The 41,040-nt window shown below is 41.7% G+C and carries 38 protein-coding genes and 1 pseudogene; 4 read left to right on the top strand and 35 right to left on the bottom strand.

The window, feature by feature from the left end:
* Positions 1-220: 220 nt before the first annotated feature.
* From prfB to flaG, 8 genes are all read right to left on the bottom strand, one after another.
* A protein-coding gene (gene prfB, locus H9659_RS14865; RefSeq protein ID WP_191692059.1) for a peptide chain release factor 2 occupies positions 221-1,322 on the bottom strand; the annotation gives its coding sequence in 2 pieces (ribosomal slippage) (positions 221-1,249 and positions 1,251-1,322; 1,101 coding nt in all).
* 38 nt (positions 1,323-1,360) lie between these two features.
* A complete protein-coding gene (secA, locus tag H9659_RS14860; protein WP_191692054.1) occupies positions 1,361-3,868 on the bottom strand; it encodes a preprotein translocase subunit SecA in 2,508 nt (835 codons plus the stop codon).
* Between the two features lie 687 nt (positions 3,869-4,555).
* Entirely contained in the window at positions 4,556-5,125 is a 570-nt protein-coding gene (gene hpf / locus H9659_RS14855) for a ribosome hibernation-promoting factor, HPF/YfiA family (protein WP_191692051.1), read from the bottom strand.
* 123 nt (positions 5,126-5,248) lie between these two features.
* A complete protein-coding gene (locus tag H9659_RS14850) occupies positions 5,249-5,611 on the bottom strand; it encodes a PilZ domain-containing protein (RefSeq protein ID WP_191692049.1) in 363 nt (120 codons plus the stop codon).
* A 340-nt stretch (positions 5,612-5,951) separates the two neighbouring features.
* Complete coding sequence (locus tag H9659_RS14845) at positions 5,952-6,305, bottom strand: flagellar protein FliT (RefSeq protein WP_191692047.1); 354 nt, start codon at positions 6,303-6,305, stop codon at positions 5,952-5,954.
* A complete protein-coding gene (fliS, locus tag H9659_RS14840; RefSeq protein WP_191692045.1) occupies positions 6,302-6,703 on the bottom strand; it encodes a flagellar export chaperone FliS in 402 nt (133 codons plus the stop codon). The genes H9659_RS14845 and fliS overlap by 4 nt, the downstream gene beginning before the upstream one ends.
* A 34-nt stretch (positions 6,704-6,737) precedes the next feature.
* Positions 6,738-8,204 carry a flagellar hook-associated protein 2 gene (locus H9659_RS14835; protein WP_191692044.1) on the bottom strand — a complete coding sequence of 489 codons (1,467 nt, stop codon included), beginning with the start codon at positions 8,202-8,204 and terminating at the stop codon, positions 6,738-6,740.
* A 14-nt stretch (positions 8,205-8,218) separates the two neighbouring features.
* The gene (flaG, locus tag H9659_RS14830) at positions 8,219-8,581 is read right to left on the bottom strand and encodes a flagellar protein FlaG (RefSeq protein ID WP_191692042.1); all 363 of its coding nucleotides are present in this window, start codon (positions 8,579-8,581) and stop codon (positions 8,219-8,221) included.
* A 230-nt stretch (positions 8,582-8,811) separates the two neighbouring features.
* Here flaG and H9659_RS14825 point away from each other — a divergent pair, with 230 nt between their 5' ends.
* Entirely contained in the window at positions 8,812-10,791 is a 1,980-nt protein-coding gene (locus H9659_RS14825; RefSeq protein ID WP_191692040.1) for a methyl-accepting chemotaxis protein, read from the top strand.
* Between the two features lie 170 nt (positions 10,792-10,961).
* A complete protein-coding gene (locus tag H9659_RS14820; RefSeq protein WP_191692038.1) occupies positions 10,962-12,944 on the top strand; it encodes a methyl-accepting chemotaxis protein in 1,983 nt (660 codons plus the stop codon).
* A gap of 60 nt (positions 12,945-13,004) precedes the next feature.
* Here H9659_RS14820 and H9659_RS14815 read toward each other — a convergent pair whose 3' ends face one another.
* The 13 genes from H9659_RS14815 to H9659_RS14755 all read right to left on the bottom strand — a co-directional run bounded on the left by H9659_RS14815 (position 13,005) and on the right by H9659_RS14755 (position 26,218).
* Positions 13,005-13,709, bottom strand: a complete 705-nt coding sequence (locus tag H9659_RS14815) for a gamma-glutamyl-gamma-aminobutyrate hydrolase family protein (protein WP_191692036.1) — start codon at positions 13,707-13,709, stop codon at positions 13,005-13,007.
* Between the two features lie 231 nt (positions 13,710-13,940).
* On the bottom strand, positions 13,941-15,032 hold the full coding sequence (locus tag H9659_RS14810) for a DUF2920 family protein (RefSeq protein ID WP_191692034.1): 1,092 nt from the start codon (positions 15,030-15,032) through the stop codon (positions 13,941-13,943).
* A gap of 392 nt (positions 15,033-15,424) precedes the next feature.
* Positions 15,425-16,108, bottom strand: coding sequence for an acylneuraminate cytidylyltransferase family protein (locus tag H9659_RS14805; protein ID WP_191692032.1), 684 nt, complete (start codon positions 16,106-16,108; stop codon positions 15,425-15,427).
* On the bottom strand, positions 16,098-17,153 hold the full coding sequence (locus H9659_RS14800; protein ID WP_191692030.1) for a nucleotidyltransferase family protein: 1,056 nt from the start codon (positions 17,151-17,153) through the stop codon (positions 16,098-16,100). Before H9659_RS14800 ends, H9659_RS14805 begins: the two co-directional genes overlap by 11 nt.
* A 3-nt stretch (positions 17,154-17,156) precedes the next feature.
* Positions 17,157-17,780 (bottom strand): acetyltransferase, encoded by a 624-nt coding sequence (locus H9659_RS14795; protein WP_191692029.1) that lies wholly within the window; start codon positions 17,778-17,780, stop codon positions 17,157-17,159.
* The gene (gene neuB, locus H9659_RS14790) at positions 17,773-18,846 is read right to left on the bottom strand and encodes an N-acetylneuraminate synthase (RefSeq protein WP_191692027.1); all 1,074 of its coding nucleotides are present in this window, start codon (positions 18,844-18,846) and stop codon (positions 17,773-17,775) included. The genes H9659_RS14795 and neuB overlap by 8 nt, the downstream gene beginning before the upstream one ends.
* Positions 18,847-19,515 (bottom strand): PIG-L deacetylase family protein, encoded by a 669-nt coding sequence (locus tag H9659_RS14785; RefSeq protein WP_191692025.1) that lies wholly within the window; start codon positions 19,513-19,515, stop codon positions 18,847-18,849. It lies immediately after the preceding gene.
* Positions 19,508-20,677 (bottom strand): UDP-N-acetylglucosamine 2-epimerase, encoded by a 1,170-nt coding sequence (gene neuC / locus H9659_RS14780; RefSeq protein WP_191692023.1) that lies wholly within the window; start codon positions 20,675-20,677, stop codon positions 19,508-19,510. The genes H9659_RS14785 and neuC overlap by 8 nt, the downstream gene beginning before the upstream one ends.
* Positions 20,667-21,605 carry a GNAT family N-acetyltransferase gene (locus tag H9659_RS14775; RefSeq protein WP_191692021.1) on the bottom strand — a complete coding sequence of 313 codons (939 nt, stop codon included), beginning with the start codon at positions 21,603-21,605 and terminating at the stop codon, positions 20,667-20,669. The genes neuC and H9659_RS14775 overlap by 11 nt, the downstream gene beginning before the upstream one ends.
* A 12-nt stretch (positions 21,606-21,617) precedes the next feature.
* Positions 21,618-22,775, bottom strand: a complete 1,158-nt coding sequence (locus tag H9659_RS14770) for a LegC family aminotransferase (protein ID WP_191692019.1) — start codon at positions 22,773-22,775, stop codon at positions 21,618-21,620.
* Positions 22,772-23,782: an NAD-dependent 4,6-dehydratase LegB gene (locus tag H9659_RS14765; RefSeq protein WP_191692017.1), complete on the bottom strand. Its 1,011-nt coding sequence runs from the start codon at positions 23,780-23,782 to the stop codon at positions 22,772-22,774. Before H9659_RS14765 ends, H9659_RS14770 begins: the two co-directional genes overlap by 4 nt.
* Entirely contained in the window at positions 23,779-25,635 is a 1,857-nt protein-coding gene (locus tag H9659_RS14760; RefSeq protein WP_191692015.1) for a motility associated factor glycosyltransferase family protein, read from the bottom strand. The genes H9659_RS14765 and H9659_RS14760 overlap by 4 nt, the downstream gene beginning before the upstream one ends.
* On the bottom strand, positions 25,622-26,218 hold the full coding sequence (locus tag H9659_RS14755) for a hypothetical protein (protein WP_191692013.1): 597 nt from the start codon (positions 26,216-26,218) through the stop codon (positions 25,622-25,624). Before H9659_RS14755 ends, H9659_RS14760 begins: the two co-directional genes overlap by 14 nt.
* A 1,415-nt stretch (positions 26,219-27,633) precedes the next feature.
* Between H9659_RS14755 and H9659_RS14750 the strand changes: the two genes are divergently transcribed.
* A complete protein-coding gene (locus tag H9659_RS14750; protein ID WP_191692011.1) occupies positions 27,634-28,896 on the top strand; it encodes a motility associated factor glycosyltransferase family protein in 1,263 nt (420 codons plus the stop codon).
* A gap of 53 nt (positions 28,897-28,949) precedes the next feature.
* On the opposite strand, the gene hag is transcribed toward H9659_RS14750, so the two are convergent.
* The 13 genes from hag to H9659_RS14685 all read right to left on the bottom strand — a co-directional run bounded on the left by hag (position 28,950) and on the right by H9659_RS14685 (position 39,685).
* Entirely contained in the window at positions 28,950-29,807 is an 858-nt protein-coding gene (gene hag / locus H9659_RS14745; protein WP_191692009.1) for a flagellin Hag, read from the bottom strand.
* A 203-nt stretch (positions 29,808-30,010) separates the two neighbouring features.
* On the bottom strand, positions 30,011-30,238 hold the full coding sequence (gene csrA, locus H9659_RS14740; RefSeq protein WP_191692001.1) for a carbon storage regulator CsrA: 228 nt from the start codon (positions 30,236-30,238) through the stop codon (positions 30,011-30,013).
* 1 nt (position 30,239) lies between these two features.
* Complete coding sequence (gene fliW / locus H9659_RS14735; protein WP_191691998.1) at positions 30,240-30,683, bottom strand: flagellar assembly protein FliW; 444 nt, start codon at positions 30,681-30,683, stop codon at positions 30,240-30,242.
* A gap of 17 nt (positions 30,684-30,700) precedes the next feature.
* The gene (locus H9659_RS14730) at positions 30,701-31,255 is read right to left on the bottom strand and encodes a DUF6470 family protein (protein ID WP_191691996.1); all 555 of its coding nucleotides are present in this window, start codon (positions 31,253-31,255) and stop codon (positions 30,701-30,703) included.
* Between the two features lie 69 nt (positions 31,256-31,324).
* Positions 31,325-32,251: a flagellar hook-associated protein FlgL gene (flgL, locus tag H9659_RS14725; protein ID WP_191691994.1), complete on the bottom strand. Its 927-nt coding sequence runs from the start codon at positions 32,249-32,251 to the stop codon at positions 31,325-31,327.
* An 18-nt stretch (positions 32,252-32,269) separates the two neighbouring features.
* Entirely contained in the window at positions 32,270-33,805 is a 1,536-nt protein-coding gene (gene flgK, locus H9659_RS14720) for a flagellar hook-associated protein FlgK (RefSeq protein ID WP_191691992.1), read from the bottom strand.
* Between the two features lie 13 nt (positions 33,806-33,818).
* Positions 33,819-34,316 carry a flagellar protein FlgN gene (locus H9659_RS14715; protein ID WP_191691990.1) on the bottom strand — a complete coding sequence of 166 codons (498 nt, stop codon included), beginning with the start codon at positions 34,314-34,316 and terminating at the stop codon, positions 33,819-33,821.
* 35 nt (positions 34,317-34,351) lie between these two features.
* On the bottom strand, positions 34,352-34,621 hold the full coding sequence (gene flgM / locus H9659_RS14710; RefSeq protein ID WP_191691988.1) for a flagellar biosynthesis anti-sigma factor FlgM: 270 nt from the start codon (positions 34,619-34,621) through the stop codon (positions 34,352-34,354).
* A gap of 462 nt (positions 34,622-35,083) precedes the next feature.
* On the bottom strand, positions 35,084-35,497 hold the full coding sequence (locus H9659_RS14705; protein ID WP_191691986.1) for a TIGR03826 family flagellar region protein: 414 nt from the start codon (positions 35,495-35,497) through the stop codon (positions 35,084-35,086).
* Positions 35,498-35,515: 18 nt separating this feature from the next.
* The gene (locus tag H9659_RS14700) at positions 35,516-36,127 is read right to left on the bottom strand and encodes a ComF family protein (protein ID WP_318240742.1); all 612 of its coding nucleotides are present in this window, start codon (positions 36,125-36,127) and stop codon (positions 35,516-35,518) included.
* The gene (locus H9659_RS14695) at positions 36,124-37,503 is read right to left on the bottom strand and encodes a DEAD/DEAH box helicase (protein WP_191691984.1); all 1,380 of its coding nucleotides are present in this window, start codon (positions 37,501-37,503) and stop codon (positions 36,124-36,126) included. The genes H9659_RS14700 and H9659_RS14695 overlap by 4 nt, the downstream gene beginning before the upstream one ends.
* Positions 37,504-37,521: 18 nt before the next feature.
* Positions 37,522-38,376, bottom strand: coding sequence for a DegV family protein (locus tag H9659_RS14690; protein WP_191691982.1), 855 nt, complete (start codon positions 38,374-38,376; stop codon positions 37,522-37,524).
* A 76-nt stretch (positions 38,377-38,452) separates the two neighbouring features.
* Positions 38,453-39,685 (bottom strand): EAL and HDOD domain-containing protein, encoded by a 1,233-nt coding sequence (locus H9659_RS14685; RefSeq protein WP_191691980.1) that lies wholly within the window; start codon positions 39,683-39,685, stop codon positions 38,453-38,455.
* A 156-nt stretch (positions 39,686-39,841) separates the two neighbouring features.
* On the opposite strand from H9659_RS14685, the gene H9659_RS14680 reads away from it, so the two are divergent.
* Complete coding sequence (locus H9659_RS14680; protein WP_191691978.1) at positions 39,842-40,618, top strand: enoyl-CoA hydratase-related protein; 777 nt, start codon at positions 39,842-39,844, stop codon at positions 40,616-40,618.
* A gap of 163 nt (positions 40,619-40,781) precedes the next feature.
* Here H9659_RS14680 and H9659_RS14675 read toward each other — a convergent pair.
* Positions 40,782-41,040, bottom strand: a pseudogene (locus tag H9659_RS14675) (hypothetical protein); the annotation flags it as partial.

The raw sequence follows: 41,040 nt of genomic DNA, 5'->3' as shown, positions 1-41,040 counted from the left end.
TGTAGATTCTCCTCATCTCTTTGGTTGTATTCTACAAGACCCTATCTTTATTGTCTAAGTAAGTGTAGCCTATTCAGAACAAGTTCCCCACCTCCAGTGAATAATAGTCCTTTGTACAAGCGATTCGAATTTTCAATCAAATAAAAGTAAAAAACGGGGCTGCTCCTGAATGTCATATTCCGACTTTCAAGGGCAGCCTCGTCATATATTTGATTTTTTCTTAAGAAATACGCGAACGCAAGAATGCATTGATGAACGAATCGATTTCTCCATCCATGACAGCCCCTACGTTACCGGTTTCTTCGTTAGTACGGTGATCTTTGACCATGGAATACGGGTGGAAGACGTAAGAACGGATCTGACTGCCCCATCCGATTTCCTTTTGGTCTCCGCGGATTTCGAGAAGACGTGCTTCTTCTTCTTCGACACGGATCTGGTAGATCTTCGCTTTCAACAAGTTGATTGCACGTTCACGGTTTTTGATCTGTGAACGTTCTGTTTGACACGTTACGATCGCGCCTGTCGGGATATGCGTCATACGAACAGCTGAATCCGTCGTGTTGACGTGCTGTCCGCCTGCACCACTCGAACGGTACGTGTCGATTTTCACATCTTCCATCTTCAAATCGATGTCCACGTCACCCGAGAATTCAGGCATCACTTCAACAGAAGAGAATGACGTATGACGACGACCTGAAGAGTCGAACGGTGAGATCCGGACGAGACGATGTACGCCTTTTTCCGCTTTCAAGTACCCGTACGCATTATGGCCTTTGATCGAAAGCGTGACAGATTTCACGCCTGCTTCGTCGCCTGCTTGGTAGTCCAGTGTTTCCACTTTGTATCCGCGCTGCTCCGCCCAGCGAGTGTACATCCGTAAGATCATCGATGCCCAGTCTTGGGACTCCGTACCGCCGGCTCCTGAGTGGATTTCGAGAACAGCGTTACTGCTGTCGTACTCTTCACTCAAAAGCATCTGCAAATCGAAGTCTTCCATGCGCTTCAAGAAAGCCTTCAATTCATTGCCAAGTTCTTCTTGGAGCTCTTCATCGGGCTCTTCTTTCAACAATTCAACGGTCATTTCAAGGTTTTCTTGTTCTTCATTCATCGCATGGAACTCGCCGACGCTGTCTTTGAGTGCATTCGATTCCGAAATGACGGTTTGCGCTGCATCTTGGTCATCCCAAAATGTAGGGTCCATCATCATTTCTTCAAGTTCTTGCATACGAGCCTCTTTGTTTTCTAAGTCAAAGAGACCCCCTAAAGTCCACTAATTTCTTAGCTGTTTTGTCGAGCTCGTTACGTACATCTGATAATTCCATCATATATTGTTCCTCCAAAATTCAAGTTCACAGACAAGTTACTCTCGTCCATGGCAGTTCTTATATTTCTTCCCGCTGCCGCATGGACAAGGGTCATTACGACCGATATTGACCGAACGTCGGACCGGTTTCTTCACCGTCTTCTCGCCGTCTTCTTTCGGATTCACCGCTTGACCTTTCGCAACTTCTTCACGCTCAAGGTTGTTACGGATTTCCGCCTTCATGACGTACTTCGCCGCATCCGATTCAATGGCATTGACCATCTCCTCAAACATTGCAAAGCCTTCTGACTGGTATTCACGAAGTGGATCGATTTGGCCATATGCACGCAAATGGATCCCGTGACGGAGCTGATCCATCGCATCGATATGATCCATCCATTTCGTATCGATCGCACGAAGTAATACGACTTTTTCAAACTCGCGCATTTTCTCTTCGGACATTTCCTCTTCTTTTTCATCGTAACGTTTGAGTACTTCCGCTTTGATGAAATCCGTCAATTCTTGCGCCGATTTTCCTTCCAGGTCCGCTACAGTCAAGCTGTCCTCCGATAGGAAGTTCGCACCCAAGAAGTCGACAAGACCTTTCAGTGCCCAGTCTTCCTGCTTTTCTTCCGTCGTATGGATCGCTACTGCATTTTCAACGACACGTTCAATCATCGCTTCCAATACAGGGCGTACGTTCTCTGATTCCAGTACGTCATTCCGCTCTTTATAAATGATTTCACGCTGTTGGCGCAACACATCATCATATTGAAGCAATCGTTTACGGGAGTCGAAGTTATTCCCTTCGACACGTTTCTGAGCGGATTCAACAGAACGTGAGACCATTTTCGATTGGATCGGTGTTTCATCATCCATACCGAGTTTCGTCATCATGCCTTTCATCTGCTCGGAACCGAAACGGCGCATCAGTTCATCTTCAAGTGACAAGTAGAACTGTGTAACCCCGGCATCCCCTTGACGACCTGAACGTCCGCGTAACTGGTTATCGATACGACGGGATTCGTGGCGCTCTGTACCGACAACTGCAAGTCCGCCAACTTCTTGGACACCTTCGCCAAGCTTGATGTCAGTTCCTCGACCGGCCATGTTTGTTGCGATTGTAACCGCCCCTGGCTGACCGGCCTGTTCGATGATTTCCGCTTCACGACCATGGTTTTTCGCGTTCAAGACATTATGAGGCACACCGTACTTCTTCAAGAAGTTCGAAATGATCTCGGACGTTTCAATCGCAACCGTACCGACAAGAACCGGCTGGCCGTTTTTGTGACGTTCTTTAATGTCATCCGCAACTGCTTTGTACTTCCCTTCCGTTGAAGAGAAAATCAGATCCGGACGGTCATCACGTGCAATCGGACGGTTCGTAGGAATGGCAACGACGTTCATGTTGTAGATGTTGCGGAATTCCTCTTCCTCCGTCTTCGCTGTACCCGTCATTCCTGACAATTTATCATACATCCGGAAATAGTTCTGGAATGTGATTGTTGCAAGTGTCATCGATTCGTTTTGGACTTCAAGTCCTTCTTTCGCCTCGATCGCTTGGTGGAGACCATCACTGTAGCGACGGCCTTTCATCAGACGGCCTGTGAACGAGTCAACGATGACGACTTCGCCTTCTTGGACGACATAGTCTACGTCAACATGCATACTGACATGCGCTTTCAACGACTGATTAATGGTGTGGTTGAGTGTGACGTGCTGCAAGTCGAACAAGTTCTCAATGCCGAATGCTTGCTCCGCTTTCTCAATACCGGTTTCCGTCATTGTTACGCCTTTTGTTGTCTCATCATATGCAAAGTCTTCCTCTTGTTTCAACGTCATGACGAAACGGTTCGCCAAACGGTACAATTCTGCCGATTTCGCAGCTTGCCCCGAAATAATGAGCGGTGTCCGTGCTTCGTCAATCAAGATAGAGTCAACTTCGTCAATGACCGCGTAATGGAGCGGGCGTTGTACTCTGTGCTCGCTGTACAACACCATGTTGTCGCGCAAGTAGTCGAAACCGAGCTCATTGTTCGTCGTATAGGTGACGTCCGCCAGATACGCTTCACGCTTTTCATCTTTCCCTAAACTGTTCAAGTTCAAGCCGACAGTCAGTCCAAGGAACTCATACAACTGTCCCATTTCCTGAGCGTCACGGGAAGCCAAGTATTCGTTGACCGTCACGACGTGCACACCTTTGCCGTCAAGAGCATTCAAGTATACCGAAAGTGTCGACGTCAGCGTCTTCCCTTCACCGGTTTTCATCTCCGCGATGTTGCCTTCGTGGAGAGCGGCTGCCCCCACGATCTGGACGCGGAATGGATACAGGCCGAGTACACGGCGCGCCGCTTCACGGACAACCGCAAAGGCTTCCGGTTGAATCGCGTCAAGAGTTTCCCCTTCGCTCACACGTTTCTGGAATTCCACTGTTTTCGCACTCAAATCAGTATCCGAAAGCTGCTCCATTTGAGTCGCAAGCGCTTCGGTCTGATCGGCAATCTTCTCTAGTCGTTTCAAATCACGTTTATTCGGATCAAACATTTTATTCAATACGCTTAGCATAATTTGGTCACATCCTCACAAAGTTCACCCTTCATTTTAACATTGTGACCGGGCAGGCGCAAATGCAATGCAACGAAATTTCCGACTTTTGGATTATAGGGGGGAGATGTGGGGGTTGCTTGAGCGGATATGAGGGTGGCTTGATCACTTTTTGGGTTGGCTTGAGTGGATTCGCATGGTGCTTGATCACTTTCAGGCTTGCTTGAGACGAAACTCTATATCCCCTCATCTCTCATCACTAAATGCGCAGCGGAGCGGAGCACACCAATCAGGCTTGGTTTTAAAATGGGGAAAGATGGATTGGTCGCGAGCTTGGATACTTTCTGAAAGAGGGTAGTTGCCGCGGGATTGAGTGGATTGCGGCTTGTGTGATCGCTTTCTGCGGCGCTTGAGCGGATTCGCCACTCGTTTGATCACTTTTCGCATTGCTTGAGCGGATTCACCACCTGCTTGATCACTTATCGCTGCGCTTGAGCGGATTCACCACTCGCTTGATCACTTTTCCCTCTGCTTGAGCGAATTCACCACTCGCTTGATCACACCCAGGCTATCATGTTGCGAAGTAGTAACGTTTTGGAGCGGTTAGAGGTTGGAATGGAGCGGTTAAGGATAGGCGGATGAAACACAGAATGAAATACAGAAGTGAACACAAAAAAACCGCCCAAAGTTCGGGGCGGTTTCCAATCATTAATTAGTTCCAGTTTCGATCAAGCCGTACTTGCCGTCGCGGCGCTTGTAGACGATGTTTGTAGAATCCGACTCGCCATCAGTGAAGATAAAGAAATCGTGACCTAGCATGTTCATTTGAAGGATGGCTTCTTCTTGGTCCATCGGCTTCAGATCGAGCTGCTTCGTACGGACAACGTTGAACTCGTTCTCGTCTTCTGTATCGTCTTGTGACTTGGAATCGTTCTCCATTGTTGCCTGCAAGAATGCGCCGACGCCTTCGCGCTCACGGAACTTGCGGTTCACTCTTGTTTTATATTTTCGGATTTGACGCTCGAGTTTATCGACAATCAAGTCGATTGCTGCGTATAAATCGTTATGACGTTCTTCAGCACGGAGTGTCAAATTTTTCATTGGAATTGTAATTTCAACTTTTGTCTGCTTATCGCTGTATACTTTCAAGTTCACATTGGCTGTCGCTTTCACACCTTCTGTGAAGTATCGTTCCAGCTTACTCACTTTCTTTTCAACGTACTCACGGATTGCTGGAGTAACCTCGATGTTTTCGCCACGAATGTTGAAGTCTAACATATAAACTCCTCCTTTAATTTGACCCTATCTCTATCTTCTCCATTGACCGAACAAAACCCTTCTTTTCTTTGTGAAAATTAAAAAGAATTTTGTCGGATGTTGCCGAAGCGCTTTTACTGCTGATTAACGCTCAGCTTGCCTGCGAAGCTTCAGATCATTGACGATTGTTTGAGCGACTGCCTCATTTTCGTCGAAGTCTATGCCGTATATCCAACCGTCCCCAACCGCATCCTTCCAGACGATGACACCATCTGTCTCGATCGGCTGTTGATATAGGTTGAATCGCAGTTTTAGGGCTACTTCGTCTCGTTTTACCGGGATATTGAAAGTCGTTTCCATACGGGTTCCGCCTGGACTAATATCCAGTAACTCGGAATCACCGGTTCCGGTTCCTGGGCGATCGCTGTTTTTAAGGTAAATACTGAATTCTGCCGGGACAGGTTCATCAAAGGGAAATCTGAATGCTTCATCACGTTTGTAGTGCATATCCTCACGCTCCATCCACTTCTCTAGTCCCTTCAGTATATCAAATAGTTACCCGCTACGTGTCCCCGTTTCACCGAGTATCCTAATAGGTGCTCCATCTTCTACTATTGCCGAACAGACGCGTTCTGAAACCTCTTTCCGGAATGCCGGCGTCGTCTACACTATGTTACAGAACCACCTCTCATGTATAAAAAAAGCCACCCAGCAATTGCTTAGTGATCTGTGTTATAGCTATAAGATGACTGCTTCATTATATGTTTACTTAATTTGCTCAGAGAACTGTCTTTATCAGCAGATAAGTCAAAAAATCCGACGAATGGTTCAACTCGCCGGATTTCTCTTATTGTTTCGTATCGTAAAACGTGCCGTCGCGGGCAACTTTGCTATAAGGATTGACGTAACTCCGCACACTGTCTTTTTTCGTTTGAGACGTAGAGAGATCTTTTCGAATCGCAGTCAGATAGCTTTCCAACTTCACCGCGACTTTCGACTCCTGGGCAACCAATTCTTTCCCGAACGCTTCTTCTTCTGCGGAGAAAGGAGGCTTGATGCTCGGCTGCAATTGCTCCCGTTCATCTAAAATCGCTTCTATAGAAACGATCATCGCATCGCGGTGATCGTCGTCATTTGAAATGGAAAGTGCGAGCAGCCGATCCGTTGCGTCTTTCCATTTCATAAGTTCGGGTCGAATCATATTTCACTCACATTGCCGTATTGCTTCTGGCGATTCAATTGGATGACTTGCTTCCACGTATCACGGAACTCCGTAATAATTTCCGCAGCTTCTTCAAACAACTTGGAATCATTCTGAATGTTTCCATCGACAAGGCGGCTGTTCGCAAATTCATACAACACGAGCATGTCCTTCGCAACCGGGAACGACGCATCCAACGTGATCATCAGTTCAGAAATAATCGCCTGCGCTTTCTGCACAGCCGTATTCTTCTGTTCAATCTGACCCAATTCCGCTGCGCGCTTCGCTTGTTCAATGAACTTCAAACAACCGTTATACAGCATTAACGTCAATTCCCCAGGCGTCGACGTCGTGACAGAATTATTTTGGTACGTAGCGTACGGATTATGCATGACCATTTTCAAGACTCTCCTTTTGTAATACGTGTTTCACTTAAGCACCGCCACCGAGTGCGGACATCAAACTAGCTGATTGCGCATTCGCTCGCTGGATTGCATTTTCCATGGCATTGAACTGTTTCCAATAGCGGGATTCAACCATTTGCATACGAGATTCAAAGTTCTCGATTTGTTTGTTCATGGCGTCCAGAGTTCGACCGAGGGAAAAGGCTTTGTTGCTGTCGCCGATTTTGCCGGCACTTTTTTGGATAGAAGTTTGGGTAGCATTGACAGCATCTCGCAATTTCCGGGCTACTCCATTACTTTCTGGATTTGCTTTATCTTCATGTGAGAATAGCTTGTGTACGTCAGCAGGGTTTTTAGAGATCGCTTCTTTAAGCTTCGTTTCGTCAATTACCAGTTTACCATGGTCTAGATAGTTTTTAGATGTTGTAATACCGATGGAGCTTAAACTGATTTTTTCTCCATTTCCTAAATCAACAGAACCAGACAATGCCGTTCTCATTGTAGTCAGGAGACTAGATAGTTCAGGATCATTTCTTAAAGTCCCACTCATCGCTTTCTCTTCCCACAGCTCAATTTCCTTCTCTTTCATATCGGCTTTTTGTTCAGCAGATAAAGGCTGGAAGTTACGATATTTTGGTTCACGAATTTTTTTATTCAGGTCTTCAATGAGCTTGTTGTAGTCATCTACAAAACCTTTAACAGTATCGAACACTTTATCAGTATCAGTAGTTGCATTGAAAGTAATATCTTTATTGTTTGCAGCTTTTAGCGTAATTTCCATGCCATCTAATTCGAACGTGTTAAAATTACGTACAATTTCCATACCGTTATATTCTATGACTGAATTATTTCCTTTTACAAACGTTGGAGATGTTTCTACGGTTGGGTTGTCAGCTGGAGCAATAAGGCCTAAACTTTCTCTAATATCTGTCCCGCTTTTGTGTGTAATTTGGATATTGCCCTCACCACTATCTTTTGCTGACATTCCGATTTTACCAGATACTGAATCATAGAATGCTCTTACTCCCGTATCTTCTGTAATTTTTTTAACAATTGCCTTAATGTCATCCCCAACTTCAAGCTTTACATCTTTTTTTCCAGTTGACGTTTCAATAGTTATCGTTGATTCATTTTCAACTTTGAAAGTCTCATGATTTGCGATTTTCCCACTTTGCATAGTCGCATTTGTAGCTAATTCCTTCACCTTAATTGTTCCATTAAAATCCTCAGTATTCCCTTTAGACTTAATCGAAATATCATCAGGCGCTGATATCGCAACATTTTTCTGATTGAAGTTCTTTGACAAAATCACATTATCAAATACCTTGTCACTAAAACCTTTCAAATCCCGATTCGCACTTCGATAATCATTCAACTGCCACTCGAAATACTGCTTTTTCTGTGTTACTTTATCCAACGGTATACGTTGGGCTTTCATTAAGTCCTTAATAATCGATTCGGTATCGATTCCGCTTGCTAGTCCACCAATTCTCATATTGAAACACTCCTTTAGATTTTACGGTCGATGAGCAGGCCGAGGAATTTTTTCATTTCCGCGTGCATGTCCATTAGTTTTTTTGATGGGATCTCTCGGATCACTTCATCGGTTTTCGAGTCTACGATCGTCACATAGTATTCGTGCAATTCGTCGTGCATTTTGAACCGTAGCTGTGTGTCCACGCTTTCCAGGAACTTATTCAACCCATCCGTTACTTCTTTGGCTTTTTTCACGGGCAGGTCTTGTTCTCTGGGCGCTTGCTGTTGTGCTTGGTCGTGAATGACTTCAACTTTTGTCACAATTCCGGATGCCGTTCCATCCCCAGGTCCCGCCGTATGCTGCCGGTCGTGGCCTCCCCCTATTTGACTGACCATTTCTCCGTCCTCCTCTAGCGTCACACTTATCTAGTCATTATATCGGTAAAGCTGAAGAAAAGTTTACAAGAGATTTTGACTGAACAGCGGATTTCAGTAGTTGTGGCTGAACATCACCTTTAGCAGAATGCAATCGATTCCAATTTTCGGTCTTTTATCCGCCTCTAAACTTTTAGCTTAATCTTCCGAAATAGGCTGTGTACATATAGATAGAAGAAAGAAGGAAAATCATGACAAAGTCTCTTAAAACTAAAATCATTTCAGCTGCGCTTGCACTATTTTTAGTCGGAGTTCTGATGATGGCCTTTATGCTGAACGGGATGATTAAGATCCGCTCCGTTGAACGGGTCATCAGTTCCAGCGGGGGGACGACCGATCAAATGTCCTATGCGGTAGAAAACTTCTTGACGCAATATAGCAAAGGCTTAGATATACTTGGGAAATCAGAAGAGATTAACGGATTCGCACAGGCGACCGGAAACACTTCTGCTGAAGCCCTGTTACAAAAAGAGTTGGAGAATTTCTTAGGCGTTTATGACGATGCGGTTGCCGTATATTTTTGGACACCGACCAAAAAAACCGTTCAATTCCCTAAAATAGATATGACTTCGTTCGACCCGACTGAACGCCCTTGGTATCAGAGCGCCGTGGAGGCTCCAGGAAGTATCCAATGGACCCCACCCTATTCGGACGAAACGACCGGCAATCTGATGATCACCGCTTCAATCGCGGTTGAAACGAACGGTACACTCGCCGGAGTTGCGGCAGTCGATCTGGAACTGACAGCAATTTCCGAGATGTTGAATGCTACGGACATTCCTTATGAGGGTCAACCATTTTTATTTGATAAAGAAGGAACTGCCCTTTCCCATCCTACGGAAAGCGGAGAGAATCTCATGAATCTGTCCTATGTGAAGGATATGTATAGTTACGAAGAAGGGGATCTCACTTATACGGATAACGGCAAAGATATTGTCAGTGTCTTCAACACACTCCCCCAATTCGGTTGGAAAGTGGGAACCGTATACGAAAAAGATAATTTAATGGGAATGGCGAAACAGCTAAGAACTTCCATCCTGATTATCTCAGCAATTGTTTTAGTAGTTGTGGCTGTCGTGCTATATTTCCTGATTGGAAGGATGCTGAAACCGATTGCCCGTCTTCGTTCACTCATGGATGAAGTGGCGGCAGGCGATCTTACCGTCCAATCCGACATTCAGACGAAAGACGAAATCGGCCAGTTAAGTACGAACTTTAATCAGATGATCACGAATATGCACGGCATCATTTCAGTTGTGAACCAATCCGCGGATCATGTCCGGACCAATTCTGAAAGTTTGAGTGCCGTCGCTGAAGAAACGAACGCATCCAGCTCTGAAGTCGCACATGCAGTGAACGAAATTGCACACGGTGCTTCAAAATCTGCAGAAGATGCCGAAACAGTGTCGGAACGGGCTGACGAACTAGGCCGGCAAATAAACGGCATTACAGAACGTGCAGTTTCCATGAATGAAATCGCAGTCCGCACTGAAGATATGAATGCCAATGGTCAAACTCAGATGGCACAGTTACAAGAGACATTCCAGTCCTCAGGCTTGAACTTGAAGACGATGAATGAAGCGATTGCGACACTTAGCGAGAAAGTGAAAGCAATCGGGAGTGTGATGGACACGATCACCGATATTTCATCCCAGACGAATCTGTTGGCGCTGAACGCAAGCATTGAAGCGGCGCGAGCGGGAGAGCATGGGAAAGGCTTTGCGGTCGTTGCGGAAGAAGTGCGGAAACTGGCGGAGCAATCGGCACAAGCGACGAAAGATGTTCAAACGACGGTCCTGCAGCTGCAGGAAGAATCCCGTCTCGTCACAGCGCAAATGGAAGAGACCATCACGACGTTCCGTGACCAAGGCTTGGTCGTCCAAGAAACGGAGACGACATTTGGCGACCTTTCTGCACTGATGGAAGATATGCAGACGGCGATCCAATCGATTTCCGAGGAGATTGAAACTGTCGGCCGCCATAAAGAAGAAGTTGCTTCGACCATCCAGACGATGGCCGCAACTTCACAAGAAACCGCTGCAGCATGTGAAGAAGTGAGCGCTTCAACGGATGAACAGCTTCGGGCAATCCAATCGGTGACGGACGCTGCAGAGACGTTGACAAACTTGAGTGAAGAGTTGAATCAAGCGATCGATCGCTTCAAAGTATAAGCCGTATCTCACAAATCAATCAGTAGAGGAGATTGCCTACCGCCAGGCAATCTCCTTTTTTCACTTCACATTATAGATCACCATCATTTCCAGATATTTCTCACTTAACTTTCAACAAATTCCGCCGAAATATAAGTAAGTATAAATAACTAACTTAGGGGGGATTTCCGGTGACAAAATCATTAAAGACTAAAATAATTTCAGCAGCAATCGTATTATTCTTAATTGGAATCATACTTATGGCTTACATGTTGAACGACCAAGTCAAAAAGCGTTCGTTGGAGAATGCTGTAGACTCAAGCGTAGCTCTGTCCGACCAAATGGCCATTTCAGTGGAGAATTTCCTCGGACAATACGGGAAAGGATTGGATTTGTTAGGGACGACTGAAACTGTTTCCACCTTCACTGGGCCTGACGGAAAAGAAGTGAGTGAGAAGGTGTTACTCGATAAACTCGAGGAATTCCTCAGCAAGTATCCCGATGCTTCTTCCGTCTATTATGCCCTCCCTTCTAAATATACGGGCATTTTTCCAGTGGTCGATCTGACCGGCTTCGATCCGACGACCCGCGAATGGTATGTGCTCGCTTCGGAAAATCCTGACAAGGTGCAATGGTCGAAACCTTACGTGGATGAAGCGACTGGAAACTTCGTCATCACCGCTTCAAAGGCAGTCATGGTGGATGGAAAACTAGCGGGGATCACAGGAGTCGATATTCAATTATCCGCGATGACAGACGCGCTGAATTCCATCGACATCGCGCACGAAGGGTATCCTGTTCTATATGACCAAGATGGGACAGCGATCTCCCACCCGTCTAAAAGCGGGGAAAACATGATGGATCTCCAATACGTGAAAGAACTGTTCCAAGCTGAAAAAGGTGATTTTGAATTCACAGATGAAAAAGGGAATGATTCTGTCAGTGTCTTCACTACCCTTCCTGAATTCGGTTGGAAAGTCGGAACCGTTTACGAGACGGACAAGTTGATGGGAATGGCCAAGCAACTCAGGACTTCCATTTTAGTGATTTCATTGATCACTCTCCTGATTGTCGCGATTGGACTGTTCTTCATCATCGGGAAATTACTGAAGCCGATCGCCAGCCTTCGCAAATCGATGGATGCCGTCGCTGAAGGCGATTTGACGACGCACTCGGACATTCAGACAAAAGATGAAATCGGACAACTGAGCGATAATTTCAACGAAATGATCACGAGCATGCATGGCATCATTTCAGTTGTGAACCAATCCGCGGAAAACGTGCGCATGAACTCTGAAAGTTTGAGTGCGGTTGCAGAAGAAACGAATGCTTCCAGTTCAGAAGTTGCGTATGCGGTGAACGAAATCGCTGAAGGTGCTTCTAAATCTGCTGAGGACGCTGAAACGGTAACAGAACGGGCGGATGAACTCGGCCGTCAAATCAACGGCATCACAGAACGCGCCGTATCGATGACTGAAATTGCAGAGCGTACAGGAAACATGAACGCAAATGGACAAACTCAAATGGCTCAATTGCAAGAGACGTTCCAGTCGTCCGGTCAGAACTTGAAATCGATGAACGAAGCAATCGGTACCCTTGGTGAAAAAGTGAAAGCGATCGGCGGCGTGATGGATACGATTACGGACATTTCATCGCAAACGAATTTACTCGCATTGAACGCAAGCATCGAGGCTGCACGTGCAGGTGAACACGGCAAAGGATTTGCGGTTGTGGCGGAAGAAGTACGCAAGCTCGCGGAACAATCCGCTCATGCGACGAAAGACGTCCAATCGACCGTATTACAATTGCAGGAAGAGTCACACCTCGTCACGCAACAAATGGAAGAAACCATCAATACGTTCAGGGACCAAGGCGTCGTTGTTCAAGAAACCGAGTCGACATTCGGTCAACTGTCTGCCTTGATGGCAGACATGCAAGCGTCCATCGATGCGATTTCAATCGACATCCAGAACGTTTCGCATCATAAGGATGATGTCGCAATGACGATCCAGACAATGGCCGCAACTTCGCAAGAGACCGCAGCTGCGTGCGAAGAAGTAAGTGCTTCTACAGAAGAACAGCTCCGCGCCATCCAGTCGGTGACGGATGCTGCAGAGACGTTGACGAACCTGAGTGAAGAGTTGAGTCATGCGATCGATAGGTTCAAAGTGTAAATGACATGTGAAAAGGGACTGCCGAAGTACTGGCAGTCCCTTTTTTGTCGTTCTTTAAGATTAAGATTGGCTAGCAGCGTTCACAAAGCCCTCAAACAAGTTCAATGACGTTTCATCGTCCCGGTTCGAGAGCGCCTCCGGATGCCATTGCACACTCATTACAAACCGATGCTTCGTACTTTCCAATGCTTCAATGATTCCATCCGTCGCAGTCGCAATGACTTTCAATGGTTCGGGTACATCATTCACCGCTTGATGGTGGAGGGAGTTCACAAGAATTTCTTTTGCCGATGCAAATTTCGCTAGACGGCTCCCCTCCGTCACTCTAGCCGTGTGCGTCGGATAGTTGCGATCCGCCTGTTGCTTATGCTGCAGGAGCGGTCCTTCCAAATCCGTGTAAATGTGCTGATGAATGGTACCACCAAGCGCAACATTCAAAATCTGATGCCCCCGGCAAATACCCAGCACCGGCATATCCTTGCCTACCGCACACTTCGCAAGCGCCATCTCCATCGTGTCGCGCTCAGGCGCAATCTTACCCAGCTCCCGTTTCGGCTCTTCTCCAAATAGAAGCGGATTCACGTCTTCCCCGCCCGTCAACAGCAAGCCGTCAATCCGGTCGCAAATCTCCTCGATATCTTCAAGCCCTGCTGGCAGTACAACAGGCAATCCCCCTGCGCGCAAGATTGCCCGGCTGTAATCCGCTTTCAAAAATGTTTCTCCGTTTTCGTCTATGTCTGATGTGATGCCTATGAGTGGTTTCATTGTGATATCTCCTTTGGGAATAAAATAGCAAAACCATCCTTGGGTGCGTGGATGGTTTTGGTTGTTTATGGTGTATTCCCTGGTTTGGAGATTTTCAATCCAGTAGATAGATGGTTGATAGAGTTTAGCGTCATTAAAGCGGCAATGACATGGACCATTTTTAGTTCAGAAAAGTTTCATAGCTTTGAGAGAGAAAATGCGTAAACCGATTTCTAGTTAGTTTGAATTAGCCTACCTAATTTGCAAAGAAAATATAGGAAGACCTTGTGTATAATCTATTTCTATTTCTGTATTAGATAAAATAATGTTATTATTTTGTACTTCGACGTTATTTTGAACGTCTTGAATGAGATTATTAAAAGCATAATCAAATAAATTTAAAAAATCTGCGTCTAATCCATGTCTATTGGATTTAAACTTAACTTGATCAACATCTTTTTCATCAATTAATATGAATTGCGTCCGATTCACACTTAGCATAATTTGTTGTTTCCGAATATGATCAACTAAGTTATCGTCAGATCCTTGAAACATGAAGATATTTGCTTGATTATCAAAGTCTCGATATATGCTTTCTAAACTTAAGGCTTTCTTATCAGATATTAATGTTTTAGCTAAGTAATCGAATTCTATCTGTAGTGTCATTTTATTACTTTTATTATATAAATTACGGTTTGTAGATAAATAGACAGGATCTATCCAAGAAGAATTATCTATAATATTCGTTAGTAAGTGAGGAGCTAATCGATTTACGAGATGTAATAAATATGCCCCATGTGAATGTCCGTATCCAATAATCTTTTGGTTATTAAAAGTAAGATGATTATCTTGTAAAATTATTTTAACAACTTCTAAACATGTGATTAAATCAATTGCTTGCATAAAGCCCATATCGTTAAAAAAGTTTTCAGTCTCTTGTAATCGGGCTTTTACAGGCAATACAATAGAATGATCAGACAGCATCTGCAACAAAAGGGACGGTTCACTCGTTAAATCATTCTTTTCTCTGGATGTAAGATATTTATTAACATAGTATCCCATATTCTCTAATGTGATGTTATCTGGACCCTGCATAAATTCGTCACCGAAGTAAGAACATTGTACTGCAACTAGATTGTAATGATCGGCAAATAATTTCCTCATCTTACTGTATACTTTCGAGTCTATATTACCACCAAAACCAGGAACAAATAGGATCAATCCAGTTTCAATCGTAACACCTTCTTCCGGTACGGAAAAGTCAATACGCAATTCCCTACCCGTATTGCTACCATTGTAAATATTATGATGTGCCGGGACTTTAATCGAATTATTTTTGGCCATTTATCGTCAACTTTCCTAAAGTCATTTTTTATTTAACTTATAATTATATTTATTATATTCTAAATCTAATACATATTTCAAGGACTATAGCACATAAACAAGACATAGTTATTCCACTTTCCAGCCTACGAACAAATTCTTTTCCATATCTCTATCTTCTATATTAGTAATGTGTCAGTATTTTTAAAAATGATTTAAGTATGAATCATCATACTTAAATCTCACTTTATAATGTGAATCTCCTTAAACAATGAACTTATACCTATCTTGTCAAGCGATCACTAATTGAATCTAACTTTATAATCTTTAATTCCCCCTCAAGAGACATGTGAATTCTTTGAAATAATCTTCTGATTTAATTAAGGCACGACACGTTTCTTTATATTAGATAATCATCTATTCCTCAATATGTATTCACACACCACAAAATCTTCTTCAGTATCAATATCTTTAGCTCTTTTATTCGGCATATTGTAAGCAATCGTTTCATTAGTTATGAATGTTCTGCTATTTAATAACCACTCTATCTCTGCAATATAAATGGCTCCATTTAATGAGTAAACTGATGGTAGTTCTTGGCGTCTTGGTATTAAAGTATCCTTAGAGATTATAGGTTCGAGTTTATGATCAAGTATTTCATACATCCAATATGGCGAATCGTTCGCTTCTGAAACACTAACACAAGCTTTAGCTTTATGTTCATGAATTTTTTCAATACATGTGTCTATATCTGCTACTATTCTAAGAGGAGATGTTGGTTGTAAAAGCATGACGTAGTCATAATTAGGAATTTCCGTAAGAGCATGTAAAATCGGCTCTATACCAGGTGTAGTATCTTCTGAAAGCATGGATGGACGTTTAAAAGGAACCTCGCAAGAATACTCTCTAGCTATCTCAATAATCTCTTCGTCCTCAGAAGACAAAATAAGACGATCAATGTACTTTGATTCTTTAGCAGCCTCAATTGTCCAAGCAATTAATGGTTTACCTGCTAAGTTTCGAATATTTTTACGCGGTACTCCTTTGGAACCTCCACGAGCTGAGATAACTGCTAATATTTTTTTATCATTTATCATGGAATCTCTCCCAATAAGTTTCATTTGCTAATTTGTAATCATCCATTTGGCCAATGTCTAGCCAATACTCTCTTAGAGGAAAGGCAGACACACTTTGATTACTTTCCATCACAGATTTAAACAAATCTGGCATATCAAAAAAATTATTGGCTGGAATTTCATCTAAAATTTTCGGATTTAAAACATACACACCTGTATTCACAAAGCTTTTATTTATCGGTTTTTCTTGAATGGATAGCAATTTTTCATCTTTAGTTTCAACAACTCCGTATGGAATTTGATATTCGTACTCTCGTACACACATAGTGGCTGAAGAGTTAGTTTCTACATGAAAGTTTAAAAGTTGTTCAAAATTAATTTTTGTTAACAAATCACCGTTCATTACAAAAAAAGGAGCTTTAGGATACTCTGGAAGCAAAGACAATCCACCAGCTGTTCCAAGTCTTTTTGTCTCTTCGATATAATCTATGGATACACCTAAGTGTGAACCATCTTGAAAATAATCTTTTATCACTTCTTTTTTATAGTTCACTGAAAGTATGAATCTCGTAAAACCATAACTTTTAAAACTTTCGATAATCGTTTCTAAGATTGGTTTACTTCCAACATTCAACATTGGTTTCGGTATACTTTCCGTTAGTGGACGAAGTCTAGTACCCAGTCCTCCAGCCATCAACACGACTAAATTCTCTTTGCTCAAAAGCCGTCTTGGTTCTTCCGCAAATAAAATTTCAACCAATTTATAGTCTTCCGAAATAATCGGGAGTTGCTTTATCTTTAATTGTTCCATCTGTTTTCTATAATAAACATCACTTTTCCCTGCCATAAGATGTATAGGTGTACGATTCATCACTTCTGCTATTGGTCGATCTAAAGGGATTCCTTTTAAAATACCTCTTCTAATATCACCATCTGTAACAGATCCTAACAGAATACAGTCGCTATCTACAACTGCTGCAAACTGCATTGTAGTTTCGTCAATCAATCTCATGACCTCAATAATTGGTGTAGAAGACTCTACCAAAACTTCTTGCCATTTCTCCATTACTTACACCTCCTGTGCAGGTACACCATAAGCAGTTATATCATCTTTGATATTTTTTAAAACTAGAGATCCCGCACCTATTAGTACACAGTTCCCAATCGTTATATTTTGTATAATCGTAGTACCAGCACCAATGTGACAGTTTTCCCCCACTGAAACATTTCCTGAAAGAACTACACCAGGAGCAATGTGCGAATGGTGCTGAATTAAACTATTGTGATCAATTTGAGAGCCTGTATTGATAATTAAATTTTCTCCCAGTACAGATTGAGTTTGTATAATAACACCTGCCATTATTTGTGTACCTTCTCCTATTGCTACCGTCGGAGATATTATGGCTGAGGGATGAATGATTGTGGCAAAGGTGTATCCTTTGGATTTAAATGCTGCATACTTTTTTTTCCTTAGATTAGTTACATTTATCGCACCAATACCTAGTACAAGTTCAACTTCTTTCACCTGATATTCTAATATAACATTATCATTTCCTAAGTATGGTAGATTGTAGAATTCAGAACCTTCCTCCGGAGCTGTATATCCAATTATTTCAATATGGGTACCTTGTAATATCTCTACCAAAACCGAGGCATGTCCACCGTTCCCTATAATTATAACCGGCTTATTCATTCAACAAATCGTCCTCTTCATAGTTGCGGGTGGCACTTTTACCTATCAAAGACCAGAATCTTGAAGGGTCCATTCCATTACCAGGCCGTTTAAACGTTAGACTTTCCCTAGCAATTGGTTGCCCTTTTACAATACGTTTTTTTGCAACAATACTCTTTCTAGCAGCATTCCGATTTATAATTTCAATTTGAGTAGGTTCTTTAATAACACTACCTAATGATTGCTCCACCGCGCGAATCCCATTTACCATGCTTTCTAGTTCCATTGGATTCAATGAAGCCAAATGGTCTGGACCTGGTAATGTCTTGTCAATCGTAAAATGTTTTTCAATAACCGTAGCTCCTAAAGCAACTGCAGCAATTGGAACTGTAATTCCTTCTGAATGATCTGAGTAGCCAATAGGTAATCTTAACTCGTCTCTTAATCCTTTTATAGCATGTAAGTTAATCGTTTTATACGGAGCAGGATATTCTGTCGTACAGTGAAGAACTTTAACATATGCTTCTAACACTTCTTTTGCACGGTCTGTGTTATAGAATCTCCTAACTTTATCAACATTTACATCTTCACTTGGAAACTCTAAGCCGAATGCGATAAATGACAGTGATTCATGAATTTCTTCTATGGTTGCCATGCCTGTAGATAAAATAATTGGAAGTTGCTTTGTAGCCAAATAGTGTACAAATGGGCTATTCGTTAGCTCACCTGATGGGATTTTTATAGTCTTAAGTTGAAGTTCATGAACTAAAAAGTCGACACTTTCAAAATCAAAAGGCGTCGACAAAAATTCAATAGCTTGATGATTGCAATATTCTTTCAGTTCTTTAAATTGTTGGTATGACAGTTCAAGATTTTTTAACATATCAAACTGCGTCGTTTCTTCTCCCAAGTTCTTTACTTGATAAGAAGCTTGATGGGCGGATTGTGTAACTAAATTCTCCGTTTTATATGTTTGAAATTTTACTGCATCAGCTCCTGATATTTTGGCAACGTCGACGAGTTTCTTAGCAAGTTCGAGTGATCCGTTATGATTTACTCCAGCTTCTGCAATGATGTACGTTTTCATTTATAAAATACGCTCCTTTACTAGCATGAACGCTTCAGCAGCATCCACCCCAGCAGTTGCACCTCTTAAAACTGCTAAGGCGCGTATCGATCCCTCACTCCTTGGAAATGGATGAGAAGCAATTTCTGATTCGTAAATATTCATAATTTCAACCTTCTTATTAATGTAACCAGATATGTTAGAAAAAACATTCGGTCTAAAACCTATTGAATCTATATTCATTGCAAAGTTTGTTTCGGAGATAGTTTCGTATATCAAAACTTTTTCGATACTCGGAAATCTAAACCACTTAGTACATGACATTGTTGCATCATAAACTATTTTATGATCACTGTGAATATCTCCACGGTAGGGCACATAAACCACATTAGGCTTAATTTCCTTAAACACGTCTCCAATAGCATTAATCAAATTATTATCTGGAACACTATCCAATTTAGTAGCAACAAAATTTAATTTAAACACATTCTTAAATCCATATGCTGATGTTACCTGAGCGATTTCTTCTTCCCGTCGTTCTAACCATTTTCTATCTGTTGTTAATCCCTCAGCTGTAGTAATGATGCACCAATAAACGTCATCACCATTTGAAATATGCCTTAGTATAGTTCCACCACATCCCAGAGTTTCATCGTCAGGATGTGGTGCAATAATCATCACTTTATTCATTATTCACCTCTAAAGGATCGTTCGTTTTTAATTTGAATTCTTCGAAATCTAAAGTCTTTATTAAATCAAGTGCTAAATCTTCCGAATTACCGTCTCCATATGGGGATTGCACCGAATCAACTAATTTTTTGAAATCAGCAGATTCTACTTTTTCAATTGCTTCGACTATAGAATCCTCTGAATTGTCAATAAATACAACATTTTCTGCAGAAAGTCTACCTTTTTGTCTAATACCTACATTTATTACAGGTTTTTTTAAGAATGGAGCTTCATATATCCCTGCACTCGAGTTTCCAATTAAAAATTCTGCATTTCTAAATAGATTAATAAATTTTGGTCGATCTAAGTTTTTATAGAAATAAAAGTTTGGATTATCAATATTATTGCTAATTACATCTAATATTAGTTTGTTTCCACTATCCGTATTTGGATAGCTAACAAATGTAAATATCCCTTTTCTTTGTAATGCATTCAATATTTTTTGGAATTGCATACTTGCACTTTCATTCCTATCAATTACAGGATGAAATATTAACAATGCATATTTTTCTCGATACTCAATATTAAAAAATTCGAATAGGTCTTCTTTTGAAATTTCCTCCGTATTTAAAAACTTATCAAGTGAAGGGCTTCCTATGTTAAAAATCCGTCTCCTTTCTTCTCCTATTTTAAGAAGTCTTAGCTCTGAATTTTCATTTGTCACAAAATGTATATTCGCTAGCATTGAAGTCGCGTGACGAATTGGATTATCCACATTCCCATCTTTTGCATGATCTCCTCCAAAGAAGTGCGCGACAGGAACTTCCAAATAAGCTCCTACTAGTGAACCTGCCATTACATCCTCCCGATCACCGGCCACGATGATTAAATCAGGATTATAGTCAACAATTGTATGAACCACACTTAACAATAAAATAGATAAGGATTTAACTCTTACTGATGGACTATTTGAATCAAGGAGTGATTCAGTTTTAGCCAAAATTGGAATACCATCTTTAATAATTTCTGAGACTGAACCACCATAAGTAGAGGACATGTGGCTTCCCGAAACAATTAATTTAATATCTAAATCGGGGTTATTATTAATTTTTTTATACAGGCCACTTAGTAAATCATAATCTGACCTGATACCAGTAAATGCAACTATCTTTTTAATAGACATCTGAATCACCCATTTGAATAAAGTATTTATTATAGTCTAACTCAAAGTTCCCCTTAAATTGTTTCAAACAAAAATACGTTATAGGCACAGTAACATTAAATCCAAATTTCTCGAATACTGTATGTTTATGATCAAACACACTCATCCAGCAAGAAATTGAATTGTAGCCACTTTCGATTGCAAGGTTGTCTAAAAATGAGAGAATACAATTAATATCTTCTTTATTTTCAATTCCATTAAACTCTAGTATGTCTATTGAGTTATTATATATTTTATATAGTACACTACCTACTATTTCATGATTTTTAAACAAAACTATATGTTTATATGTATTAAATGGGTGTTTATTATATCTCCATTCATAATACTTTTTACTTTTCTCTACGATGTATTGATCTTTCTTAATTAAGTTAATCTCATCAATTTTATTGTATTCATTGTCAAACTCAATTCTATAACCTTTTTCCATTTTTTTCTTTTCTTGTTTTTTCACTTCATATCTTAATGTTGGTATTTCGTAAATATCTTTCCAACCAAGTTTTTTAACAAATGCTCCATGTGAATTTCCATTTGGAAATCCCCACACTGCTGAATAATTGCGCTCAATCATTTCGTTATACAACATATTAGCTAATTTAGGGAATAATCCCATTCCGTTATAGTTCGGATCCGTCATAGTAGTCATAGATAGAGCCGTTTTAAAGGATTCATTGCCCTTCCTGAAAAATACTGGACTTGCAGAATAATTAGCTATAATTTCGCCGTCTTCAATCGCAACTGCTACAAGTAATTCTCCAGTTGGGTTATCTAAATATCTCCATTTTAAAAAATCAGGATGAATATCCTTACCAAATGATTTTTTAAACAAACGATTTAAAGATGGAATGTAATGAAGAAATTGTTCTTTAGTAAGAATTTTTAAATCCATAAAAACCTTCCTTTATTCTGAAAATTTTATTGGAGAACTTGGAATATTAATTATTTCCTTTTGTAATTTATAAGTAACACTTAAATCCCCTGAAGGACACATTTGAAAAATATCAAGCGTATTTAAAGGAATCCATATTGGCCTCGCCATTACACCAGCATTATTCAATTTTTGCACCACTGTATCTCGATTAACACCTGTTTTTAATTGAAGTGTCTGTAGCCAGTAATTGCTCTTTGTATTTGGATTTTCGACAAATAACTTCGCATCCTTATTATTCATTAACATATTTACATATTTTTGAGTAAGAGTACGTTTTGATGCTATGAACCCATCTAGCTTTTGCAACTGTGCACAACCAAGCGCAGCATTAATATTAGGCATCCGATAGTTGTAACCAATTTCATCATGATTAAATTCCCAGGAATGAGGCACTTTTGCAGTGGTGGTAATATGTTTAGCATAATCGGCTAGTGCTTCATCATTTGTAAGAATAGCGCCTCCACCACCAGTCGTAATGATTTTATTTCCATTAAAACTGAGTGCAGCTGTCCGCCCAAATCCACCTGTATGTTTCCCTTTGTAATAGGATCCTAATGACTCGGCGGCATCTTCAACCAAAATTAAATTATATTTTTGACAAACATCTAGTAGTGGATCTAAGTCCACTGGATGGCCGAATGTATGCATCGGAACTACTGCACGAATAATTCTTCCTGTTGACTTATTCACCAACTGGTTATCTTTCATTACCCCAATTGACTGAATGTGCTTGTCCAACTTAAAAGGATCGAGTCCAAGTGTTTCTGTACTGACGTCAACAAAGTGAGGAATGGCTCCTAGATAGGTCGCAGCGTTCGCAGTTGCTATAAATGTTAGGGCAGGCATAAACACTTCATCATCAGCCTGAACGCCAGCTATTTTGAGTGCAATTTGAAGGGCTGCTGTTCCGTTGACAACCGCAACTGCCCGTTTCACACCAGTATACTCCGCTAGATCTCTTTCAAACTGATCTACATACTTTCCCACAGAAGAAACCCATCCCGTTTGTATGCAGTCCGTTACGTTACAAATCTCCAAGTTATCGAAGGTGGGCTCATGCAGTGGAACAAAATCTTTTCCATACATTTTCTTTACTTCTTTCGCAAATTGGAACCATTCATCATTCATATGTTATACACATCCGTCTTGTAAGAAGATACGTTCTGCGGATTTGAAAACCAAGCTATTGTTTCTGTTAATCCACGTTTAAATCCTTCTTTTCCTCCATATAAAGGCTCCCATCCAAGAAGTTTCTTCGCTTTTTGATTATCTGCCCACAAACGTTCTACTTCACTTTTCTCTGGACGAAGTCTTTGTTCGTCAGTGACTATTTCCAAATCGACATTCATGATATTCGCAATCATTTGTGCCGTCTCACCTATAGAGACCTCGTAGTTAGAGCCTATGTTAATGACTTCTCCAAGTGATTGGTCATGATCCAAAACAGATATAAAGCCATCCACTGTATCCTTCACATAATTAAAGTCACGTGTTGGACTAATCGCTCCAAGTTGAATAGACTTTTGTCCATTTGCAAGCTGACCGATAATAGTAGGTATAACAGCTCTTGCTGATTGACGCGGCCCATATGTATTGAATGGTCGAATAATTGATACTGGAGTCTCAAAAGAACGATAAAAAGATAATGCTAATTGATCTGCTGCAATTTTTGTTGCTGAGTATGGAGATTGCCCTTGCAATGGATGACTTTCATCTATCGGAACATATTGGGCAGTACCATAGACCTCACTTGTAGAAGTATGAACTACTTTTTGAATACCTAACTCCCTCGCAGCCTGTACAACGTTCAATGTTCCTTTTATATTTGTGTCCACATATGTATCCGGTGAATGGTAGGAATATGGGATTGCAATCAGGGCTGCCAAATTCAAGACATGAGAGCAACCTTTCATTGCCTCTTTAACACCATATGGATCCCGAACATCTCCTGAGAATACATCAAGATTATCTTTAATTTCTCGAGGAACTGTATCGAGCCACCCCCACGAATTAAAAGAATTATAGTACACAAATGGACGCACTTCATACCCTATTCTCACCAATTTCTCAGTTAGATGGGATCCAATGAATCCATCGGCCCCTGTTACAAGAATTTTCTTTCTCATCGGCTTCATTCCTCGCTGATTTTATCTATCTTGGTTTTCATTTCTTGGAAATAAGGTAACACAAAATCAAAGTGAAGTTTAATTTCATGCAAAAACAGACCAAATGAGTTAACAACAGTATCTGCTTTTCTTTGCAGGTTTTCTTCATAACGAATTTTTTTAGTGTCGAGTGATAGCTTCTCATTTTGGACTCTCATGAGAGGTTCTATAAAACCAGCATAGAACTCATTTTTCTTTATTTTATTGAATTGCTTATCAAAGGAAGCAAAACGTTTTTCAATATTTTTATACTGTTTCAGATCAGCAGACTTTTGTATTCTCTCCAATTCTTCTAATGCAGATTGGATTTCTCTATTCATTTTTTCTGCATATTCATTCATTAGATATGCTCTGCTTTCAATGAATTCTACATCGTATTTATTGGACTTCGCATGCCAGCCGGTCAAAACGATGCTATCAGCAAGCACATCACCAATCAACTGTTCTAAAGGAGTGAATGTTGTCCCTTCAATATGCGCTCCATTTTTTGTTGTATTAATTACTTTCAGTCCCGGATTAGATGCAATATGCATTTCTAATTGCTGGCGCATCCAGTTGAATCCATCATTGGTTTTAATATCATTCCCCTGAACGTCCTTAATATTTAACGTTTTTTTCTTTTCTTCATCATTTAACTTACTCTCAACAAAGTCGTATTGAATGCCCGCAGCATATCGCTGGTCATTTTGAAACCCCAAATTTTGCCCAACTAAAATGATTGGACTAGTCCCTAACATTATAAGTATCTGAAGTGTAACAACTGCGATGGAAGGAGCATCAAGTACGATATCGATCGATTGAGCTGTATCTAATAATTGTGGCGAGACGGTGTCTTGACTTGTAATCATATGGAGCATCTCACCGGGATAGTCGGACAATGTTTCAAACCCAACCGAACTTCCAAAGATCAAAGGTATATTGTCGACTTGTTGGTCCTTTAACTTTTTAAAAACAAGTTGATTTCTTTCAGAGGGATCATACGTACAAGCAGCATCAGGATAAACCCCCTGCTCAATCAACGCATTTATCGCAGATCCTACCGAAAAGATATAAGCCAAACCATGTTTTTTTATATACCGCAAGTTTTCAAATTCCTCGTTTAAAGAGGGTCCTGCTGCAACAATAATCGCTGGCTTTCCTTTAAACGCAGAACTATCAATATCATGTAAAATGTTTGGTGTCTGCAATACTACGGGAAAGTTTTTTATGGAGTTGATGGTCCAGCGTTTTTGAAATACTGCATTAGTTAACATAATACTATGACGATCTTTAACTAATTTTAAAGTACTTTCTAAGAGATTCCCGACTTTTTCACTATAAATTTTTTCATAGATTGGAAGTGGGATTATTTGTAAAACCTCATTGAATTGTATTATGATACTTTCTATTTCGACCATGATTTTTTTTTCATCAATCCCAGTGAAAATCCCTATCAAATGTTGAAGTGGAAGTTCATTCAATAAGCTATTTGATAGATAGGCGTGAAGTACCTCTTCATTCGGTTCGTATATCAAGAACTTAGTTTCAGGATGCTTTTTCATAAAATAATTGATATGATAGCCCATTCCAATACCAATAAATAGTACGTGGTGACTGTCTTTTGTAAATTTATCCACAAAGCGTTCTGCTTCACTCATAGGATCATACTTACTTTGTAAATACTGTGTTTTTCCTTCAATCAATATCTTAACAATTGGAACACCGGTCTTTGCTTTTTCTACTATTACAGCCCCTGAAGGTCTTCGATTATCCCATTGAGAAATTTTTTGCAATAAAGCACGATCTTTCAATCGCAATACATTTCGATTATCAATTAAGATCATGTCGCATTCCCTCATTATCTATTGTGCCCAGTATTTCTTTTTGTAATTCCTCAAAAACCATTAGCAATTCATATTGAATGATATCGCCAATCAATATACTGTCTTCGTTTTCAACTGCTTCTGCTAGGTTACGAATATGTTCTTGCATGTTCCCGGCTACTTCTAAGTAATTTTCCCAATTAGATGGTACAGTCTCGCTTTGACCAACATGCACTAACATTTCGTTAATCCATTGAAGGCCTTCTAGGAGTTCTTCTAAAGTGACCCAAGTCACAGACTTGGGATTATTGTAAAATTCATCAGATAATGAAAGCATTTCTGGTATTGCTCGTTTAATATATTCTCCAGTCGAAAGTAATAAATCATTTACATGGTCCTGGACAGTCTTAGCAACAACTACTAATTGACTAATATGTCCGATATGATGATTCAAATAGTCCTCATAATTTTCAAGTTCTATACCATCCGCAATAAAATGGCTAAAATAGTAACCTTTTAATATACATTCATTAACTTTCTCAAAAATAAGTTCAATAGTGGGGTTATCTAACATCACTATTTTTTGTGGGAAAATCAGTTCCAAGGAGAACCCCTCCAGTTAATATATTCATATAAATTGTATCACACTCTTACTATCGGTTGAGAAAAATAAAATTGAAGTGCTTTTAATCTTGGGAGTACAGTATAATAAAGATAGATTAAATCACAGTGTTGCATAATTAATGATTGAATTTTCAGTACCACACTTTGATTCTTGACTAAAAAGATAAAAATTAAAATAGAGAAAGCACTATTTTTTGTATTTTTATACAATTAGGCAGATGCTCCGATTGGAAATCAATCTTTAAGGGACGTGCGCTTTTTCGAAACGTCGTAACCAGTGCCTGGCATCTTTCCAAAACAATGTCTTTAACCCTCAGTCATTTTTCAGAAGCGGCATGAGGCTTTTAGTTTTATATTGAACTAAAATTGAAAGACATTATGTGAGGGGAGACAGGTAAATTTAGTTTTTCACCGCTTTTTTTCTCATTCCGTAAAAGTGTTTAATTTTCACATGTTGCCTGATTCATTTAAAGAACAACTCAATTGCCAAAGTTTAGCCGAAATTTCCTGATTTCCTCAGTTGGAAGATTAAAACTATTGGTGCTTATGCATATTTCTTACTATCGACTATAGATAATAAACACAATCTGAAAGACGTTTTCTATACTGCTCGATTTAGACCATTGGGTATCCTTAGGGAGTGGAAACACTTCTACAATGTGTATGACTGCATTTACTTAAGCCGACAAACGAAAAAGAGTCCCTCGTCCATAAATGAATCAAAGCGTTTGTTATGATTTCTTTGACAGAATAGTTGATACTTATTTATTTAAAATAAGTAGGAGATTTAATTTAAAGTCTCGTTCTTCGTAATTCTGTTCATTTAAAATAGTGGACGTCTAAAGCATTTGTTGTAAAATCAATGATTTTCAACATCATAATGGTCTTTGTTGGCTGATAATGTGCATTTAAGAGTTCAACAAGGTTAATAAATATACTAGTTAAAATAGCCGAATCGACTTTTATTTTTTCTGGATAGCTGTAATACATTTATGAACGTGAAACCAAGTACATTTTGTAGGCTATCGTTTGCAAGCGTTACTTCAATTGAGTGATTACTAGCCATTTAACTAAATAAAAAGTAAACAAGTACGTCGTCAATTTCTTTATAGAGTTATCTTGTTTGTATAAAACGATGTTTTTTAACTTTTTCGAAGTATATGTCCAACCCATTTACCAAATGAAATTCTTACTAAATTCTTGTTCATACGTGAGTCCTATTATTGGATTTGGACAGAAATTTCATGTACCTTCAAGTTTATTGGTCTTTTCAGTTTAAGTTCGCACTATGGTTGAAGATTTAAGTTTATTTAATGATCGAGTCTAAATACCTATAAAACTAGTAAGGTAAAACATAGAAATTTATTATTCTTCCGAAAAGGGGGTTATTGAAATATGGAGATTATAATTATAGAAACAAAAACAGTTCCAACAATAAAAGTAGTTCAAAATGGAAAAACTATCTATTTACATAGCAAATACAATCCTATGAATGAAGTATACTCATGGGTTGAAAACTTTGTTAAAATCATGAAAACGAATGAAAACATTTTAATTATTGGACTTGGTGCAGGCTACCATATTAAACAGATAGCGCTTGCTTGCAAAAATCAAAAAGTAAATGTAATTGAGTTTAATGACGAATTTTATTCATGGTTTATCAAAAGTATCTTTTACGAAAGTTTATCTACGTTAGAAAATGTTTGTCTACTATCATTCTCCAGACTCTCCGTAAATGAAAAGGAGAGATTATTTTCTTCATATAGTTCAACAAATATTAAGATTCATAAAAGCGGAATGGATTTAATACCTGAAAAGTACGTCCCTCTTCAATCCCTGTTAAAGGATCTACAATACCAGCAACTTACTATTGATCATCAAATAGACTCGTTAATCGAGAATTTCGATAAAAACACCTTACTAAATGATGTTGGAATTGGTAAATTAAGAGATGATTACCGAGGAAGACCAATGATTTTAGCTTCAGCAGGCCCTTCTTTGACTAAGCAACTCCCGTTATTAAAGGAAATTAAAGAAGAAGGACTAATAACGATAGGAGCGGTTGGTACTGCTATCAAACCTATGCTAAAATCTGAAATCATTCCTGATTTTTTTATGATTAGTGATCCTAACAAAGCCACTCTATCCCAATTAGTAGATGTGAATATCCCGGAAGCAAAGTTATTCTACTTAAGCACAGCTTTTTATGAAACTGTATTGTTGCATCAAGGAGAACGATATATTCTTTACCAACATGGTTTTGGGGAAGCGGAAAACAGAGCAAAAAAACGAAATGAACCACTAATAAAAACTGGTGGTTCCGTGGCAACTAGTTTATTGGATACCATGATCTGGTTAGGAGCAAAATCAGTTGCATTAGTTGGGCAAGATTTAGCTTATACTCATGGTCAAAGCCATGCAAAAGGTGCCCATTTACAAAAGATAGTAAATGTGACATCTAACCAATTGCAGGTTGACAACTATGATAAAAACGGACTAGTGAATACCTCTAAAAATTTAACAATCTATCGTAAGTGGTTAGAGTTGTATGCGCAAGAACATTCAGATTTATCTTTGTATAATTGTACAGAAGGCGGCGCATACATTGAAAATTGGAATCATATTCCTTTATTTAAATATAAAGAAATCATAAAATAAAGCATCAACAAAAAACACGATCCGATTTCTCGGATCGTGTTTTTTCATTCAAATTAACGTAGTAGTTGAAGTACACCTTGTGGCTGTTGGTTTGCTTGTGAAAGCATCGCTTGAGCAGCTTGAGTCAAGATATTATTCTTAGTGAATGACATCATTTCCTTAGCCATATCTACGTCACGAATACGCGATTCAGCAGCAGTCAAATTCTCAGAAGAAGTTCCAAGGTTGTTGATTGTGTGCTCTAGACGGTTTTGCATAGCTCCTAATTTCGAACGCTCTGCAGAAACTGTATTTATCGCTTTATTAATACCACTTATAGCAGCATTTGCTCCACTTTGAGTTGTAATTTTAATTCCTGATGTTACTGTAGCTCCAGAACCAGTAGTACCCGTTGTAGTAACACCTAATTTGTTTGCATCCATTGCAGCAAGTTTCAAGGTAACAGATTGACTAGAATTGGCTCCGATTTGGAATGTTAATCCATTACCACTATTCGATCCATTCATTAACTTCTTAGTGTTAAATTCAGTAGTATTTGAAATTCTAGTAATCTCTTTAGCTAATTCATCAACTTCTTTTTGTAGTTCACCACGATCAGAAGTTGTATTTGTGTCATTTGAAGATTGCACTGCAAGTTCTCGCATACGTTGAAGAATTGAATGTGTTTCATTCAAAGCACCTTCAGCTGTTTGAATTAAAGAAATACCATCTTGCGCGTTTTTAGAAGCCATATCCAAACCACGGATTTGACCACGCATCTTTTCCGAGATTGCTAGACCTGCAGCATCGTCTCCAGCTTTATTAATTTTCAAACCAGAAGACAATTTCTCCAAGTTTTTAGACGCGTTTGTGTTATTCGTTCCTAATTGACGGTGAGTGTTCATTGCTGCTAAGTTATGATTGATAATCATTGTTGTTTCCTCCTTGAGTTGTGAGGTTCACGTCCTTGTGAACCTGATCATTTTATTGTTTGCTCGAGTCAGGATGCCGGCCGAAACAACCTTCTCTTGCTTACATAGATTATATCGGATAGTGTTACCAAGTGTTTAGTAATTTTGATAAGTAAATTCATTTATTTTATATTTGCACTGGACATGAACCTAAAGCTGTCAAATCACTTTTCTGTTCTTGCTGTTAACTGATTAAAGATATCTAAATCCAGAGCAATCGCTTCTGTATTGGATTCTGAAATAGATTGTACTAGTTCTCCGCGTAAGATATCTACAGACTTTGGTGCTTCGATTCCGATACGGATTGTATCACCTTTAACTTCAATAATCCTAATTTCTATGTCTTCACCAATTCTAATCGTTTCGTTTGGTTTTCTTGAGAGTACAAGCATGTTAGCGTGCCCCCTTTTTGGCCTTCACATCGATAGATTGTCGCAAACTGTACTGTGAATCATTTAAAATCATTTGTTTAGCTTTCAGATTTGTGCTATTCAAAATTAGAGGAGCCTGTAAATTAATCGTCGACTCTTCGAATGGTTGCTTCAGTGACATGACTGATAACACCATCACCTCGTCTGGTTCTTTAATATTCAATAGACCGAGCGTCGGCTCATCAATGGATATTTCATAGCTATCTAGCAGCGTATATGGACTGCAAACGATGAGTGCAATTGAAGCATTCACCGTGGATTGCATCACTCGAAAGCTATCATTTCCTTCTATTGGCAAAAGCACGAACTGTTTTTCACCTTCCAGCCCCGGCAAGCCATTCGGAAACGTCCATTTCTGAACCCCCTCTATATCGAGTTCTCCATGAAACTTTGTTTTGATCTTCAATATTGAACACTCCTTTGTTAACCTTTCCAGTCAATCTGGATGGAAGAATATTGCTCCATAGTTCCACTCACTTTGCCTGGTATGTAGGTGTGGATAGGTTTGTTTGTTTGAACATCTAACGTTGGTTTTTGTGGGGTCACGTTAATGTTGGTTGTACCTGGAGCAATGGACATTTGAATTTTCGTTCTGTTTGCAACGAAGCGGATCCCTAAAGATGCAGGCGGTGGAGTCCCATTTTGCTTCGCCAAATCTGCAATTACATTCCCTCCATTTTCAATTCTTAAGAGTTGCTGTCCCTCAGAGGCTCTTCTACCAATGCCTTCAAGTGCTGCTTGTCGGCCTAATTGAGCGTGCTCTTGAGTTCTCTTGAAAACACTTTTCATATCAATATCTTCTCGGACTGCAGTAGTATCAATTGATAACCTTGGCCTAGTTGTTGAAATTTCTAAAATAGCTGCAGGTTGACTTTGTTGCATTACTGCTCTCGGCTGTTCAATTTCTTGTATCGCTTTCTCTGTATGCACAACTAGTTTAGCTGGGGTAGTTTGAATTTGCAATTGAGGTATATTCATTTTCAGCCTCCTATTTATAACAAAAAATGCCAGGCACAAGAGTACCTGGCACATCTCGTGCTGAATCGATTATCTTAAGAAATCCACAAGTGAAGGCTGGATGATTCGTGCCCCTACAGATAATGCTGCCCGGTGTACGGATTCCTGAGAAATCATTTCAGTGATGACTTTTTCGTAATCAATGTCCTCGTTCAATGACATTTGTTTTTTGGAAATCCCTTCTTGAGTTTCCAAGCGGTCGTCCATTAGTTCTGCACGATTTTGACGAGCACCGACATCTGCTCGCTCAGTGAGTAGATCATCCATCATGCCATCGACTTTTCCGATTGCTTCTCCAAAATCTACACTAGGATCATCAAAGCTTTTAAACATAGCTTCAATGTCTTTGAAAAGTTTTGCAGAAGTCGAGTTAACATTCAGCTGCACGCCATCGAAAACATTTATGTTCACATCTGATTCAAATGCAGTGAGTGCTCCTGCAGGGTCTGTATCCGTACTAATTTCGGGATAGCCTTTTTCAACCATATTGCCATTACCGTCGTCTACAAGAGTTTTATCGTAAAGTGCACTTCCAGTTTTAGTACCACTAAAAATATATTTGTCCCCAACTTTAGTATTCGCTGTGTCTTGAATCTGTTGACGAAGTTGGTCTAACTCTGACTTAATTTTCTCACGGTCAGAATCCGTCATGGCACCGGTGTTCGCAGCGTTCGTCACAAGTTCTTTCGTTCGGTGCAACGCTTGACCGACCTTATCGAGCGCATCATCCGTACTATCGAGCCAGTTGTTCACTTCACCGATGTTCCGTTGATATTGCGCCACCTTATCCACTTGCATGCGATAGTTCAGTCCGCGCATAGCAACGACAGGATCATCGGATGGACGGTTCACTTTTTTACCAGTCGTCAGCTGGTCGTTGAGTTTTCCCATTTTACTATAGCTTGATGTTAAGTTGCGGAGCATATTATTGGAAAGCATTGATTGTGTAACACGCATTTCTATGATTCCTCCTTATTATCTACCGACGACACCCATACCGTTGATGATTTTATCAAGCGTTTCGTCGACAACTGTGACCATTCGTGCTGAAGCATTGTAGGCTTGCTGGAATTGGATCATGTTTGTCATTTCTTCATCGAGTGATACGGCACTGATGGAATCACGGCGATTTGATACCGAAATCATGAGCGTTTCTGAGTTGAATTTCATTTTTTCCGCTTGTTGACCGTCTACGCCAAGTTGTCCGATTACACCTTGGAAGTATGTTTGAATCGTAGCACCGTCTAATCCCACTTTATCGTCGAACTGGACTTTACCGAGTAGTTTGGCATTCTCGCCATTTCCTTCTTCTCCAGGCTTGGAGGATGCAGACACAAGCGATGGATCATCAATAATTGCTTCACTTACCTTTATGCCCTTAGCTCCAGTTCCTTCACCTGTAAAGAAAGGAATTTTGTCACCATCTGGATCTGTCCCAGTTCCATTCAGTGTATAACCTGCTTTATGTTGATCATTAAATGCTTTCATGAAAGCATTCGCCATTTTATCAAGTTTAGCAATCATATCGGGAATCAGCCCTGTTTTACCAGTGCTACCATATGAATTGACAAGTGATTTAAGGCTTCCTGTATCTTTCATAGCCGAGGCTGCCATTGATCCTCCAACTACTTGTCCATTAGCACTGAAGCTAAAGCCACTAATTGGACCTGACGGATAGCCATCTGCGTTTGCACCATCGAGAGTCATTTCGGTTGCATCTTTTCCACTTACAATGATTAGTGGCTCTGGAGTAGGATTACCTTCCAATTTGATACTTATCGTCATACTGCCTTCTGCAACCGCAGAGGCATTACCGCCTGATTTGGTATAGCTCGTTTCAATCGGGAGGAACTGCGCAAGTTTATCCACTAATACGTCACGTGCATCGTACAGATCATTTGGTAAATAGCCGTTCGGTTCTATAGATGAGATTTGCTCATTCAATCCTGCTATTTGACTCATGATTGAATTGATTTCTTTTGTTGAAATACCGATTTCCTGTCCAGTATTCGTCTTCAACTCTTCTAAAGACTTGTTCATATAGTTGAACGAGTCCGCCACTGCAATTCCACGTTCGATTACAACCTTACGAGCTCCACCATTTTCCGGGTGCACTGCCAAGTCTTCTAAACTGCTCCAAAACTGGCTGAGTGATTTCTGTAATCCATACTCGGACGGTTCATTCATAATATCTTCAAGCTGACCAATTGCTTTTGAACGCGTATCCCAGTAGCCGAGCTTGTTGGACTCTCCTCGATATTGTTGATCCACGAAACTATCTCGAATCCGTTGAATCGACCCTGCTTGAACGCCTGTCCCTAAAAAACCAGGCATGGTTCCAGCGTTTAGTCCGACTCCCGGAAAGCCCCCTGTAGCTTCCATGTTTACGCGTTGACGCGAGTAGCCGAGTGTGTTGGCATTACTGATGTTGTGCCCTGTCGTATAAAGAGCGGACTGCTGGGTTTGCAGGCCGCGTTTGCTTGTTTCTAGTCCCATAAATGTTGAGCCCATGATGATTTCCTCCTCAAGCTTGTGAATCGAATGATGCGATTTTTTCCGTTGGCGGTTTGCCGAGTACTTCTTTTTTCGAGTAGTTCACGGACTCGGTCCGTGGACGGACCATGTCCAGCGACAGATTCACAAATTGAAGCGATTGGTAGGTGAGCTTCTGGTTCAGATCGTTCTGCCATTTCAATTCATGAATCGCGTGCAGGAGACGGTCCTTCGCCTCCTTGAGCTGTGTGCGTTCAGGCTCTTGGATGATGTCGAGTACATCAGTGATGGTCGGTTGAAGCGGTACCGGACGTCCTTGTTCGGTAAAAAAAGCGATGACTGCTGTTTCACGGGCTTTGTCGGTCTGCAAGATCGCCGCAAGATGTGCCTGCTCGTCTTTCAGCAGCTGATCGAGTCCACTGATGTCGTTTTTCTTAATGCGTGCCGTTTTTTCGTTTGCGATGCGCAGCAGGCTTCTATGAAGCTTCTCTAATTGGTCGAGCTGCCCTAGAATCGATTCGATTGTCATGAGGTCCCCTGCTTTCTAAAATGAAGTGCGCCCGCTTACAGTTTCGGTTGGTAGTAGCCGATCAGATCGGAAGCGAGCTGTTCCGCATCGACCTTATACGTACCCGCTTGGATTTGAGCTTTCAATGCGCTGACTTTGTCGTTACGTTGAGCTGTGATCGGGCTCGGTTCGGAGAGCTGTTTTGCCTCATTGGAAATTTCCAGACGGTCTTTCTGAATCGCTGTTTCGTTCTTCGTTTGCTCGTTTTTCACTTGGTTCGCCCGGTATGGGTTCACCGGTTGAATGTTGTTGTTTGTGATTTTCATGTTTGTTCTCGCTCCTTTCGAGTTAGTTTGGCTGTTAGTAACTATTTCGGCTGAATTCCGAGTAGTTGAAGGGCCTTTTGTACGAAATTACAGTTTGGCCGATATATACACCTGTATACCTACTGGTTTGGTAGCGCTTTACACGTACCCGTTTTTATAGGTGCTAAACTAATTCATTGGTAGGAAAATTGTTGATTTACGTTACAGGTGGACGCTTTCCGCGGGCTCGATCTCAGCCTCCTCGGCGCTACGCTTCTGCGGGGTCTTCGAAAACACGTGCTCCTAACGCTTCGCTTTTACTCGCAAAAGCCGTTCTTCGTTACGGCTTTCGCTGATTCCGCAGGAGTCGCCACCTTTCACTTCAATCAACGGGATTCTTATATGAAATTTTAGTGCCGATGATAAAAAAAGTTTAAAGGCAGTCCATACAGCCATTGCTAGGTCGCTTCGACTGCCAATTCATTACCTCTTACGTTCAGATAGATACGTCGCTTGATCTTTTTGTTGAATAGCTTCCCGGAATTCCGTCGCGGCTTCGAATGTTTTAAGTTCTGATTTGATCTCCGCAGTACATGTATCGCATAGTTTCCCTTTTGTCGTCAGCTTACCGCAATTATCGCATGGGTAGCCTAGGTTCGGGAACATTGCGGGTTGCAGGCGGCCTTTGCGTACCCATTTGTGGAGCATAGATTCTGTTGCTTCTGTCATTTCTACGATGCGTTCAATTGTCGCTGCACGGTTTTCACGTTTCCGTAAGAAGCGGTACACTTCTTCATATACTCGTTCTTCGTTCATCCCACATTTGCCGCATACTTCGCGGACCCCTGTATAGTTGAAAAAATCGCCGCATGACGGGCAATGTCTTAGTTCTGCCATCTGTCGTTCCTCCTTGACTCATTTCTGAATCGATCGTATTAAGGTCACCGCTTCGACTCTCGCGGCGCCTGCTTGTTTCAAGACGGTGGCTGCGTGTCGCAATGTTGTCCCTGTCGTATAAATGTCATCTACGAGGCGGTACGTGATCGGATGGACCACCGCGCCTGGTACGAGCTCGAATAGATTCTCCATCTCGAGCCGCTCTTGTTTCGACTTCTCCCCCATGACACCCGTATTCGTCTTTTCGAGCAATTGGATGTAAGGACGTTTCGCTTCGTCCAATAACGTCTCAACATGAGAGAATGTCCGGAGCCGTGCTCTTTCCGGATGCATCGGAATGGGGACTATGGTTTCATTGTTTGAAAATGACCGACGAAGTTCGTCTGCAAACACTTGCGCGAGCGCGACGTCTTGCAGGAACTTGTATTGGTGGAGCCAGTCGCGCATGGCGTCATCATATTCGTATAATGAATGAACGGAATCCAATACGTCGCCTTCTTCCTTTATGTCGGCACGAACGAAGCGTTTTGAACAGTCTTCACAAAGTGTCTTTTTCTTTTCCAGGCCGAAGAACGACTGCCAGGAAGCAATTTCTTTTATGGGTTTCATGCAGAGTAAGCATGGATTCACGTGACATCGCCTCCTGCGTTCAACCGATTGATTTCCCGTCGTGCGCCGTCCATGGCGTAACTGATGCCGTTATGGAACAGGACGAAATCTCCTGTTGGATGGTTGACATTGCGGCCTACGCGTCCTCCGATTTGGACGAGTGCCCCTTTGTCGAAGATGGATTGTTCAGCGCCGACGACCGCCACTTGGATGTTTTTAATCGTAATTCCGCGTTCCAGAATCGTCGTCGTGAGTAATCCAGGAATCGTGCCTGCACGTAACTCTTGGACGTGCTGTTTCCGATCGGGATGGGCTGAGTGGACAGTACGGATCCGGTCGTCGAGTTGTCGAAATGCTTTTTCCGCTTTCATCATTAGCTCAATCTCATGGAAGAATACGAGAAACGGTTCGTTCAAGTCGAGCCGTTTTCTGATCCATGTGTCGAGTGCTTTCGGCAGTTTTCCTTTGGATAGCTGTTTGGAATAGTTCCATAGTGGTTCGTATCGTGGTCCAGGAAGCGGATGACCGTGATAGCGCCGGGAGATGGTGGACACAGCACCTGTTTTCTTCATTTCTGCAAGGAGTTTGTCAGACGGTGTTGCGGTGACGAAGTGGATGGGCGCTCCGGGTTTAGCTACTTTACGGACTGCATGCTGGAGTGTCTTTTCCGCTGTATAAGGAAACGCATCTGCTTCATCGACAAAGATCGCGTCGAATGCGTGTCGGAATCGATAGAGCTGATGCGTGGTTGCTAGGATCAGTTGTGCATCGAACGACTTGACGTCCGCTCCCCCGTAGAGCGCTTCAATCGTCGTGGATGGAAATGCTGCACGCAGTCTTGGTTCGAGTTCCAAGATGACATCGACTCGGGGCGCTGCGATACATACTCTTTTGCCTGCTAGTAGTAGCTTATGTATCGGTTCAAATAAGATTTCCGTTTTTCCGGATCCACACACTGCGTGAATTAAATGCGGACGGACGTTCACCGTGCTTTCATACAATTCTTCGGACGCCCGCTTCTGGTGTTTGGTCAAGGTGCCTTCCCAGGCGAGTACGTGTTCCATCGGATATTCGGTTTGCGGACCTTTCCATACGATCAGCTCTGAGCACACGGACACCCTCCCCATTTGCAGGCAGTTCCGGCAATACGCGCATGGACCTTCGCAACGCAAACAATAGAAGCATGTAAATAGCAGGGGGTCCTCGTTTTCACATCGGGCGCATATACAGTCCGTTTGACCGAACAGCCCTTTTTTCATCGTCACTCCTGGACTCGTTTCGATCATGCCACTATCAATGTGGGCGTTAATCGTTTCCATAGAAAAAGGGGTGTGCTGACGCAACCAAATGCGACCGTCCAGAAAGTCTCTGACGGCCGGATCGAATGGTTTGTTCATCCGCACACCCCCTACTGTTTAGTTGTTCGTTTTCCGTTTGACCCAACCGAGTCCCATCGCACCTTCCCCTAGATGGGTTCCTATGACAGGTCCGAAATGGCTGATGGTGAACTTGACGTCCGGGAGCCGTTCGCTCAATTCTGCTAGCCAAGTTTGAGCTTCTTCGGGTTGATTGCCATGAATGATAGAGGCTTCCAGCGGCATGTTCGCGGCGTCTTCAGCAAGCATGTCGGCGATCCGTTTCATCGCTTTTTTACGTGTCCGGATTTTCTCGAAGGGTACGATGACTTTGTCGACAAAATGCAAGATCGGTTTCACTTGCAGTAAACCGCCGATCAATGCTTGAGCGCTGGAAAGTCTGCCTCCACGTTGTAAGTGCGACAAATCATCGACCATGAAATAAGCACGCATCGTTTGTTTCATTTCCTCGAGTTCGTTCATGATATCGTCCATGGAGGCACCACTTTGCGCAAGTTCCGCTGCACGGATCGCATAGAACCCTTGCATATAGCAGGAAATTTCCGAATCGAATGCGCGCACGTCCAAGGTTTCATCCAGATCACCTGCTTGGACAGCACCCGTGTATGTGCCGCTGATGCCACTCGATAAATGGATGGACACGATCGCGTCTGCACCCGCCTCTTTCAGCTCTTTGAATTTCGCTGCGAATTGGCCGACGGATGGTTGGGAAGTTTTCGGTAGTGGTCCGTTCCCCCGCACTTTTTCATAAAATTCTTCAGTCGTTAAATCGATTTCTTCTTCATAATCTTTTCCATCTATCGTTACTGCGAGCGGAACGACATGAATCTGTAGCCGCTTGCGCAAGTCTTCGGGTAAGTAGGCCGTACTGTCTGTTACAACTGCAATGTTCACTCTTATCAACTCCTGTCCTCATTCTAACGAATTGCGTAAGAATAGGGAACTGCTATGTGAACAAAAGTGAAAGTTTTTAGTCCAGCTGGCGTCCCCATCGGATAGCTTCTTGGGAATACACGCATAGATCGTTCAATGGGATGTCGAGTTCTGCACATAGAGCTTTCATACGCGGCAAGTCGAGACGCTCGACGGCAATCGCCATTTGAAGGTATTGCGCCATCTGTGTCGGTTCTCCCATGAGCGTATGCATCACATCGTCGGAAAGCGGAATGTCGTGTTCGATTTCGTGCCAATTTCGATGAAGGATTACGTCCAGCATTGAAAACATGCCGACTAGGAAGAATTCATCCGAGTTTTGGTGTCCCTTCCGTTTAGCGAGCAGTTCACACAACTTTGCACGCACGATGGAATAGTCGACAAGCACTTTCGTCCGGCCTTTCCCATCACCGACTCCCATCTGATGGAGCGTGATAATGTAGATCCATTTTTTCGTTTCTTGTAATCCGATTAATATGATTGCTTGCTGGATCGATGTGATTTTCCTTGGAATGCCAAACGCATAGGTGTTGATGAATCTCAGAAGTTTGTATGTAAGTGACATGTCCTGGGTGATGAGGCCCGCCACTTCCCGCACACTTGGCAAATCGGTATTGAGCCGGTCCATGATGCGGAAGTTGTGTTCTTCGATTGCAGGTACTTCTGCACCTTTCACGATTTCGGGCGTGGCGAAGAAATACCCTTGGAACAATGTATATCCGGCTTTTTTCGCTTCTTCGAATTCCGCCTCTGTTTCAATTTTTTCTGCGAGTAATTGGACATTCGGGTAGACCCGGACGAAATTTTGAATCCGTTCCCGTTCTTGCCGGTCAGATTGAATGAAATCGACTTTTATGAAATCGATAATGGAGAACAATCCTTTTTCCACTTCATATTGTTTCGTCAGTACAAAGTCATCCAGTGCAATCCGGAATCCTTGGTTTTTCAGTTTGCGTAATTTGGTGAGCAATGTCGGGGTAATCTCGACATCTTCCAACACTTCGATGATGACCCGTGCAGGATTCAGGTGATCATAAAGATCTTGAGTCAATAATTCACCCGTGAAATTGATGAAGGAAGGATATGCGCCAGAAACGCGATCGACACCAATCGTGAGGAATGTATTGACCAACACACCGATTGTCGCTTTTTCCGGATTTACGTTCGGAAACCGGTTCACTTCACTGTTGCGATATAAAAGTTCGTAGCCGAAAAGGTTTCCATTTCGATCCAAAATCGGCTGTCTGCCTACAAATACACTTGCATCCACAATGATTCCACCCAACTTAGTCCATTTTCCTATATTGTAGCAAATAAGCACTATATTGCAAGTTCACTATGTTAGAATAGTGTCCTACTTCTGGATTCAACTTCTTCGGAATGGTATATTTTAAGAGTATTCAATGATTTCGGAGGGGTGTATGGAATGGAAACGATTTTATTGGAAAAGAAACAGGGACTCGCGTGGGTGACGCTGAATCGGCCTGAATCGATGAATGCGTTCAATTACGACATGATCCGTGAACTCGGAGAAACAATCGAGCAGATACGGATCGATCCCGAAGTGCGAGTCGTTGTATTGACGGGGGCCGGCGACCGTGCACTCAGCGTGGGGGCTGATTTGAAAGAGCGCAAGACGTTATCGGATGTTGATGTGAAACGCAATTTGAACAAAATCGGAGAAGTGTTCACGATGATCGATCAGCTGCCGCAGCCGACAATTGCGATGATCAATGGCTTCGCATTCGGAGGCGGGATGGAACTCGCGCTTGCCTGTGACTTCCGCTTCGCAGCGATGTCCGCGGTTATGGGATTGACGGAAACGGGTCTTGCGATCATTCCAGGCGCGGGTGGTACGCAGCGATTGCCCCGTTTAGTTGGAGAAGCGAAAGCACTTGAGTTCATTTTGACGGCTCAGCGATTGAGCGCATCTGATGCCGCATTGTGTGGATTGGTGACACGTACTGTCGAAGATGCTCTATTGAAAGAAGAGACTCAGGCGTTTGCCGACAAAATCCTCGCAAATGGGCCAATTGGCGTACAGCAGGCGAAATTTGCGATTAAACAAGGAATGAAGGCGGATCTCGCGACGGGGCTGACGATTGAACGAAAAGCGTATGAAATCACGATTCCGACAGAGGATCGGATTGAAGCGCTGAATGCGTTCGCGGAAAAGAGAAAGCCGGAGTTTAAAGGACGATAAGAGAGGGAGACACGAATCTGCTTTTGGGTGGATTCGTGTTTTTTTGTGGGTGTGGTGGAGGGAGTATTGCGGTGGACGTTCGAGGATGGCTGGATCGGGCTTATTCTCGCGGTAGGTTAATTTCTCTAATTCGACTCCAAGGTCGCGATCCATTCATCTTTCCTCATTTAAAACCAAGACTGATTGGTGTGCTTCGCTTCGCTACGCATTTAAGGATGGGGTGAACACGCATCCTCGGCGTTTTTCCTCTGTACCCGATCGTTTCCCCTCCGTACCCGATCGTTCCCTCTCTGCACCCGCCCGTTTCCCCTCCGCACCCGATCATTTCCCCTCTGCACCCGCTCGTTTCCCCTCCGCACCCGCCCGTTTCCCCTCCGCACCCGCTCGTTTCCCCTCCGCACCCGATCATTTCCCCTCTGCAC

Origin of the sequence: Sporosarcina gallistercoris (genome assembly GCF_014836415.1) — a bacterium.
Lineage (GTDB): Bacteria > Bacillota > Bacilli > Bacillales_A > Planococcaceae > Sporosarcina > Sporosarcina gallistercoris.
The sequence above is the reverse complement of the archived record's forward strand: the minus strand, read 5'-3'. Positions and strand labels throughout refer to the sequence as shown.

Bases quoted from the DNA above. Each gene is read 5' to 3' on its own strand.
- secA (WP_191692054.1), bottom strand. From the start codon at position 3,868: ATGCTAAGCGTATTGAATAAAATGTTTGATCCGAATAAACGTGATTTG.
- hpf (WP_191692051.1), bottom strand. From the start codon at position 5,125: ATGTTAGACTTCAACATTCGTGGCGAAAACATCGAGGTTACTCCAGCA.
- H9659_RS14850 (WP_191692049.1), bottom strand. From the start codon at position 5,611: ATGCACTACAAACGTGATGAAGCATTCAGATTTCCCTTTGATGAACCT.
- H9659_RS14845 (WP_191692047.1), bottom strand. From the start codon at position 6,305: ATGATTCGACCCGAACTTATGAAATGGAAAGACGCAACGGATCGGCTG.
- fliS (WP_191692045.1), bottom strand. From the start codon at position 6,703: ATGGTCATGCATAATCCGTACGCTACGTACCAAAATAATTCTGTCACG.
- H9659_RS14835 (WP_191692044.1), bottom strand. From the start codon at position 8,204: ATGAGAATTGGTGGACTAGCAAGCGGAATCGATACCGAATCGATTATT.
- flaG (WP_191692042.1), bottom strand. From the start codon at position 8,581: ATGGTCAGTCAAATAGGGGGAGGCCACGACCGGCAGCATACGGCGGGA.
- H9659_RS14825 (WP_191692040.1), top strand. From the start codon at position 8,812: ATGACAAAGTCTCTTAAAACTAAAATCATTTCAGCTGCGCTTGCACTA.
- H9659_RS14815 (WP_191692036.1), bottom strand. From the start codon at position 13,709: ATGAAACCACTCATAGGCATCACATCAGACATAGACGAAAACGGAGAA.
- H9659_RS14810 (WP_191692034.1), bottom strand. From the start codon at position 15,032: ATGGCCAAAAATAATTCGATTAAAGTCCCGGCACATCATAATATTTAC.
- H9659_RS14805 (WP_191692032.1), bottom strand. From the start codon at position 16,108: ATGATAAATGATAAAAAAATATTAGCAGTTATCTCAGCTCGTGGAGGT.
- H9659_RS14800 (WP_191692030.1), bottom strand. From the start codon at position 17,153: ATGGAGAAATGGCAAGAAGTTTTGGTAGAGTCTTCTACACCAATTATT.
- H9659_RS14795 (WP_191692029.1), bottom strand. From the start codon at position 17,780: ATGAATAAGCCGGTTATAATTATAGGGAACGGTGGACATGCCTCGGTT.
- neuB (WP_191692027.1), bottom strand. From the start codon at position 18,846: ATGAAAACGTACATCATTGCAGAAGCTGGAGTAAATCATAACGGATCA.
- H9659_RS14785 (WP_191692025.1), bottom strand. From the start codon at position 19,515: ATGAATAAAGTGATGATTATTGCACCACATCCTGACGATGAAACTCTG.
- neuC (WP_191692023.1), bottom strand. From the start codon at position 20,677: ATGTCTATTAAAAAGATAGTTGCATTTACTGGTATCAGGTCAGATTAT.
- H9659_RS14775 (WP_191692021.1), bottom strand. From the start codon at position 21,605: ATGGATTTAAAAATTCTTACTAAAGAACAATTTCTTCATTACATTCCA.
- H9659_RS14770 (WP_191692019.1), bottom strand. From the start codon at position 22,775: ATGAATGATGAATGGTTCCAATTTGCGAAAGAAGTAAAGAAAATGTAT.
- H9659_RS14765 (WP_191692017.1), bottom strand. From the start codon at position 23,782: ATGAAGCCGATGAGAAAGAAAATTCTTGTAACAGGGGCCGATGGATTC.
- H9659_RS14760 (WP_191692015.1), bottom strand. From the start codon at position 25,635: ATGATCTTAATTGATAATCGAAATGTATTGCGATTGAAAGATCGTGCT.
- H9659_RS14750 (WP_191692011.1), top strand. From the start codon at position 27,634: ATGGAGATTATAATTATAGAAACAAAAACAGTTCCAACAATAAAAGTA.
- hag (WP_191692009.1), bottom strand. From the start codon at position 29,807: ATGATTATCAATCATAACTTAGCAGCAATGAACACTCACCGTCAATTA.
- csrA (WP_191692001.1), bottom strand. From the start codon at position 30,238: ATGCTTGTACTCTCAAGAAAACCAAACGAAACGATTAGAATTGGTGAA.
- H9659_RS14730 (WP_191691996.1), bottom strand. From the start codon at position 31,255: ATGAATATACCTCAATTGCAAATTCAAACTACCCCAGCTAAACTAGTT.
- flgL (WP_191691994.1), bottom strand. From the start codon at position 32,251: ATGCGTGTTACACAATCAATGCTTTCCAATAATATGCTCCGCAACTTA.
- flgK (WP_191691992.1), bottom strand. From the start codon at position 33,805: ATGGGCTCAACATTTATGGGACTAGAAACAAGCAAACGCGGCCTGCAA.
- H9659_RS14715 (WP_191691990.1), bottom strand. From the start codon at position 34,316: ATGACAATCGAATCGATTCTAGGGCAGCTCGACCAATTAGAGAAGCTT.
- flgM (WP_191691988.1), bottom strand. From the start codon at position 34,621: ATGAAAATCACAAACAACAACATTCAACCGGTGAACCCATACCGGGCG.
- H9659_RS14705 (WP_191691986.1), bottom strand. From the start codon at position 35,497: ATGGCAGAACTAAGACATTGCCCGTCATGCGGCGATTTTTTCAACTAT.
- H9659_RS14695 (WP_191691984.1), bottom strand. From the start codon at position 37,503: ATGAACAAACCATTCGATCCGGCCGTCAGAGACTTTCTGGACGGTCGC.
- H9659_RS14680 (WP_191691978.1), top strand. From the start codon at position 39,842: ATGGAAACGATTTTATTGGAAAAGAAACAGGGACTCGCGTGGGTGACG.